Here is a 57671-nt window from a genome sequence, read left to right as displayed (position 1 = left end):
CGACATTGGTTGGATTACCGGTCATTCTTACATCGTATATGGGCCACTTTCTCAAGGTGCTACGTCGGTGATGTTCGAGGGCATTCCAACGTTTCCAGATGCGGGTCGTTTTTGGGATATCGTGGCAAAACATAAAGTCAATATTTTATACACGGCACCTACCGCTATCCGATCCTTAATGGCATTTGGCGATGATTATTTGGAAGGTAAAGACCTGAGCAGTATTCGTAAATTAGGGTCTGTGGGCGAACCAATTAACGAGGAAGCTTGGAATTGGTTCAGCGAAAAGATCGGTGGAGGTGAAGCTCCAATAACCGATACTTGGTGGCAAACGGAAAACGGTGGAATCTTAATTGCACCATTAGCGGGTGTTTCGCCAACGATTCCGGGTTATGCGATGTTACCACTTCCCGGTGTGCAACCTTGCTTGATGGACGAAAATGGAAAAGAGATTGTGGAAAATGATGTCACCGGAAATCTTTGTATTAAGTTTCCTTGGCCGGGCATGCTCCGCACCACGTGGGGCGATCATGAGCGCTGCAAGAAAACGTATTTCTCGGCGTATGAAGATATGTACTTCACAGGCGATGGTTGCTATCGTAACAAAGATGGTTATTATCGTATTACTGGACGCGTGGATGATGTATTGAATGTTTCTGGACATCGCATTGGTACAGCGGAAGTAGAGAATGCCATCAATATGCACTCCGACGTCGTCGAATCGGCAATCGTGGGCTATCCACACTCTGTAAAAGGACAAGGGATTTATGCGTATGTAATCGCCAACCATCATGGTAATGAAGACGATACAAAGCAGAATATCTTACAGACGGTAACTCGATTAATTGGTGCGATCGCGAAGCCAGATGTGATTCAATTCGTAGATGATTTACCAAAAACGAGATCAGGCAAAATCATGCGTAGAATACTGCGCAAAATTGCCGAAGGAGATACTGATAACTTTGGTGATACATCGACATTGCTAGATCCATCTGTCGTAGAGAAAATCGCGACAGGCGCGAAAGAGCAGAAGAAATAAGGTTATTGCGAGGAGGCACGATGCGGCGATCTAGTTTGTTGAATGATAGTTTCTGTATTGTATTAGATTGCCGCAGCCTCCTGCCTCGGCTTTGCAATGACGACTTACTTAAACGCAAAAAAGCTGCCTGAAGTAAAATCAGGCAGCTTTTTTATGTATTCTAATGAAAGACTACAAGTTTTTCTTAACCAATTCTGGGTTAATCACCACCGCAGCTTCTTGGCGTTCTTTGCCACGTATATGCGTAATAGAGATCGGCCCTTTGATATCTACCGTGAAATCACTGATCTGCTCAGATGCCAATTGCTTCGCTTTCGCTTTGAAAGACAACTCGATAAAACCTTGATTGTAGATCAATCCTTTGTCACCCGGCTTATTGCTGGCGTCGAATTTAGGCAGATCCAACCGTTTGATTTTGATTTTGTAGTCCGAGCTAGTTTCTGGCGTTAATGCATGGCGTGTCTCATGTGTTCCGAAATTGTACGCAGCATTACCTACATACGCTTTCTTTAGATCCATCGTACCATCAGCAGCAACAGGTACTTCGATGTATAATTTGATGCCTTCTTTGACAGATTTTAGTTTGTAGTCTTCAGACTGATCCGTTTGTACTTCATCATAACCGGTGTTTTTCGCCGTAATCTGGAAACGACGTACTTTTACGGCATTGCCTTTAGGATCGGTGCTTTCGTACACTATTGGCGTAATATCATTGCTTTGTCCTTCGATCTCAGAACCTTCTGCCGCATATAATACACGAACGAATTTAGTGCTATGAGTTTTGCCTTCGGCAGTAAAGGTACCTACGTCCTTCGCTTTTTTATCCGAGGTTAGTGTCGTTTCATTTGCGGGAATCTTGTCGTGATCTTCACTATGTGCGAACGATGTCGCTGCGGTAAAGGTAAGTCCGCAAGCCAAAAGAACAAGTTGTTTGCTAAATTTCATTGTCGATGATTTTAAATAGTGTGTTTCTTCTTACAAACATACTATTTAAAATCATTCTAAACAACAAAAGTGCTGATTTTATCCCAGATGCTGTAAAATTTTATCTGCTAATACATCGGATAGCTTATAATAACTTGCTACCGTCCAACCAGCCACATGCGGACTGAGTAATACATTCTCTCGGCTCGTTAAATCAGCGAACCAAGGTTGCTCGGCTAGCGCAGGAAACTTTTCTACCGGGAGCACATCGAATGCTGCACCACGGATTTTTCCTTCATCCAATCCCTTTAGTACTGCTGGCACATTAACGATGGCACCACGTGCACCCATCAGAAAGAAGATGGGTTTGCGAAAATGACGTAAGTATTCCTCATCAACCAAGCCTTTTGTCTCTCGTGTCAGTGGAATATGGAAGCTGAGTACATCGGCACGCTTTACGATTTCTTCCATAGATACTTCACGTGCATATTGATCGGAGAAACCGGTTTTGTATTTGTCGTACGCAATCACCTCGACTTCAAAACCGGACAATTTTTTGGCCATGGCTTGTCCATTGTGGCCATAGCCAATCAATGCCACGGTCGATCCTTTTAGTTCGAGTCCGCGATTTTCTTCGCGCAGCCATTGCTGATCAGTAATTTGCTGGTGTGCTCGTCGTAGATTATTCATCAGGCTAAGCAGCATGCCGATCATGTGCTCGCCTACTGCGTCGCGGTTGCCTTCGTTGGCGGGGAAGAGCTGAATGCCGCGTTGCTGAGCCGCCACTTCATCAATATTGTCCATACCTGCACCAGCACGGCCGATAAAACGTAGTTGAGGTGCATGCTGCAGAAATGCTTCATCCACAAAAAACTTAGAACGTATGATTAAGCCATCAACATCCTTTACCAGTTCTTTCGCTTCTTGGCGGCCAATATCCGGTTGGTAGATCAATTCGAGGTTATCTCGCTGAAGTTTTTCTAAGAATATCGGATGTATATCGTCTACAATAAGAATACGCTGTGTCATCAGGATGGATTGATAGTCAAAAAATCTTGCTTTAATAATTTATCGAGTGAAGCTTCGCTCCACTTGGCTGGCATCGCACGCATTAGCGCATTGCGAATCGGTACCAGAATCGGATTAGACCATTGTGCGATCTGGCCGATTCGCCAAGAAGTATCGGTGATATAGCGCGTCCGCGCTAATCTGCGGCGTTGGAAATGTACAAACGCTTGTTCTGCCGTTTGATTCTTTTTTAGTTCATCGGTCAACACCGCTACATCTTCTAATGCTTGGCAGGCGCCTTGTCCCATATTGGGCGTTGTTGCATGCGCTGCATCACCAATTAGCAGAATTGAGCCGAAGGCGAACTGCGACAGCGGTTTGATGTCCACAATATCATTCCACAGCAAATCTTCGGGCGTGGTATGCTGGAGGATTGCTGGAATAGGTGCATGGTAATTGCCAAAATGCTGAAGTAGATCTTGCGGCGTGTAGTTTTTATATCTTTCGTCTTGTGCCTTGGCATTCAAACAAGCGTACCAATAAATGCGATCTCGCACAAGCGGCGTCATTCCAAATCGGCCGTTTGTGCCCCAAGTTTCAGAACCATATTGCAATCTGATTTGCGCATTATCGATTGTAGCGCGCCAACAGGTATATCCAGCATAACGCGGTTTGGCATTTGGCAACAATTGTTGGCGGATCGGTGATTTCACGCCATCGGCTACGATGAGGTAGCGACAAAGATAAGTGGTGCCATCAGCAAAAAATAGTTGCATACTTTCTTGCTGCTGTTCGTAATGTAAGATTCGCTTTCCGAGCAAGATTTGCTCGTCTTTTATTTTTGATTGCAGAAAAGTGTGCAAATCTGCCCGATGTACAGTCAGGTTTTTTTGCTGGTACTGCGTACCTAGGCGCGCAGTATCTGGCGCGATCAGAACACGGCCTTTGTCGTCGAGAATATTATACTTTTCGGTATAAAAACCGATTTGTTCTGCTTCTTCTCGTAATCCGAGGTATTCGAAAGCGCGCATAGCATTGGCCGCTAGGCCGAATCCTGCCCCAATACCGCGAAGCACGGCTGCCTGCTCGAAAATTAGAAAATCTTTACCCAAATCATGAAGCGCTATGCCCATGCTCAAACCTGCTACTCCGCCGCCGATGATGGCAAATTCACAGTCTACACTTTTCATAGCGCGACGCCAATCTCGTTGGTGAGATTTTCAAAATCCGAAACCGTTAATCGCTCCGCGCGTAGCTCATACAGCGGATTGTCCGTCATGCGATCTTTAGGGATTACTGCCGATAAGGAATTGCGGAGTGTTTTACGGCGTTGGTTGAAGCCCGCTTTCACTACACGCCAAAATAGTTTTTCGTCACAATCCAAGGTCGCTCTTTCATTGCGCGTCATGCGCATCACACCCGAAAGTACTTTCGGTGGTGGGGTAAACGCGCCGGCTTTGACGGTGAAGAGATATTCTACGTTGTAATATGCTTGTAGAAAAACACTCAAGATTCCATATTCTTTGCCGCCTGGCTTGGCCACGCAACGCTCGGCTACTTCTTTTTGAAACATACCGACCATCTGTACCACTTTGTGGCGTTCGTCTAAGATCTTAAATAAAATCTGCGAAGAGATGTTGTACGGGAAATTGCCAATGATGGCTAAGCTATCGGGGAAATGTTGACTAAAATCTAGCGCCAAAAAGTCGCCATGAATCAACCGATCTCCCAAGTTAGGATATTGATTGGCTAGGTAGCCAACCGATTCGTCATCCACATCGATGAGCCAAGTTTGATAATTTTCTACGCGCGTCAGTAAGATATCCGATAAAACACCCATACCCGGTCCTACTTCCAGTACTTGCTTAAACCCCAATTCGGGTTGCAAGCCGTCGACAATGCGCAATGCTGCAGATTTGTCGTTCAGGAAATGTTGACCAAGGTGTTTTTTCGCGCGTACTGTACTCATAGTGCTTGTTTGATACATCAAAAGTACGGAAAAAACTCGGGGCGACCGATTTTAAATAGTTGCCATTTCCCCTTTTACTGTTTACTTTTGAGCAATCAGCGCTATAAGCATTACAGGATGAAGGATAAGCTAAAAATTGGTATTACCGTAGGAGACATTAATGGAATAGGTTTGGAAGTGATTATCAAATCGCTGCAAGACAGTCGTATATTGGAGTTTTTTACGCCGATCGTATACGGTAATACGAAAGTAGCCTCCTTTCACCGCAAAGCTATAAATGTCAACGATTTCAATTTTCATATCATTTCGTCGGCTGAAGAAGCGGTTCCTAGAAAGGCCAATATGATCAATTGCTGGCAAGAGGATGTCAAGATTACCTTGGGCGAAGAGAATGAAATCGGAGGTAAATATGCATTTTTATCGTTAGAAAAAGCCTGCGACGACTTATTAGCCGGCCATATCGACGCCTTGGTAACAGCGCCAATCAATAAGCATAATATACAGCAAGAAGGTTTCGAATTTCCAGGACATACGGAATATCTACAGGCTAAATCCGACGCAAAAGATGTGCTGATGTTTATGGTAAGCGATGAGCTTAAAGTGGGCGTGGTAACCGGGCATATTCCGGTGAAGGATGTCGCCAGCTCTCTGAGCGAAGATGCGATACTCCAAAAATTGCGCATGATGCATGCTAGTCTGAAAACTGATTTTTGGATTCAAAAACCGAAGATTGCCGTATTAGGACTTAATCCGCATGCGGGAGATAATGGCTTGATCGGACAGGAAGATCGAGAAATTATTGCGCCAGCTATCGAAAAAGCAAAAGCAGAAGGTATTTTATGTTTTGGTCCGTATCCTGGAGATGGTTTTTTTGCGAGCGACACGTATACGAAGTTTGATGCGGTATTGGCCATGTACCACGATCAAGGATTGATTCCTTTTAAGCATATTGCATCGCGCGCCGGCGTCAACTTTACCGCTGGTTTGCCGTTTGTACGCACATCACCCGATCATGGTACTGGCTATGATATTGCCGGACAAAATGTGGCTTCTGCCGATTCTTTTATGGAAGCGCTTTTTTCTGCGGTGCATATTGTGGAGCGCCGTCGGGAGCAAAAAGTACTTTCCGCAAACCCATTGACGTTTAGACGACTTTCAAGAGATCGCGATTAATAGAGCATACGATATTTTCGATCTTCTGCCAGTGTGGTTACACTTGCAGAAAAAATCGTATTTTTGCGCCTTGCAACTATGGATGATAATTTACAACACCCTATATTTCAAATCATTAGCGAATTAGCTGATCAGGAAAAACTTTCCTGTTACGTGATTGGCGGCTACGTGCGTGATCGCATTATGGGTAGAGCGTTTAAAAATGATGTAGATATCGTGGTGTTGGGTAGCGGCATAGATTTCGCAACCAAGGTCGGCCTCGCATTAGGAACAAAGGTGACTATTTTCAAATCTTTTGGCACAGCAATGCTGATGCACGAAGACTTGCAGGTGGAATTTGTAGGTGCGCGCAAAGAATCATACCGCAGCGACTCGCGCAAACCTATTGTAGAAGATGGGACTTTGGAAGACGATCAGAATCGCAGAGATTTCACCATCAATGCGATGGCATTTTCGTTGAATAAAGCAAATTATGGACAATTAGTCGATCCGTTTAGCGGATTGGCAGATGTGGAATCCAAGTTAATACGCACGCCGCTGGATCCGGATATTACGTTTTCGGACGATCCGCTTCGGATGATGCGTGCCATTCGCTTCGCGACACAATTGGGTTTTGTAATTGATGCTGCCGCAAAAGACGCCATTGTGCGCAATGTGGCTCGTATTCGTATTATTTCCAAAGAGCGCATTATTGATGAGCTAAACAAAATCATATTGGCGACTAAACCGTCGATCGGTTTCATCTACCTGTTTGATACGGGATTGCTGCAGGAAATATTTCCCGTCATGTGCCAATTGCATGGTGTCGAATACATCGACGGCAAAGGCCATAAGGATAATTTTTATCATACACTCGAAGTGCTCGACAATGTAGCAGAATTGTCGGATGATTTGTGGTTGCGCTGGGCAGCTATTATGCACGATATAGCCAAGCCCCCGACCAAGCGCTTTGACCCAAAGGTTGGTTGGACATTTCACGGCCACGAAGATAAGGGCGCCCGGATGGTACCCAAGTTGTTTGCCGACTTGAAATTGCCACAGAATGAGAAAATGAAGTTTGTGCAGAAGCTTGTTCAATTGCATTTGAGACCCATTGTACTGGTAAAAGATGTAGTGACAGATTCTGCGGTACGAAGATTGCTATTTGAAGCTGGAGATGATATTGACGCTCTGATGATGCTTTGCTACGCAGATGTCACCACCAAAAATGAGTATAAGAAAAAACGCTATCGCGACAATTTTGAGCTGGTCAAACAAAAGCTGAAAGATGTAGAAGAACGTGATCATATTCGTAATTGGCAACCACCTGTTACGGGCGAAGATATTATGCAGACGTTTGGGGTGGAGCCGGGGAGAATGGTGGGTAAAATCAAGAATGCGATTCGCGAAGCGATATTGGAAGGAGATATTGCCAATTCGCGAGAAGAAGCCATCAACTATATGAAAATGCAAGGACAGGCATTGGGCTTACCAATTCCATCAGAAAACGAAGAAAATTAAATTATAATCGGTAAAATAAAAAGAGTAGTACACCATGGCAGTTTATAGATTTAAGATAACTTTTGAGGATTATGAAGATATTTATCGCGAAGTCGATATGCAATCCAAAAGTACTTTCCTCGAATTACATGAAGTTATTCACAGTACCACCAGCTATGAAGTAGATCGTTCCTCGTCATTCTTCGTGAGCAACGATCAGTGGAAGAAGGGGACAGAAGTTGCCCACCTTCCCAACGAACGTAAGAAAAAGAATCAGGTGCTGCTCATGGCAGATATTAAGCTTAGCAAGTTTATTGATGATCCGCATCAAAAATTTTATTACGTCTATAACTTCGATAGACCATACGATTTCCATGTTGAACTGGTTAAAATCCTGAAAGAAGAAGAGGGCAAAGTATATCCTGCTGTTTTCAAATCGATTGGTCAAGCACCTAAGAATATTGCAGCCGCAGATTTCCCCGTGGCCGATGATACAGATGAAGAAGAGGAAGACTTCATTCACGAAGGTGCGGAAGAATATGGTGTAGATGAAGAAGACGATTTTGACACTTTTGACGAGGCAGACGAGAAATCGGAAAGTGGAGAAGATAGCGAAAAAAGTTCTTCGGGCTACAGAGACGATTACTAAACGCCAAATAACGCCTTCGGCGTAATAAAACCATGAAAAAAACGCTGGTATCCGTTGTAGGTCCTACCGCTGTGGGCAAAACTGCCCTAGCTATTCAGCTTGCACAGTATTTCCAGACAGAGATTGTATCGGCCGATTCCAGACAGTTTTATCGGGAAATGACCATTGGTACGGCAAAACCTGATGCGCAGGAATTGGCGGCTGCAACCCATCATTTTATCAATTCACACGCTGTAGATACGATCTATTCCGCAGGCGATTTTGAAAGAGATGCGCTTGTTTTGCTCGACTCACTTTTTGAGCAGCATGATGTGGTTGTATTAGTAGGTGGCTCGGGATTATTTGTACGCGCGCTGACGGAAGGTTTGGACGACCTGCCGCAAGCACCAGAGCATATTCGCCAGCAATTGAATGACGCTTTGCGAACAGATGGTTTGCCGTTTTTGCAAGATCGTTTGAAGGCGATTGATCCCGTGCATTATGCGCAAATGGATTTCCAAAATCCGCAGCGCGTAGTCCGTGCGCTGGAAGTCTTCGGTACCACAGGTAAATCTATTGCCGAGTACCAGCAGCAAAAACTAAAAGTTCGAACATTTGATGTGATCACCATTGGACTAAATGATGACCGGGAAGCATTGTACAATCGGATCAATGAACGGGTAAATAAGATGATGGAACAAGGTCTACTAGCAGAAGTGGAATCCTTAGCTCCATACAGAGATCATCCCGCATTGCGCACTGTTGGCTACACCGAAATGTTTAATTTCCTAGACGGAAATGGTACGTTGCAAGAAGCGGCAGAAAAGATTCAACAAAACTCCCGTCGCTACGCCAAGCGGCAGATTACATGGTTCAAAAAATATGGCAATACCCATTGGTTTGCTCCCAGCGATCTGGAAAAGATAAAGCAATTCTTACACGAATCTGGTCTTAGCATTCCCGAAAAAACTTAAACTTATTCCAGTACCAACTGTTCCTAAAGTATGTTAGTCAGAATTTACGAAGAAAATCCGAATCCGAAAGCGATACAGCAAGCGGTCGATATACTGAGAAGTGGTGGCGTCATCATTTATCCGACAGACACGGTGTACGGTATTGGTTGTGATATTACCAACCAGAAAGCAATTGAGCGCGTATGTCAGATCCGCGGCTTGCAAACGCAGAAGGCCAATCTTTCTTTCATCTGCTATGATCTAACGGATATTTCGCAATATACCAAGCCCTTTGATACCTCGGTATTTCGGTTGTTGAAAAAAGCGCTTCCTGGGCCATTTACATTTATCTTCAATGCGAGTGGTCAAGTGCCAAAATTGTTGAGTTCGAAGAAGAAAATGGTAGGTATCCGCGTACCGGACAACAATATTGTACGCGAAATCGTCCGAGAATTGGGGAATCCAATTGTGACCACTTCTATTCACGACGATGATGAAATCATAGAGTACTCGACAGATCCAGAGCTAATCTACGAGAAATACGGCGAAAAGGTCGATATGGTAATCGACGGCGGCTATGGCGACAACGTGGCATCTACCGTGGTTGACCTGACTAACGGCGATTTTGAAGTAATTCGTGATGGTAAAGGTGATTTGTCTGTTTACTTATAGAAGATCAGCTTTTACTGCGGTATTATCGGCATCTCCTCTTCTGGTGGAACGACTTTCTTGGCGTTCTGGAAATATAGAATATTAAACCAAGCTACCGCTAGTACAATCATCCCATAAGCTACCATTTGTAGACCCGTGATCGGTTCGCCAAAGTAGGTGATAGCCAATGTGAAACTTAGCAATGGGTTGATGTATAGCAGAATTCCTACTAATGAAGAATTCAATCCTTTCAGCGCGTAAGCATTTAGAAAAAGCGGTATAATGGTGAATACCACCGCAATCAGCAAAACCAATTCGTAAAATAATGCCGACTTGTTGCCTCCCAAACCTACTACGCCAAATAGGGGTAATAAGATGATGGTGCTCAGCGTAATATGGATCGCTAAAGAGAAAAGCTTATCAATCCGTGTATTGCTCTTTTGCAAGATCAGATAAATGGCATAGGTCAATGCAATTAGCAAGCTGTAAAAAAGATCGATAAAATGCCCCATGGATAGTAATATGCAACTGAAAGCACTCATGCCAACGGCCATCCATTGTCCTACTTTCAAGCGCTCGCCTAAGAATGTTGCCGCTAAGGCTGTCGTCAAGATTGGACAGATTAAGTATGCTAAGCTGGTAGCGTTGACGCTCACGGTATTCATTACAAAAATAAAAACGAACCAATTGAGGGAGAGCATAAGCGCACTGACGATGTAATTCGCAAAAATCTTGCGCTTTTCGCTACTATTCAATTGCTTGATTTCTTGTATAGATTCTTTGATTTGCTTGCGGCGGAACAATACATTGACCAACCATATGCACAGCGAAGCAAATAAAACACGGAACAGCAAAATTTCGAGCGCCGCATAACCTTGTAATGGTTTGAGCACTAGACTAAACAAACCCCAGATGGCAAAACCAGTAAGAGCCGAGATATAATATTTAAGATTCACCGAGATAACATTAAATTGGCAGGATTACAGGATTACAAATTCCTCCACCATCACATAGCCCACATGCTCATTGATGCGGCCTAATATTTGCCGGCGCATCATGGCCAATTCATTTTTGATGACGGCAGATTCTACCGAGACAAATAATTTTTTGTCACGTATGTAGATCTTTTCCGTTCTATTGGCAATGGCACTGCCAATGATCTGTGGCCAGGCATTTACAATAGAGGTTTCATCAAACTTCTGCCGAAGTCGATAAACTTCTAGCATTTTTTCTACCGCTTGTTTGATGGAAATATCATCACTTCGTCGGATATCTTCGCCTCTATATTTTCTCATTTGCCGCACCTTCTTTGATATCAAAGATACGAATAGGCTTCCCGATTTCTTGAAAAATCTGACTAATTCGATCGGCATTGGTGTCGGTCACGAATATCTGGCCAAAGGCATCATCAGAAACCATTTGCATGATCTTTTTGGTTCGCTTATCGTCGAGCTTATCAAAGATGTCGTCAAGTAGCAGTAAGGGCGAGAATCCTTTCTTCTCTTTAAAAAAAGAATATTGCGCCAGCTTTAAAGCAATAAGAAAAGATTTTTGCTGTCCTTGAGATCCAAACTTTTTGAGTGGCATGCCTTCGTGAATACTGAAGTTCAGATCGTCTTTATGAATACCCTGACTGGTGCGCTCCAATGCGCGGTCTCTATCTTGATTTATTACTAGTAAGCGAGCAAAAGTATCGTGCAGTAGTGGTGACTCGTAGTGGAGCTCTACCATTTCAGCTTCATCCGAAATATAATCATAATGCTTCTTGAAAAAAGGAGCAAATTCCTGCATGAATGTTTGGCGTTTTACAAATATTTGATCGCCGACCTCGATCAATTGGCTATTCATCACTTCCAGTAAACCTAGGTCGAGCTGCCTACTTACCGCAGCCATTTTAAGCAATTGATTGCGCTGTTGCATGATGCGGTTATACTGGATCAACGTATCCAAATAGCGATTGTCGGTCTGTGAAATGACGTTGTCAATAAATTTACGACGCTCTTCACTGCCATCGAGAATGATGCCCACATCATTAGGCGTAATCATCACCAGTGGATATTGACCGATATGATCTGCCAGTCTGGGATAATCCTTCTTATTTTTTCGGAACTGTTTCTTCTGATTTTTCTTGAGGCTGCACGAGATACTATCTGACGCATCGGCGGTCTTTTCAAAAAGACCTTGCACCATAAACCAATCTTCGCCCTTCTTGATATGTTGGGAATCGATCGGGTTGAAATAAGATTTGCAAAGTGATAGGTAATGAATCGCATCAAGCAAATTGGTTTTGCCAGCACCATTAAACCCTGTGAAAGCATTAGTGGCAGGAGAAAATTCCAGCGTGGATTCTGTGTAATTCTTGAAATGTAATAAGGAAAGCTGTTTTAGCCACATATAAGATGCGAAGTACGGCTATTTATTTGACTTCTTCAAAATCCACGAATTCTCCGGCAGTAGCTTGGCCACTACGCGCATTTTCTTTTGGTGGTACGTATGCTACTTTAACTTTTCCGGTGCCCTTATGATCTTGTCTGTTATCTTGCTGCTGTCCAAATCCTTGGTATTGGAAAGGTCCACTCTGGCCATTAAAATTTCCTTGTTGGGCTTTTTTCATGATCTTTTCGGCCATTTTTTTCATGGCAAAAGGGAGCAAAAACCGAACACTCAGCTTAAATGCATAGTAACATGCAACTAAAATAACTACGACTTTTAAAAATTCCATGGTAAATCGCTTTGTTCAAATTTAACAAAACTCCTGTAGAAAGTCTGATGAAAATGTCAGATCAGGATCACTTAACAAAATTTAGCTTTTGGCAGTCAGGATCGCTGTTGCCAATTCGTTGGGACGTTGTGAGCCGATAACGTAAATCAATCCGTCCAGATCTGTAAGCCAAACTGCATATTTGCCACCAGAATAAAAACGAATTTTTCCATTTTTATGTAGATTGTAGACTGGATTGTTCACCATAAACGTATTGTAACGTTTCACCTCCACCGTAGTAATCGATCGCAGATCAATTTTGACCAAGCTCGTCGTCCACAAGCCGCTCAACGTCAATTTATGATCCTGCACCAAGGTGCGATAGCTAATCATATACAACATCAGGATCGAGACAAATAGAATCCCTACTCCCGTAATGAAAAACAATTGACTGGAGACAATGTGGTCTATATTGAGGTAATAGGCCACAAAACAGAATAGTGCGAGAATAAGACGCACGCTTACCCAAGTCATATCACGACCTAAATACTGCTTTTCTTCAAATGCAAACTGCTCTCCCATATCGTTCGTTAACTATACACGAAGGTAGCTACTTTCTTTGTGTTTTCTCTTATTCTATACCTATTATCTATTTGGTAACCTACTACCCAGATGATTTCTCCATTGCCATTTAGCAATAGGGGTACTTGTTCCTTTTCAAGTAATGGAATCTTTTTTTGAATAAAAAAATCACTTATTTTTTTGCTAGAATTCATGCCTAATGGCATAAAACGATCACCGGGCATCCAGCTACGTACGGTTAGCGGAAAAACCAAGTTTTCGAGATCTACTTTTGCCATATTTCGCGCGGCATCTCGTGTGGTATCTGTGCTAATGGAGAGCGATAAAGTATGCCCTGCGATATTCACCATCGTATCACTTTGCTCTACGTAATGCGTTGCGAGCGGCAGTTGATTCTTCCCATACAGGAATAGCTGCGTTCGATCTATCACGATCACGTGGCTATCCGACTCGAATCGAGATCCAATATGGCGGAGTTCCGTGTTGGCCAGATCTGCTAATACATTCTTTTCGAAATGATACGGTCTAAATAGTTCAAACAACAATGTAAGATCATTCAACAGTTCGCGTAGTGAATTTTTATCGATTTCAATACGCTCTGCTGCCGCAATGAATAGTTTCTCTCGCATACGATCTGTCAATCGTTTGAGTAAAGCGTAGCTATCCGCAAAACGCTCGATATTGTCCAGCATCACCTGATCGAATTGCGGGTTCAACGTGCGAAACTGCGGTAGAATATCAAGTCTTACTTTGTTGCGAACATACTTGTTAGAAAAGTTGCTTTGGTCATCCCGATAGGGAATCTCATACTGTGCCACGGTTAGCACAATCTCCTCGTTGGACATCCACAAAATCGGTCGAACGATCCGATCTCGCTTGGCAACAATGCCACGCAAGCCGCGCAAACCGGTGCCGCGCGCCAGATTGATAAAAACCGTCTCGATATGATCCTGCTGATGATGCGCTATCGCAATGGCTTCGAAATCATGTGCTTCCCGCAGTTGCTCGAACCAGTTATAGCGCAGTTCTCGGGCACTCATTTGTATAGAAAGCTGCTGTTCTTCGGCGTAAAGTGCCGTGTCGAACTCCACGTGAAAAAATGGAATTTCATGTGTTTCCGAGAATTGGCGAACCAGCTGCTCATCCAGATCCGATTCGATGCCACGCAGTTTAAAATTGCAATGTGCAATCGAGATATTGTAGCCCAATTTCCACAATAGGAAAGCCATCAACATGGAATCTTTGCCGCCGCTCACGCCCAACAAGAGTCGATCTTGTGGCGTAAATAACTTTTCGCGAAGAATATATTGCGTGAGCCTCTCCCTGATTTCCATACTCAAAGTTAAGGAGCTACAAACGATTTTTTGCGGAATAAGGCAGATAGTTTTAGCTAAAAATCTCGGTCATGGTCTATAACCCTCTTTCGGCATGCGTTTTTAACATTTTTTTGGGGATTAAATGTCTATTTTTGCGCTTGTGAAACCAGTATTTACCCTTTTCATCTATCTGTTGTCCTTCGCGGCTTTACAAGCGCAGCAAGGACCGGCGGATGCTATGCGTCTGGTTTCTTCCACACGTGGTGTGATTATCGAGCAACGCGTCATGCGCCATTACAATCCCGTATATGAGCACAAGAGCAACACCTTGATGGCCGATAGTGGTGATTTTTGGCGTGATGAGATAGGCAGGGAGTTTTTCGAAGCGTATGGTAATGTCGTGATTACGCAGCCATCAGGTACGGTGATCTATGGCGATCGTTTGCATTATGAAGCGGCTACACAGCATGCCGTGATTACCAATAATGTACGTGTCGTGGATGACAAATCGGTATTGACCACAAATTACTTGACCTACAGTTTTCGAGATCAACGCGGTACATATACCGGTGGCGGGCGAATCGTTAGCGGAACGGATACCATCACCTCACGTAATGCCTATTATTTCGAGCGTACCAAAGATTCTTATTTTAGAGAGAAAGTGATCGTGCGATCGCCCGATGTGGTCATTTACACGGATACGATGCGGTATAATTCGATCACGCGCGATAATTTCTTTTTCGGGCCTACCAATATTAAAGGGCGAGCAGGAGAGAACTTATACACCGAACGAGGGGTTTACAATACTGGAACGGGCATTGCCAAATTCAACCTGAATAATCTTTATACCGAAGGCTCAAAATTCCTCAAAGGTGATAGCTTATATTACGATCGTTCCATTGGCGATGGAGAAGCATTTCGGAATGTAGTTTTCGTGGATACATTGGAGAAGTTCTATGCTAACGGTGGGTATGGAAAATATAGGGGTGGAGAGGAATCAATTACTATGGCCGACAAGCCTCTGGTGAAAATGGTAGTAGATAATGATACGACCTCGAAAGCGCCAACTGATAGTTTGACGAATGCCGGAGCAGAAGAAGAAAAGTTGACGCGTCGCGAGCGTAGGCAACGTGATCGGGCTTTGGAAGAGCAGCAGCAGCGAGAAGCAGTGGAACAGCAAGAGCTGGAAGCGTTGACCGATTCCTTATCCAGAGATAATGTGCTCTTGGATACGGTACACATTGCTTCTACTCCTAAAAACACAGTGGACACCGTGTACATGACGGCCGATACGATATTTTCTAGAACAATTCCTAGAGCAGAATACCTCGCGCTGGATCTGGGGCTGAGTCGAGATGGGGGGCAATTGCTCTCGGATGAGGACGTCGATTATGGTGATGAAGATGATTTAATCGGGGGCGATGAAGTTGGCGAATTGGATGAGTTCCCTAACGCACCTACGACATCAGAGATAGATAGTGTAAACATAGCCGATTTGAAAACAACGGCCATAGATACGATTCAGAAAAAGTTGCCGCCGCGACCGGACAGGCGACCACCAGATATAGCAAAAAAAACGGATTCGCTCACCATTGCTAATACGCTAAAAGCAGACAGTACGCTTCGTAATCAGGTGGTGATTCCATTAGAAAATGAGGCGGGTAAACGTATTGATGTAGCAATGGGAACGGTCATGAGACCAGATTCATTGGCTGCGCCAGATTCTTTGAAGGCGATCTCTGACACGGTACGAACTCGTATTGTAAAAGCGTATCAGAATGTGCGTATGTTTAAAACCGATTTACAGGCCGTGGCCGATTCGGTGTACTACGGCATGCAAGATTCCATGTTTCGTTTCATGGGCAAACCCATGATCTGGTCGGATGGCTCTCAGATATCTGCCGATACGATTTTTATGCAAATGGTCAATCGAAAGTTAGACAATGCCTTATTGAAAGACAATGCTTTTATGGTCAATGCGGTGCTGGATTCCATCAAGTACAATCAGTTGAAAGGTCGAAAAATTACCGTGTTTTTTGATAAAAACTATATCGAGAGGCTGTTTGTTGATGGCAATGCTGAAAATCTTGTTTTTAATGTCGATGAGCCCACACGGATTATTCGGGATATGTTTCATGATAGAGGCGCGCGGATCAAGATCGTTTTCAAAGACAAAAAGATTTTAACCTACCATACTTTAAAAGCTAACCAGCAAGTATTTCCGCTAAAATTAGTGAATCAAGAGAATGAGATTTTGCCCGGTTTTATCTGGCGCCCTCAAGACCGACCTTTATCTGTGGAGGATATGATGAATCGTAAACGTGACAACACGATTCCTGATACCAAGGAAGAAGAAGATAAGGGCGAGAAAGAGGGCGGCAAGGAGATTCGACCGCCAGATCCTGTGATCTTCGAAGATTAGACTTTCTGTAAACTATTCATGGGGTATGTTGTTGTAACAGCATTCTTATCACTCAAGTAATAGTTATGAATAAGTTTATCAAAGCATCACTTTTTTCCGGAATGTTCTGCTCCCTATTTTTCTATAGTTGTAACTCCAGCAATCGGTCTAAAGAGGAAAATAAAGGCCATGATTCTACTGCAGTGGAGCGTGAGTATGGTGATTCGCTCGCATTGCAAGATCCAATGGCGACGGAGCCAACCAATAAGTACGCTACGATAGTAGGTTGGAAAGATGGCGCTATGCCCAAAGCGCCGAAAGGCTATAAAGTGGTCAAGTTTGCTGAAAATCTAAACAGTCCCCGAAATATTTACGTCGCACCAAATGGTGATATCTTTGTTGCGCAATCCCGCACCCAAAAGGAAGGAGAAGACGAGGAGAAGGTAGATGCGAGAAATATCTTCCGTAGTCCCAGTCCTAATGAAGTTTTGCGTTTTAAAGATGCCAACGGAGATGGCGTAGCGGATGAAAAAACTGTATTTCTTAAGGATCAAGCACAGCCTTATGGTATGTTGATTCTAGGAAATCACTTTTATGTGGCCAATACCGATGTGCTTGTGCGCTACCCATACAATAGTGCGAATGGAAAAGTGGATGCAACTACTGGTGAAAAGTTGGTTAGCTTGCCTGCTGGTGGTTACAATAATCATTGGACACGTAATATCATCGCGAATAAAGCAGGAAATAAGATTTATATCTCCGTAGGATCAGGAAGCAATGTGGGGGAGAATGGTATGGAGCATGAAGTGCGCCGTGCGGTAATTTTAGAAGTAAATCCAGATGGTTCTGGTGAGCGTATTTTTGGATCTGGATTGCGCAATGCTGTTGGTATGGATGTCGAGCCAGAAACCAATATGCTTTGGACGGCCGTCAATGAAAGAGATGAGTTGGGTGATGAGTTAGTTCCTGATTATATCACTTCGGTACAAGCCGAAAAGTTTTATGGATGGCCATATTATTATTGGGGCATGCAGATTGATCCTAGATGGAAAGATCGTATGCCTACCGGTTTACCTAAATCTCTAAAACCGGATTATGCCGTTGGTGCGCATACTGCGTCGCTGGGTTTTACTTTTAATAAAGCACCCGGTTTCGAGACAGGTGCATTTATCGGTCAACATGGCTCATGGAATCGTTCGGAATTCGTCGGCTATAAAGTAGCCTTTGTACCGTTTGTAAATGGCAAGCCAAGTGGGAAAACGCAGGATTTCTTGATTGGTTTTGTAGCTAATAAAGAGAAAAAAGAAGTCCACGGCCGACCTGTTGGAATTGCATTTACCAAGCATTACATGTTGGTGGCTGATGATGCAGCCAATGTGATTTGGGCGGTCATTCCAGAGAAGGGAAAGTAGGTAAACGCGGAGAATAAAAATTAAATTGCTAAGGATAGCAATGGTTATAATACGAAAAGAGCGAACCATTTTGGGTCGCTCTTTTCGTATTGAATATCGTCAGGTTTAGCAATCCTACCATAGCGAAACTAGATTACTGTATATCGCCGCGTCGTAACTCCTCGCGAGGACGATATGATTGATGATTACTCTCAATTGAAAGCGCGTCTTTGCGAAGCCGAGGGCAAGAGGCTGTGGCAATGTCTAAAAGGTGCACATACATAGCAATAAGCTTAATTGATCTTGATGCTGTAGGTGATATCCACACCGCCTGCGGCCAACATATCGTGTACAGAGCAATACTTTTTGACGGCCAATTCGGCAGCCTTAGCAGCCTTGTATGGATCAATCTCTCCTTTTAATGCAAACGAGATATGAATATTGGTGAAGATGGTCGGGATTTCTTCTCTGCGTTTGCCTTCTACTTCTACTTGAATATCGTCAATTTGTTGACGTTGTTTCTTCAAAATAACCGATAGGTCAAATACACTACAAGAACCCAAGGCAAGTAGCACCAACTCCATGGGGCGTACGCCCAAGCCTTCGCCTCCAATATCGGGAGAACCATCAATATGTACTTTCACATCACTAGAGGCACTGCTTCCAGCAAAGTGCATCGCGTCATTTTCTCGTTGTAAGGTTACGTTCATCTTATTACAAATATAAACAATAGCGAAATAGTAAAAAAGCGTTGATTTGTTGGAAAATCAACGCTTTACGCTTAATGTCACTTTAAACTAGTTGCTGACAAATCAGCTTACTAGTTTTGATTCGGCAAGAGTACGCCTGGATAGCGCGTCACATCTACCCGTGGAATCGTCGCATTGTATTTTCTATTGATCTCGTCGATAAATAGGTTGGCGATAACGGCATTTCCGATCGGCGTCAGGTGAATACCATCTAAGGAGAAGGCATTGCCGGTAATAAACGAAGAGCTCAAAGGGATACCGTTATAGATAAAACCACTTTTTACCTGATTTAGAAAAGCATTGACATCTACTAAAGCTAGATCTCGTCTTTCTGCCGCTTGTCTGATCACATTATTATACTGCTGCACGCGGGCTATTACTTCCTGGACTTCATCGCGATCGAGCACCATATTATCGGGAACTGGATTTCGCGGATCTACACCAAGCCCAGTTTTTTGTATTTCATCACGAGGAAACGTTAGAAAAAACAAATCTTCCGATGTTGCGGGCCGAACACCCGTTTTTGTCGTTATAAAAATGTTTTCTATTGTTGGTTGTTGTGCCTGCACACCTGCCAATAGCGCGTTATATGTTACCGTCGTAAAAAACGGAATACTCGTTACATCAGGTATAGTTGCTACGATACCCTTACGATCGTTTGTAGTCAAGGCATCTATAAACGTGTTGTAGCGTGTTGTAAATACAGTTGCATCTGTCAAAAGTGTCGTAAGGCCATCGCCAACAGCACCATTCATAGCATAGCCTAAAACGTCATTGTTTCCCAGCCAAAAGGAGAAAAAAGTGTGCTGTCTATCTGTTGTAAATCCGAAGTAGGTTGTAGTTGCTACTACCGCATCTGCTACCAAACGCTCAAAATAAGAGTTTAATCCTGTAAATGGTGCCACAAACGCCAAATCCAAACGCATGCCCGGTACGCCATAGTTATTGATTTCTGGTCCTTCGTATTTGGTGTATAATGGAAGTCCCGTTGCCGGGTTGAGTCCACGAATCGCCAGATTGTTAGTTACAGGTGCAGTTACAGGTGGCAAGCCAGGGGGTAGCGATTCCAAACGAAGATAGCCAGAGCCATTTGCTTGATTTGCGTTGAAGAATGGAGAGGTAAAGGTACCACCACCCACAGATTGCATTTGCGCCGCGATCAAGTTGGGGAAAGCGACTTGCTGTCCGGATAGATACAGCCCGCCATCGGCAAAACCTGCAGTGAGCGAGTTTCCAATAGCAATGTATTTATTGAAGTCTGCGGTGGACGTATTCCGCACTTCGAATTCATCCAAACTTGGAGAACAGGAAGCGATGAAAAACACGCCGGAAAGGGCAGCAATATATGTTTTAAAGATCTTTTTCATAATAGTTTGGTTTACCATTTATAGCTTACTGAAACACCTGGCGCATGGATGTATGTCTCATATCGCCCCTGCAAATTGATAGCCGTATTGGTCGTGGTACGCGGTATGATGTGTTGGAAAGCGTACGCTGCGTTCAACTCCCATTTTGGGGTAATATCGTACGTCACACCAGCTGATAGGACATATCGATTGTTGTCTGGCGTTTCTGGACTAACGAAATTTTCGCGCACTGGTGTGCGGATATAACCCACACCGGCACGAAGCGCCAGCTTCTCTTTCGCTTGATAATTTACACCAACGCGAGCGGTATAAGATTTTTGATAATTCTTTTCTGAGGCTGTATTTGCAATCCGATCTGATTCGTAATCGAAGGCCAATTGCTCATAGATATTATAGTTGATAATAGATCCGTCAACCGCCATTTTGATCTTTTCTGCTACAGGAAAGGCGATACCTACACTCAAAGAAGATGGCAGGGGCAATTCAGCAGAAAAGTTTGTGTTAGGGAAATTGCCTGCTATGGATTGTGGAACACGAAACTCTGCGTCGCCATCATTCAATGAGGTAACTACTTTAGATCGGTAGGTGACGGAAAAAGCAAATTCATTTTCCAAGTGATAGTGCGCGCCTAAGGTGTATCCAGTTCCTGTTCCCGTTCCAGTTAATCGAGCGGTAGAAGGACTGCCATCTGCATTAAAAGCAGGTAAGACTCGTCCTAGTTCTACTGTTCCAACATTGTAGATAAAACCACCACCTACGGAGAATTGATCTGTAATTTTGAAACTAACCGTAGGTTGTATAAAAATAGCACGAAGTGACAAATCACTTAATTCATAGCGCCCTGGCCAATCATTTCCCCAATCTACTCCGCCACCAAATGGCGTGTAAACGGCTAAACCGGCTCTCCAAAATGCACCATCTGGCGCATAAGTGGCGTAAGCAGCAAATGGGGGAGAAATTTGTGATCGGGTTCTGTACGTATCCATCGATCCAACTTCTTGGAAAGCCGACCGAAACATAATGGCATTACCGCCAACTTGTACCGCATTATGATTCATTTTAGCTAAGGCTCCAGGGCTATACACCATAGATGCCTCGTCGATAAATAATGCGCTACCTGCCCCAGCCATACCAACTATCTTTTGATTTTGGGTATTGACTACAGTTCCTTGCGCAAACACCAATACGGGTGATGCCAATAAAAGGCCGAATAATAATCTTTTCATACGCTTGTATTTATACTTGGTTAGAATTGCCTAACTAGGTTAGGTAAATATCTTTAGATTTAATATGCTAACATAGTATTTAAATCTGAGAAAACTATAATTTATTTCTGATAAATTTAAATAGATAACCGACAAGATGTGATAATGTTTCGCTTAGCTCTTGATAATTTCCTATCTTGCTGTCATTAAAAAAACGATTTATGGCTACAATAACATTTAAAGGCAACGAAGTACACACACAGGGGACATTACCTAAGGTGGGAGACAGTGCTCCTGATTTTTCTTTAACAGGAAGTGATTTGTCACAAAAAACTTTGGCAGACTTCAGCGGCAAACATGTCGTATTGAATATATTTCCTAGTGTAGATACAGGTACTTGTGCAGCTTCTGTGAGAAGATTCAATCAAGAGCTTTCTGAGTTACAAGATACAGTGGTACTCTGTATCTCTAAAGATTTGCCATTTGCACAAGGTCGCTTTTGTGCTGCAGAGGGATTGGAGCAAGTGTTGTCCTTGTCGGAATATAAAGACGCCAGCTTCTCAGAGGCATACGGAGTGAAGTTTTCTGATGGTCCGTTAGAAGGTTTACTGAGCCGTGCTGTGGTAGTGATCAGTCCAGACGGAAAAGTTAAATACACAGAGCACGTCGCAGAAGTAACGGAAGAGCCTAACTACAAAGCGGCTTTGGCATCTATTTAATCTTTTGTGCAATAGCATTTCGTTAATTCAAAGTAAAGGGGCTTCAACATTGTTGAAGCCCCTTTACTTTGAATTGTGCTTATTGAAAATACTAATTAGCTTGCGCTACCTTTTCTTCGTCTGTCGGTTTTTTCAACCAAAGTTCTAAGTCATCACAAGTCGAGAAATCATCGTTCACATGGATATACGTCGCTGCGGTACGCTTTTCGAACCATTCACTCAAAAAGCGATTTACTTTATCCTGCTGCGCAGCTTCCTGTATCTTCGCAAAGTCTTGCGCCATATTGGCTTGGTGAGGTGCTACGCGAGTTTTCAAATAATTGAACTTGTATGCTTTTATGCCATCGCGATGAGCATCAGTCACATGTGAAAACAGATAAGGTTTCGAATATTGTCCAGCCTTTAATGTATCGATTGCTGCAAAAAGATCTTTTTCCAAACCGTCTACTGAAATTACAGTACTCCGTGTGTACGAGTTTTGGTCGAACACCATACCGCCGTTAAACTTAGTCTCTTTTGCATCAGAATAAAGTGATGCCGCCGTGTGAAAGCTCATCTTTCCAGTAGCTACTAGATTATATACGCTGTCAATCTTCGATTTGGCCCGATCCAAACTAGCTTGCGTAGGCTTCATCGTAATCAATAAGTGCCGTACGTTAACTTCTTCTCCACGTCTCTCTAAAACTTGTAAAAAGTGAAAGCCAAATGGAGTTTCGAATACTTCGGATATTTCACCTGCTTTTAATTTAAAAGCTACGGCAGAAAATTCTTTTACGTAACCTTCACGAGTAGAAAAACCAAGGTCGCCGCCATTAGGGGCAGATGGACATTCAGAATAAAAACGAGCGATCGTACCGAAGTCGGATCCTGCTAATATTTGCTGACGATATGCCTCAGCCTTACTCTTGTATAGTTCTTTTTCGGATTTGGTCAATACCGGTTCTATAACGATTTCACCTGTTTCGATTTCGGTATTGAAATAAGGTAAACTGTCTTGATTCAATCCTTCGAAATAACGGTTTACTTCCTGAGGTGTCACGCTGATTTTTTGAACGATGTTTCCTTGCAAGCGCTCAGCACGCATTTGCTCCGACATCGTCGGACGGATCTCTTCTTTATATTGCAATACCGATCGTTTCAAGAAGCCTTCTAGGCGTTCCTGATTGCCAGCTTGGCGTATCATGTGTCGCATGTTTTGATTGATGCGATCATCAATCTCTGCTTCAGAAACTTCCACGGAGTCAATCACGGCTTGCTGCGCTAATAACTTAGTCATGATCAGCTGTTGCAAAGCCTGACATTTGAAATTAGGATTTGCGGCGCCACCATTCGCTAAATACTTGGTATACTCCATATCGACATCCGATTGTAAGATGATATTTGACCCCACCGTAGCTACAACCCTATCGATTAATTTATCTTGAGCCTGCGCGAATTGCACTATTGAAAGCGCAAATACAAAAAATAAAATCGCGTACTTCTTCATTTTTTTTGTTGATTTATTCATCCCTACTTATGATGCAAAGGTATGGAATTAATTGCACTAAATATGGAGAGCAAAGTTAGCTGTTTTTTGAGGGGCAACAGTTGCTTTAACCCTTTTTAACGTTGTGAGATAGCTTGTCCCTTATTCGGTTTTTTCTTCACTATCAGCGATTTGTCCGTTCGCGGTATCAGACTCCTGTTCATTCTCCTCCTGCGCCTGTTCAGGATCACTCAGGAGTTCGTGAGTTTCTTGATTATACATGCCATGCAATTCATCAATCACCGTTTCTTTCCACAAGGGTGTTCCCGTAATATATGCGGTACGGGCGATCATGTGCGCCGCTACAGGTGCCGTAATGATCAAAAAGAAGAGAATAGCAATCGCTTTTGTCGTGACAGAAATGTCATCAGGAAACATAATCGCAGCGCAGATCAAAAAGAGTCCGACGCCCAGAGTCGATGCCTTAACGGTAACAGATAGTCGCAGGTAAAAATCTGGCATACGAATCAAACCGATGGAAGCAAATAAGATCGATAATGCACCGATAGTACTTAGGATACCTAGTATAATATTAATCATCTTTTTGTTTTTCTATGTAATAAGAAAAGGCAATTGTACCGAGGAAGGCAATCAGCGCCAAAATAATAGCCACATCGAGCAATACCTCTTGGTTCTGTCGAATACTATAAATGGTGATAATACCTATACCGATGGTAATCATAACATCCAATGCGACCACACGATCTACTACCGAAGGGCCTTTTGCAATTCGGATAAATACCAGTAATACCGATAAAGTAAGAATCGGTAAAATCACATAATCAAAGTAGGTGCCTAATGTCATCGTAATACCTCCATCAATCTGCGTTCTACACCCATTTTAAGACTATTTACAAAGGTTTCTGGATCATTCAAATACATCACATGTATATATAAAGCTTTCTTATCCTCGCTCACATCCAAAATCAAGGTGCCGGGCGTTAAAGATATAAATGTAGATAATACATTGATCTCTAGATCTGTTTTGGCACTCAACGGAAAACGTACCACACCAGGACGAAAAAAGTATTTGGGTGTCATCACATCGTACGCTACCTGTAAATTCGCTTTAATCATCTCATAGATGAAATACAGTAGAAAGCTGATGATCTTGGGTACACGGTAGAAATACCGCTGATCGTACTCATTGCGGCTCATGATCCATAGTACGAAAAAGCCTAATAGCAGACCAAAAATGAAATTAGAGTAAGAAAGCGAACCCGTCAATGCTACCCAGATGAAGGAAAGCAATAGATTCATCAAAAAGTACTTAATCATATCAGATTATCTTTTAGGCCCTAATACCGCTTCGATATAAGGGGTAGTGTCTATTAATTCATTCGATATTCGGTCTGCCACTTGTACTACGCCTTCTGCATATAACCCGATGTATAGTGAGGCACCAGCCAAAATGGCTACTGGCAAAATCAACAAGATCTTCTTAAACAACGGCATGGGTTCAAACTTGTTCTCCAGTACTGATGGATCAGGCGGATTCTTCCAAAACACTTCCGACCAGAGTTGCGCGATCACATATAATGTCGCTAAGCTTCCCACAATCAATGCTGCAACAAAGATGTATTGTCCTTGGCCAAATGCTTCTTGGAAAAGAAATATTTTTGGCCAAAAACCAGACAGTGGTGGAATACCGACGAGTGAAAATAGCACGATAGCAATGAGCAGTGATATTTTAGGATATTCACCGTAAATACCGCCCAATTTGGCCAGATCCATCGAGCCCCGTAATTGTCGAATGACGCCGGCAATCAAAAACATATTCGTTTTGACCATGATATCATGAATCAAATAAAAGATCGTTCCCATGAGTGCGATCTTGGTAAACATAGCGAGACCGCCCATCATGAAGCCGATGTGACACACGATGAGATAGGAAAAAAGCCGGCGTACATTAGTTTTGACCAAAGCACCCAATGCTCCAGTAAGAATGGTAAGCACCGCAATGACCAACAGCAATTGTTTCGTAAAATCATCGGGAATGAAGATCAAACTAAAGACTCGTAGCATCGCATAGATTCCTACTTTTGTCAGCAAGCCGCCAAAGGTGGCTGCCACAGCAGATGGTGGCGTATGATAAGATGATGGTAGCCAATAATACAAGGGAAATACGGCCGATTTAATACCAAATCCTAAGATGAAGAATATGGAGGTAATGCCGATCAGTGTTTGATTTTTAACGCCTTGAATTTTCAAAGCGAGATCAGCCATATTCAGGGATCCGGTAATGCCATACAGAATTCCAATTCCAGTCAGGAAAAACATCGATGCCAAGATGTTGAGTGCCATGTATTTAATAGCTCCTTCTAACTGAGCCTTTCGGCCGCCCAAGGTCATGAGTACAAAAGAGGAAATAATGATGACTTCGAACCACACGTATAGGTTGAAGATATCGCCTGTGAGGAATGCCCCAATCAAACCCATCAAGAGGAAGTGAAAGATAGGAAAATATCCGTACATCATCCGTTGTCGGCTCAAGCCGGTAGTAGAGAATATGGATACGGCAAAGCCGGCAATGGAAGTTAATAGCACCAAAGTAACGGCCAGCAAATCGGCTACGAATACGATCCCGAAAGGGGCTTCCCAGTTGGATGCATTCAGCGTCAGTGTGCCATCGGAATAGACTTTCTCAAAAAGCCGAATTGCCACAATCAACGCCAAAAAGGTGCCGCCCACAGATAGATATCGCTGCGTGATGGTTTTGCGCCAGGCAATTAACTGGATGATCGCAGTGATCAGGTGAACGAAAATAGCGGCTAAAATATGGTTGTCTATCATATATCTTCTTCTTCGGGAGTATTAAGGTCATCCAAATCATCTTTTTGCAACAGCGCGTATGCTCGCTTGAGCAATACGATGGCAAATGCCGATAATGCAAAGCTGATCACGATCGCCGTCAAGATCAAGGCTTGCGGAATCGGATCGGCATAAATGTCTTGAAAGATATTATGATTGCTATTGATAACTGGTGGCTTTCCTTTGGTGATGGAGCCCATGACGAAGATGAGAATGTTTGTGCCATTCCCCATCATCATGATACCTAATAATAACTTAATCATACTGCGACGAAGAATTAGGTAGACGCCAGCAGCATACATCAGGCCAAGGAGGAATATTAGTAATAATTCCATTTGCTTAATCTTGGGTGAGGGATATCGTAAATAAAATAGTGAGCACAACGCCTAACACGACGAGGTACACGCCAATATCAAAAAATAAGGCAGTACCCACTGAGCCGATTACCGGAAACTTATCCTCTAACCATAATCCTGTCATCGGTGGATAGCCAAAGAAGGTCGGTATGATAACACTCAGAACGGCCAATCCTAACCCGATCGGAATCAGGGAAAGCGGCTTGCGGCGCATGATTTTCATAGAAGCTTCTGCACCATTAGCAAAGCTATGTAGCACAAAGGCAATCGATGCGACTAATCCGCCGACAAAACCTCCTCCTGGAAAGTAGTGGCCGCGTAAAAGCAGGAACACTGAAAACAGGAGCAGTATAGGGAGCAAATACCGCGTAGCGGTTTGTAGGATTGTACTTCTCATATCAGATTATTCTTTTTCAGAAGATTTTAAACGTAATTTCAATAAGCTGTACACGCCTATGGCTGCAATACTCAACACCACGGTCTCAAACATAGTGTCTATTCCCCTAAAGTCAACAAGAATCACATTTACGACATTCTTGCCCTTTGCCAATAGGTAGGCATTTTCACCATAAAACTGACTAATGCTTTTATCGATAGGTTCGTTGATTACTTTGAGCGCAATAAGCGAAAGAATGACTCCAAAGCCTAACGCTACTGCAATATCTCGGTAGCGACGTGTCGAACTTTCTAACTTTAAGAATGGCGGTAATTTGTACAATACTAATACAAATAGTACCGTCGTAAGCGTGTCAATCGTGAACTGCGTCATCGCCAAATCTGGTGCACTGTAGAATACAAACATCAAACAGATACAATACCCTACTACCGTCATAGCTACTACGGCCGTAAGAAGGTAAGGTGTAGATAATACGATGCCCACCGCACCAATTAGTATGAGCACTACCGCTACTTCGTAAATGGACAATGCGCTCAAACTCTCCCAATCAAGATGGATCGGGCCGCTAAGCCAAAGTTTGTACGCCAACAATGCTTCGGCAAATAAAATAATCTTTAAGTGATAGGAGCGAAGGTAGCCATTATGTACTACGTTGGTATAGCTTTGCGAAAGCTTCAATAACCCTTGTCCGAGCAGGTCAAAGAAATATTGTGGCGAAATTACATTTAGGCGCTCTAATGCGTTTAGTTTTTTAGGATTTGGTTTGTTGACGAAATACACCAATACACCTGTTCCCAGCGTAGCCAAACTTAATATTAGAACGGTATTGACGCCGTGCCAAAGTGCTAAATGAAGATCGGTATTGCCGCCAAAAACGGCATCAGCAGCTTGCAGCGAAAAATAGGTTCCGGTAATACCAGGAAAGATGCCGGCAATTACACCAAGCACGCCTAATATAAGAGGCGGAATCCAAAGCGCTGCATATGGCCGATGCGTGTCTTGTAACGTTTCTGGTAGTTTGCCAAAAAAAGGTTTTATTCCAGCCATAAAGCCAGCAGCGACCAAGGCGACGTTGGTACCGACCGCTAAACTTGTTAAGATAACTGAAAGCGTGTTTCCGCCTTCGAGCGTAGCAGCATAAATCAAATCCTTTCCGATAAACCCGAAGGTGCTGGGCAAACCAGCACTGGATAAAGCGGCCAATCCGCCTGCGACGGCCACCCAAGGCATTACTTTGCGTAATCCAGCGAGTTTACTAATATCGCGCGTGCCAGTCTCGTGATCGATAATACCGGTCACCATAAAAAGTGTGGCTTTATACAAGGCATGCACCACTATGAAAACCACGACGGCGATAATCGCTTCCTTGGTTCCTAATCCAATCAAAAAGGTGAGCACACCTAAAGCAGAGATTGTTGAATAAGCCAATATTCCTTTTAGATCCAATCGAAAAAGCGCGTGAAATGCTGCAAAGATCATAGTAAACCCACCAACAATCATCAAGGTATAACTCCATAATTCGGTATGGCCGAGTACGGGATTGAAGCGCGCTAGAAGGTAAATACCAGCCTTCACCATTGTAGCCGAATGCAAATAGGCAGACACCGGTGTTGGTGCTTTCATCGCGCCAGGCAGCCAGAAATGAAAAGGAAATTGTGCTGATTTGGTAAATGCTCCTAAGCAAATAAGCGCCAAAATTAGCGGATACAGGCTGTGACCAATAATAAGATCTCGTGCTGCGACCAGCTCCGAGATTTGATACGTGCCTGCGATATTTCCCAACAGCGTTAATCCTGCTAAAAGAAAGAACCCGCCCATTCCAGTGACGGTCAATGCACGAAGGGCGCTTTTGCGAGACTCGTCGCTATCATTATTAAACCCAATCAAAAAGAAAGAGCTGATACTTGTTAGTTCCCAGAAGATGAATAAGGAAAAAATATTATCAGACAATACCACGCCCAGCATGGCGGCCATAAACAGGCATAGATAAGCAAAAAAACGATCGAAATAGGGATGTCCTTTCAGGTATTTAATGGCATATACGAATATGGCTGTCCCAATGCCCGAAATCAATAGGGCAAAGAGAAGGGATAGGCCATCCAATCGAAATGCAAAATTGATATCCATAGAAGGGACCCAAGGCAGAATTTGCGTGTAGATCGTTCCTTCAGATACCGCAGGGATATACTGTAGATAGTACAGGAATATGATGGCTGGTACGAGCGTCAATAGTACGCTCCATTTTGTTTTAATTTTATTGCCAAATGGCAACATCAGCAATGCGCTGAATAATCCTAGAATTACCGTTAAAAGCATGTATCCGACGTAAATTGTGATGGTTGCGGATAAAATTACTAAAAAAAGCCCGTTTTTTTGCCTTAAACGACCTACTGTTTAACGAGCACGGCTAAATTTCCTCGCAAATTCACTATTTGCGATTTATTGTTTTACCCAATGATTCGAACAGTTCGAAGGCGTGTACTTCTTGCTGAAAATTGTTTGACTTCGTAATCAATAGGAATTGACCTAATAACCCTAAATCCAACCTCACCTCGGATTATTCAAAATCCGGAGGTGTTTCCATTTGTAGTTCTGCGTACTTTTTAAAGTTGTCTAAGATCGCTTGCCAGCCGGCGCGTTGCATTTCCAGCTCGTTAGTTTGTTCGGGATCGAAGATGGTCGTGACTATTACACCATCCGCACTTTCTGAAAAATGGGTGTTCACTTTGCGGCCGTCCGTCATGATGTAGCTGACTTGGTCGGGTGCCGAAACATCAGAAAAAACGGCTTCAAGATCAAATCCCATTTTGCCGTCTTTAGATTCCATACGTACTTTGTATTCGCCGCCAGGTTGTAGATCTACGGATGCACTGGGGCAGGACCAATCGTCGGAAGCATAATTCCACTGTACGATATGTTCTGCTTCCGTGTAAAATTTCCATGCTGCTTCAAGCGTGGTGTCAATGGTCGTGGAGATTGTAATCGCTGTTATGTTCATGATTTTTTGTGTTTAGCATCCTGTTCTTCTTTTCTAAAAAGAACAATTCGTTCGATAAGATTTAAGGGTAAGTGATCTGCCAATGGAAATTGCACTGAGCCTTTTCCTTGTTTGTAAACCGACAGCTCTTTGGCAAACGCTTCATGACCGGCCGGTGTGGCATAAAAACCAATGTGGTTTTTGAAAGCCGCAAAATACACCAATGGCTTGCCATGCAATTTGTACGCAGGCATATTATAGGAGATCTGTTCCTGCGCATCTGGCGCTATGCGTACTATTATTGCCCGAATATCCCGCAATTTTAGTTGCACTTCCTTCGGGAAGGATACGATGTAACTCTCTACATCTGTCCAGCCTTTCTTTTCCATGATAAGATGCTTAACCTTTGGAAATACAGTAATCGAATATCATGCCTAAACTCACGCCAACAATAAATAATCGCGACGGTTTGCGCAAGATTAGCATAGCTAATCTTATCCTTCGCAGATCGCTTTTAATTTTTCTAGCGCCATTGGCCAGATCAAATTCATGTGTTTGGCATGCTCGCCGTCGTCGGTCACCTCCACACGGACGGTAGTGACGCCATCTTTTTCGTCGAAATAGTAGTTTTCAAAAGAGTTTTCCCATCCGGCAAGTTCTGGTTCTTCGGTTATTTTCTTATCTCCATGGGAATAACCATAATGATGCATAGAGATAAATTGATTCGGGATATGTTCCACAATTTCTGCTAAGATGCCATGTTTTGTGCCGTGCTCATCCAACGAAGTGAAACTAATTTTGTCACCTTTGTTCCAGCCGCCTTCAAAGTCCGACGTTGGACTAAATGGTGTTGTCCATTGCGGATAAGTTTCTTGGCCGATCATCCGGTTGACAATCAGTTTCGCAGGTGCGTGGATATCGATGTTATACCTGATTTTGTCCATGTCTTTATGAGCTAAGCGATGGGGAAGTTAATCATCCAGTGAACGCCATATTTGTCGGTAAAGGAGCCAAAATAATCGCCCCAAAACATCTCTTCCATGGGCATTTCTATGGTGCCATCGGCAGATAAGCCGTTGAACAAGCGGTCTGCTTCCTCGCGACTGTCGGGAACGAGCGATATGTAATGATTGTTGCCTTGGTGCAATACATGTCCGGCGCTTTTCAAGCAATCCGAAGCCATGAGATATTGTTGATTTCCTAACGGAATGGAGGCGTGCATCACATAGTTTTTCTCTTCTTCGGGTACCTCAAAGTCAGGCACTTGGTGCATGTATTGAATGTTGAGTTCGCCGCCAAAGATAGATTGGTAAAAACGAAAAGCTTCTTCCGTTTTGCCTTCAAAATTGAGATAAGGATTTGCAATCATAGTATAGCTGTTTATAAAGTATCAACGACAATATGTACTGTCTAAGTATAAGCAAATCTAATAGATAAACTTCTGAGTGCTATTATCTTATGGCAAGAAATAGGTGGCTAGCCAAGGTCTTTACGAATACGGCTAAGGGAGGTGTCGGTGATGCCCAAAAAACTGGCAATTTGCTTTAACGGTGCATGGCGGATAATCTGCGGCTTGTTGGTTAAAATGTCTAGATAGCGCTCTTTGGCCGATTGGGTAATAATGTCGATGGTTTTTTGTTTGAATTGAAACAATTTGTTCGTCATCCAAAGCCTTCCCCATTCACTGAATCCTGGGATCGTATGAAATAATTCTTGAAAAGTGCCGTATGGTATCGTCCATCCGGAGCCGTCGGTAAGTGCGTGGAGGTCTTCTTGAAGCGGTGTGCGCTGGAATAGTGAAAGCACTTCGATGACCACCTCGTATTGCCCAAAGAAATCGGTGGTAATCTCATCGCCATGGTAATTGTGTGTGTATGATCGAATCAGCCCGCTTTCGAGTACCAAGTATTCGTTGAGCACTTTGCCACGCTCGTAAAGCAGTTCACCTTTTATGAAAGAGCGCGGATGGTGTGCGTCTATAATGCGGCGAAGATCATCCGCAGAGATCAATGGATGTTGATAGACTTTTGATAAAATAACCTCTTTCATAAGTTTAGCGCGTTGGGATTGCTACGAATATAAAGAAAGCCTATCCAATAAAGGATAGGCTTTGACTAGATTTAATATGTATATGCGCTTAATACAGCTACACCGTAACGCGGTTTATGCGTAAGAATAAATGGCATCTTTCGATTCCAACTCCGAATAACCCATCAGGTATTCATCGACTTTACGGGCACATTCACGGCCTTCCGAAATCGCCCAAACCACCAAAGATTGCCCTCTGCGCATATCGCCTGCGGCGAAATATTTGCTTTTAGACGTTTGGTATTCGCCTTCTTTCGCATTGACGTTGCCACGCTCATCATAGCTAATGCCTGCCTCATCCAATAAGCCATCATGCTGGGGATGTAAGAAACCCATCGCCAGTGTCACCAATTCACAAGGAATTTCTCGTTCTGATCCTTCAACTTCTGCAAATTTTGTTGGTCGGCCATTGGCATCAGTTTCCCAAGCAAGATCCACCACTAACGCTGCGCGTAAATTGCCTTGCTCATCGCCCAAAAATGCTTTCGTGCTTACGCTCCAATGGCGCTCACAACCTTCTTCGTGGGATGTTGTCGTTTTTAACAACATCGGATAAGTTGGCCAAGGCATCGCTGCGGTGCGCTCTTTTGGTGGCTGCGGCATTAATTCAAATTGCGTGACGCTTTTTGCGCCATGTCGGTTCGACGTACCTACACAATCCGATCCGGTATCACCACCACCAATGACTAATACATTTTTGCCCGTAGCGGTGATTTCTTCTACCTCGATAGGAGAGTTTCCCACACGTTTATTCTGCTGTTTCAAGAACTCCATGGCGTACTGCACACCTTTTAGTTCTCTTCCAGGAATGTTGAGGTTACGTGGGATCGTAGATCCACCAGATAATACCACCGCATCATAAGCTTCCAATTCCGACGTTGGCACATTCTTGCCGACCTCTGCATTCGTCCGGAACTCGATGCCTGATTGCTGCATGATTTCTACCCGACGATCAATGATTGATTTATCCAATTTAAAGTCTGGAATACCGTAGCGCAATAAGCCGCCGACTTTATCGTCTCGCTCATACACCACTACATCATGTCCTGCTTTATTGAGCTGCGCAGCAGCAGCCAATCCTGCTGGTCCACCACCCACAACAGCGACTTTCTTGCCTGTTTTTAGGAAACTTTTGTTCGGTTTTACATACCCTTTTTTGAAAGCGATCTCGATGATGTGTTTCTCAATTTCCTCGATAGATACCGGTGGTTTGTTGATCCCTAATACGCAAGCAGCTTCACAAGGTGCTGGGCATATTCTACCCGTAAACTCGGGGAAGTTATTTGTAGATACCAATATTTGGTACGCTTCTTCCCATTTGCCATCATATACGGCATCGTTGAACTCTGGAATAACATTTCCGAGTGGACAACCCGAGTGGCAAAACGGGATACCGCAATTCATACATCGCGCCGCTTGATCGTTCAGTTGCGTATCGGAATAGGGCTGTACAAATTCCTCATAGTTTTTTACCCGATTGCCTGCTGCATCCTTTTGTGGTGCAACTCTATCATATTCTAAAAATCCTGTTGGTTTTCCCATAACTTTCCTCCGCTAAGCGACCACTAATTTTTTATTTAACACATTCTTGTATTCTCTTGGGAATACCTTGATGAACTTGTACTTCTCATTTGCCCAGTGTTGCAAGATATAAGATGCTCTCGCGCTATTGGTAAGATGTATATGCTTCTTTAATAAGATGATGATCTCGTTTTCATCTTCGGTGTCCAACGGGTCGAGATCCACCATTTCCTGATTGCAATTGTCGCGGAATGTCTCGTTGATATCATAGATCCAAGCGATACCGCCGCTCATACCTGCCGCAAAGTTTCTACCGGTAGACCCTAGTATCAACGCTCTTCCTCCGGTCATGTACTCACAACCGTGATCGCCAATACCTTCTACGACTGCCGTCGCACCAGAGTTACGCACCGCAAAACGCTCACCAGCTAAGCCATTGATATATAAGTATCCGCTGGTGGCGCCGTAAAGCGCTACGTTACCGATAATGATATTGTCTTCTGGCACTAGTGTGCTTTCTTTGGCTGGATAAATAGCTAATTGTGCACCAGATAAACCTTTTCCGACATAATCATTAGCCTCGCCCTCTAACTCAAACGACAATCCTTTGGTTGCGAATGCACCGAATGATTGACCGGCCGAACCTTCGAATTTGAAGTTGATGGTATCTTCTGGCAAGCCTTTAGAACCGTAGACTTTGGAGATCTCGTTGGACAATAATGTACCAATGGTACGATCTGTATTTTTGACTTTGAAGGTGCCAAATACCGGATCTTTGGATTCGATAGCACGTTCAGCTTGTTTCAGCAATGCCCAATCCAAGATCATACTCATACCGTGATCTTGCTCTTCGGTGTTGTATAATGAGTCTTCAGAGAAGTTTCTAGCCACATGCAGAATGCCAGTGAAATCCACTTTTTGTGCTTTCCAGTGCGGGATATCTTCGCGTTTTTTCAAGAACTGTGCTTTACCCACCATTTCGTTGATGGTGCGGAAACCCAATTCGGCCATCGTCTCGCGCATCTCTTCTGCCAAGAAGTGGAATAGATGTACCACGTCTTCTGGTTTACCAGAGAATAATTTGCGTAATTCTGGATCTTGCGTAGCAACACCAACTGGGCAGGTATTCAAGTGACATTTACGCATCATGATACAACCACCTGCGATCAAAGCCGCTGTCGCGACGCCCCATTCTTCGGCGCCTAATAAGGTAGCGATCACTAGATCACGACCTGTTTTCATCTGTCCGTCAGCTTGTAATACAATCCGGCTACGTAGTCTATTTTGTACCAAGGTTTGGTGTGCTTCGGCCAAGCCCAATTCCCAAGGCAAACCAGCATGTTTCACTGAGCTGAGCGGTGAAGCACCTGTACCGCCATCGTATCCGGCAATCAAGATCACATCGGCGTGCGCTTTTGCTACACCCGCTGCAATCGTACCGACACCTGCTTTTGAAACCAGTTTAACGTTGATCCTTGCTGCACGATTGGCATTCTTCAAGTCAAATATGAGCTGCGCTAAATCCTCGATCGAGTAAATATCGTGATGCGGAGGCGGAGAAATTAATCCTACGCCAGGTGTTGAGTGCCGCGTTTTGGCAATCCAATCGTCTACTTTGTGACCTGGTAGCTGCCCACCTTCTCCCGGTTTAGCTCCTTGCGCCATTTTGATCTGAATTTCATCCGCCTGCGTCAAGTAATTGGAAGTGACTCCAAAACGAGCCGAAGCCACTTGTTTGATCGCCGAGCGCATCGAATCTCCATTTGCTAAAGGCGTGTAGCGTGCTTCATCTTCTCCACCTTCACCGGTATTCGATTTGCCGCCAATGCGGTTCATCGCGATCGCTAAGGTGCTATGTGCCTCATGCGAAATGGATCCGAAAGACATCGCTCCTGTTGCAAATCTTTTTAAGATTTCAGGAGCAGATTCTACTTCCTCTACTGGTATTGGCGTGCGATGCTTGGCGAAGTCCAGCAAACCGCGCAAAGTAAACATGCGCTCCTGTTGGTTATTGATCAGCGAAGCGTATTTTTTATAGGACTGATAATCATTATTGCGACAAGCTTGTTGCAATAAGTGCACCGTTTGTGGATTCCACAAGTGTCCTTCACCACGACGTTTCCATTGGTAAATCCCACCTTCTGGTAAAATCTCTTTAGGTACACGGCCTTGCTCGAAACTTTTGGCATGTTTGGCCAGCGCTTCGCGGGCAATATCATCTAAGTTCAGACCACCGATGCGGGATACCGATCCGCAGAAATAGTTGTCTACGACTTCTTTGTCGATTCCTAAGATTTCAAAGATCTGAGCACCATGATACGATTGCAACGTGGAGATTCCCATTTTAGAAAAGATTTTCAATAAGCCCGCGCATACTGCTTTAACGTAATTTTTGCGTAGCTCATCCCACGAAAGATCGGTTTCCAATTGCTTTTCTTCTTTCATCGTACGGATGCTGGCCAAGGCCATATACGGATTGATGGCAGTAGCTCCGAAAGCTAGCAAACAAGCAAAATGGTGTACTTCCCATGCGTCGCCCGCTTCGACTACCAAACCAACCGCGCCACGATTACCCGTTTTGATCAGGTGATGGTGTACGGCGGAGACGGCCAAGATAGACGGAATGGCGGCGTGCTGTGAATCGATCGCACGATCGGATAGAATGATTACTTCAAAACCATCTTTCACCGCGTCATCCGCATAGCGACACAGGCGTTCGATGCCAGCCTCTAGAGAACCCGGCTGCCCATCTGCTTTGAAATACGTTTGCAAAGTTTTCGCTTGGAATACGCCGGTATCGATAGAACGTAGTTTTTCTAATTCGCTCGATGTAATGATTGGATGCTCTAATACGACACAGTGACAGAATTTTTTGTCTTCGATCAAAATGTTGCCGGCATTGCCGATAAACGTTGCCAAACTCATCACCAAACGCTCGCGAATTGGATCTATTGGTGGATTTGTTACTTGCGCAAAGAATTGCTTGAAATAGCTGGATAAATGCTGCGGTTGATCGGATAACACGGCCAAAGGCACATCGGTACCCATAGATCCAATCGGCTCATAACCGGTCAACGCCATTGGTGCGATGATCGTTTCTAAATCTTCGCGTGTGTAGCCGAATGACTGCTGGTATTTGAATACCGATTCTTTCGATAAATAGGTGAAGGTAACGCGTGGTTCCGCCAATTCCTTCAATCTGATTTTATAGTTGTCCAACCATTCACCATACGGTTGTTGGCGTACTAATTCTCCTTTTACTTCCTCATCTGTGCGCACGCGACCGACTTCCATATCGACCACAAAGATCTTTCCTGGCTGTTGTCTGCCTTTTTCGATGATCAATTCTTCTGGAATTGGTAGAGCACCTGCTTCTGATGAGGCAACCACGCGATCGTCAGAAGTGATCGCATAGCGCAATGGGCGCAATCCGTTACGATCTAAGGTCGCACCGATGATCTTTCCGTCGGTGAAACACAGCGCCGCAGGACCATCCCAAGGTTCCATCAAGGTGGCGTGGTATTCGTAGAATGCGCGTTTCAATGGATCCATCTGCGTGTTGCCATCCCAAGCTTCTGGCACGAGCATCAACATCACATGTGGTAGACTACGGCCTGAATGTAGTAGTAATTCGACCACATTGTCTAAGCAAGCCGAATCTGATTGACCTTTATCTACTACTGGCAATAAGATGTCCATCTCTTCTTTGGTGAAATATGGCGATGATAAAGCTCTTGCGCCAGCATAAAACCAGTTTAGATTTCCAGTCAAGGTATTGATTTCTCCATTGTGCGCCATCATACGGAATGGCTGCGCCAAAGCCCAAGACGGGAAGGTGTTGGTGGAGAAACGAGAGTGAACTAACCCGAAGGCAGATGTCACACGCGAATCATGTAAGTCTGTATAATATGTACCTACTTGATAGGTCGTTAATTGTCCTTTGTAGATAATGGTTTTACAAGACAACGAAGCGAAATACAAGGGTAGGGGATATTCCTGGTGTTCTTTTACTTTCTGTACGATCAGACGGCGAAGAACATACAGCTTTCTTTCGAAATCTTCCGTGTTTTTAACGCCTTCTGGGCGAGAAACGAAAAACTGTATAATCTCTGGTTCTGCACTTAATGCGGTCGGGCCAATGCCGTCGCGATTGACCGGCACATCGCGAAATCCTAAGAAATCCATGCCGCGATCTTTCGTCGCTTCTTCGATAAGCGATCGACAAAGTGCATTCAGCTCTTGTTCTTTTGGTAAGAATACCATCCCAGCGCCATAATAGCCCGGTTCTTCTAGCTGTATGCCCAGATTAATACATTCTTCCCACAAAAACTCATGTGGCAACTGAATCATAATCCCGGCACCATCACCGCTTTCTGGATCACAACCACAGGCACCACGATGCTCCATGTTTTCTAACATGGTCAACGCATCAGCCACCTGATTATGCGATTTTATTCCTTTTATATGTGCAACAAATCCTACACCACAGGCATCATGCTCAAACTCCGGATTGTATAATCCGGATGCCTGCAAACTATCGTACATCATACTTCCTCTATTATTTAGTTTGCTAATATAGTAATAAATACAATACGATTTTAACCAATTTTCATTTTTTAGCTTATTATATTGATACAAATTTAAACATGAACTGATTATATCGTATTATTTGTATTTTATGCTTGATTTGTTGATAAAATCGAAATGGTAACATATTGTACTCTTCTCCTGATAATACGTGCCATATTCGAGCCAAAGAAAGTAGATCTGGGAGATTTTAAGTAGCGATTAGCTTTTCAGCAAAAAAGGCTACCTTTGTTAGAAAGGATTTACCATCTAAATTTTTAATAGATCATGACGAAAAACAGAGGTCCTATTTCTCAATTTATTGAGAAAAACTACCTTCACTTCAACGCTGCAGCGCTAGTAGATGCAGCGAAAGGCTACGAAACGCATTTGGACGAAGGTGGAAAGATGTTGGTTTCATTAGCTGGTGCGATGAGTACAGCAGAGTTGGGTATTTCTCTGGCGGAAATGATTCGCCAAGATAAAGTTGCCATCATTTCTTGTACAGGTGCTAACCTAGAAGAGGATGTAATGAATTTGGTAGCACACTCGCATTATAAGCGTGTGCCGAACTACCGCGATCTTACTCCGCAAGACGAGTGGGATTTGTTGGAGAATCACTATAACCGTGTAACGGATACTTGTATCCCAGAGGAAGAGGCTTTCCGTCGTTTGCAATCTCATCTTGAGGCGGCTTGGAAGAAAGCAGAAGCAAATGGCGAGCGTTATTTCCCACACGAGTTTTTGTATCAAGTGGTGCGCTCTGGTGATTTGGAGCAGTATTACGAGATTGATCCTAAAAACTCTTGGATCTTGGCTGCCGCAGAGAAAAATATTCCTATTGTCGTACCAGGATGGGAAGATTCTACCACAGGTAATATCTTCGCTTCGTACGTCATCAAAGGACAGTTGCAAGCATCGACCGTGAAATCTGGGATCGAATACATGGTGTGCCTAACCGAATGGTATCGCGAAAACTCTGGCGGTAAAGGTGTTGGTTTCTTCCAGATTGGTGGCGGTATTGCTGGTGATTTTCCAATCTGTGTGGTGCCGATGATGTACCAAGATTTGGAATGGCATGATGTGCCCTTCTGGTCTTACTTCTGTCAGATTTCAGATTCTACAACTTCGTACGGATCGTATTCTGGTGCTGTTCCCAACGAAAAGATTACGTGGGGTAAACTAGATATCAATACACCTAAATTTATTGTAGAGTCGGATGCTACGATTGTAGCACCATTAATCTTTGCTTGGATCTTAGGTCAATAACGATAGGATGTCTAACCTGCTGACGAATCACCCCGTTGCGCTTAACGCGCTGATGAACGAAACGCTGTTTTCGGCAGATTTTGTTGTACAGGAGCAACCATCTAGTGGTTTTCAGCAGGTAGAAGCACAATCATTCATAACTCCTCCAGCACGCGATACCACTCCGTTGAGCGTGCCGGAGGAGTTTATTTATCAAGGATCGGTAGATAAACGCATTCTCTTTATCTTGCGCTATCCTGAATTTGATTATTTTTCGCCAGGTGCATTAGATGCCTTCGCAAAGATCCTAGCTGCAGTGAACCTTCGTGTAGCAGACGTTGCTGTGGTTAATTTGGCCAACGCGCATAATCCCAACGATTTTAAGCGTATTATGCAATTCTTCCAACCGACGCGCATTACGTTGCTTGGTGTGGAGCCGGCTTCTTTGGTGCTACCGCCAATTCCTCACAATGCGTATATGAAGGGGAAAGTAGCTACCGTATTCAATACCTATAGTTTTGAGGAGATGTTTGCGAATGTGGAGAAGAAGAAAGCCTTCTGGCTTGAATTCAAAAAATTTATTACAAATGACTAAACTTGTTTTTGCCACTAACAATGCCCACAAACTCGAAGAAGTAAAAGCGATGTTGGGCGGAGAATTTGATTTGCTATCGCTGGCCGATATTGGTTGTACGGCAGAGATTCCAGAAACGGGAGATACTTTTGAACACAATGCGCAGCAGAAAAGCGATTATATCGTCACGCATTTTCAGGTAGACTGTTTTGCAGATGATTCGGGTTTAGAAATTGATGCGCTGGATGGAGAGCCAGGTGTGTATTCAGCACATTATAGCGGTTCTCGAGATATGGCGCAGAACATCGCGTTGGTATTGGAAAATTTGGGGGAGAATCAATATCGTACAGCACGTTTCCGTACGGTGATCTCTTTGTCCATTGCCGGTCAGCAGCATTTCTTTGACGGCACTGTAGAAGGAAATATCATTACGGATGAACGCGGCGTGGATGGCTTCGGCTATGATCCGATCTTTATACCGAAAGGCTACAAACAGACATTTGCCGAGATGCCTGCCGAGCAGAAGAATAAAATCAGTCATCGCGCGGTAGCCGTAGAAAAGTTGGTTGAATTTTTACGCAGTCAGCAATAATCCTACTTTCTTTTTTATAACTTATTTAAGCGATAGCTTAGAGGTCAATACGACCGTTTTGTACGGCATATCCTCTTTCTGCTCTATCGCTTCAAACAAGATTTCGGCTGCCTTCAATCCTTGCTCTCCCGGGTATTGCTCAATACTTCCCATAGGAGGGTTGTCCATATATTGCCATAATGGATAGTTCGCAAAACTGATGAAAAATATATCCTGATTTAGTGCCAATCCTTTTGTTTTGACATATCGAATGACATCCAGCGTCACAAAATCATTAAAAGAAACGACGGCGGATGGTCGATCGGGCAAATTGCAGAGTGTTTCTATTGCCATTTCATTGCCAGCTAACGTCAAATCGGTATGCACTGTATAATTCGGATCGAACGAAATATTTTGCTTTACTAAGGCTTGCTCAAAGCTATTTTGCCGCTGTTTAGAAGATATCATGGTATCTGGCCCGTTAATTAACGCGATTTTCTGATGTCCGCGACTAACAAATGCTTCTATTGCTTCTTCCATTCCTGTCGCGAGGTCACTGAAGACTCGGTGTACATCAGTGCGTTCGGGCACGCGATCAAAGAATACTACTGGAATATTAGATTGCCGAAGTGTATCAATAAAAGCTAGATCATGCGTGTTTTTACTCAAAGAAATGATTAGTCCGTCTACGCGATGCTTCTTAAAAGTTTGGATTATGTTATTCTCCCGTTGCTCATCATCCAGCGACTGGCCTAAGATCACCGTATAATCTCTTTCGCTGGCGTACTGTTCGATCGAGCTGATCGCTTCGGTAAAGAATGGTTCTGCCAACATCGGCAAGATAACACCTATGGTGAAGGTTTTCCGTTGCTTGAAAAATATCGCCGTTTGGTTTGGCTCATAATGGAGCTCCTTGGCCATATTTTTCACACGCATCGTCGTTACCAAACCAATACTTGGGTGATCATTTAGTGCACGAGATACAGTTGAAGTCGAAATCTTTAGTTTTCTCGCTATCTCTTTTATGGTAGCAGGTTTACTATTCAGCATAAGCTAAGTTAAAGGTTATTGTTTGTGCTTCTTTAACTCACGTGGACTTCTGGGGTGCAACTCTTTTACAATTTCTACTCCATTCGTATTACCGCTCGAATTGTGAGCACTACGAGCTTGCGTGCTTGCTGTTGTTGCTGGGTAGGAATTATTCACACTGTGATAGAGTGCAGCGAATACCATCGATTCACGAGGATCTCCGAAGTTGTACAAAATATTGTCTTGCACAGGTGTCGGATATGTTGCAGGAATGCCGTTCCAGTAGTCGGTATAATTTCTAGCATTAATGATTTTGAAGGATGCTGCCCATAGATCAACTCTGTTCATGATCGTTTGTGGGAAGAACCCCATGGGTTTGCCATACGTGCTTGGTATGCTAGTGCCAGGTTTGACAGCTGATGGAGTGCCTACGATTTCTAACCGGCGCGAGCTCGCGTCATTATTGCCATTGGGATTGTAATAGGCCATGAGCGCGCTTAGAACAAGTTCACTCGCTGATGCCGTATTGTTGCCTATCAAGAAGTACAGCTTTCTTGGATTAAGTGTGGTGTTTTTTAGGAAGTTGACGTCATCAAATTCTCCGGCATATCGCCCTTGCCGCAGGTTGGGATTCGTGTCAGATCTATACATCAATTGTCGATCACCTTCGTTGTTAATCAGATGGTTGGCCACATATTCTGCGGCGTGCACGTATCCACCTACATTGTACCGAAAATCTACGATAATATCCTGCACTTGTGCTGTATTGAAGCGCGAAAATATAGCGTCTAATCTTGCTTTAAATGCTGTGCCAATGTTGCCACTGGTTCGAGTTTGTTCGAATGAAGAAAGGGCGAAGTAACCAATGTTTCGACCCTGTAGTGTATATATTGTATCGGCCATCAATGGGTCGATTTCGTAATTATCTGTTTGTAGGCTGTGATTATACACTACGCCTTCGCGCTCTACTTCGATCGTGAAGGCCGGACTTTCTAAAGCTTGCCGAACGAGTAGGATAGCCGTTTGGCTTTGGGGCACGCCATTAATTAAAGGAACTTGCAAGTTGCGATTACTATTGATGCCGACAATTTTGTCGCCACGCTTGATGCCAGCCCGAGCTGCCGGCGAACCACCCTCGACCAAACTAATGTAGATATATCCTATCGTGTCATTATTGATCCGAGCGAGGGTTTCGTAAATGCCGTACCCATCTGCGCGATCTGCGCGTAGACTGCTACTACTCGAGGACGCCTCTGCGACAAAGGAGAATCGGTCAATTGCACCATTATATCCCGGATGTACAGGTGTTTGCATCACTAATTGAGCTAGAGCAATACGAGCATTCGTCATTAAGTCTACATTGCTTACAAAGAATCGGTCGGTAAATGAGCTAATCGGGTTTACATTAGCTATCGAAGAAGACCAATACGATTGTTCTTTATAGTAATAATAAATGCTATCTGCAACCAGCTGCTCGGTAGTGCGTGTAGTGGGGAGAGTGGGAGGTTCTGTCGGATCGATTTCTTTGCTACAGGATGCAGTAATACCAGATACAGCCACAAAAAGCAGTAAGAAAGTGATGATATATTTTTGAGTAAATCTAGATGGTTGGCTGTTCTGTCGAAAATTTTTATCGTCATTGTGACGCGTAATATCATCTATCGCTTTGATCGTTTCTTTTTGAACCGACGCCAATTTGAACGCTGCGAAAGCAGGTTCCATTTGGAGATTTGAAGCTTTATTCATGACAATATCCTTAAACAGTAAGCGCTATTTGTGGTCTTATAAACGCTATCGGATATATTCAATTGCTGCTTTATCCAGACCAAACTCATTTGCAATATAAGTAAAAGGGTCTAAATTTCTGAAAACCAATTCGTCCGTAAAGTATATTTTAATTTTTTGATCCCAACCAGCCCAATCCACGTGTTTTAATTTATTTAATTGTAACACGGGATTTCCTTCTGTTAAGATCGCGATTTGCTTTCCTGAATCTACTAGTGTTTGAAAAATGTCTTTTATTTCTTCTAAAAGCAGGAGTTTTAACGGTAGGTGTGCGTTAGCTTGCAGGCGTTCGAAATTTTCAGAATAATCTTCCAATAAGTCAAACTCTTTTTGCGTTGCTTGTAGCAGTCCGGCAGTATCATCGGCGTCAAAACGCGCTTTCATAAATTGCGTGATCGCTGCCGCAATAGGTTTGGATTCTGTAAACTCTACGAACTGACCGAATAGATAATAGATCTGTAATACAAAATCCCGTTTATCGTACAATACATCATCGACCTCGAATAGGTACAATGTTTTATCTTCCTTTGGGACAATGGTCTTCATAGTATAATATTTAGATAATTATAGGAAGCCACGCTTCTTCGGATAAGGCGTAAACGCCATTTTCTACACCTTGCGGTATTTGGCAGTCCTCTGATAATGACTTGCTGTCGTGTACTATTAGCAATGGCGCTCCTGCAGGAATCTGTTTGATGATTTCTTGTTGAGGACTAAGAAATGGACGAACGATGCTAATACCATACTCTTCGAATAAAATGGTCGATCCGCTCAAAACCTCGATTTCAGCTGCCCCCAATGGTAGAATAAGATCGATGCCCTGATCCAGACAAAGTTTAAGCATTTCGTGTGCAAAAACGGGGTTGGCCGAATTGGGTATGGATTTATACGTGTGGGCTAAAACCGACGGAACCTCCTCGTTGGTAGCAAGAACAAGTTGATGATGCGAGCTCAAGATCTTGGCGATGCGTTGAGCAATGGGTCTTGTGCCGTAGGTGAGTAAAATGGTAGACATAACTATTTTTTTATTCGTAGATCAGTCCATCGCGCATATGAATGGTGCGGTCGGAGATACTAGCCAATTCTTCGTTATGGGTAACGATAATAAAGGTTTGTTGCATGCTATCGCGCAGATCAAAGAAAAGACGATGCAAAGAAGCCGCATTTTCCGAATCGAGATTGCCCGAAGGCTCATCTGCTAATATGATGGCTGGATTATTAATTAATGCTCTAGCTACCGAGATACGCTGTTGTTCTCCGCCCGATAATGCTCCCGGTTTGTGTGCAGCACGATCGGCTACACCAAGACGTTCTAGCAATTCCATTGCCCGTTTCTCCACCATTTTTTGCGGAGCTCCCGCAATATATCCCGGAATAGACACATTTTCTAAAGCAGTAAATTCTGGTAGGAGGTGGTGAAACTGAAATACAAATCCGATGTTGCGGTTGCGGAAATCGCTTAGCTTTTTCTCATTTAGTTTATCGAGCTCCTGCCCATTGAGGGAGAGCCGACCTTTATCTGGTCTGTCTAGTGTTCCAATGATGTGAAGCAGCGTACTTTTGCCCGCTCCAGAAGCGCCAACAATCGATACGACTTCTCCTTTTTGTACCTCAAGGCTTACGCCTTTCAATATTTGGAGTTCGCCATACGTCTTAAAAATGTCTTTGGCCTGTAGTATCATAGGGCGAAGTTACACAAAATAGCTAAATTATGATTCGGTATTTAGGTTGTCAAAATTGTCGTTTACATAACAATAACTTGCCCCTTACAAATAAAAAAACTACTTTTACTGGAAATATTGAATCAATGAATATTCACGAATATCAAGGAAAAGAAATACTTAAAAGTTTCGGAGTACGCATACAAGAAGGTATTGTAGCCGAAACCCCTGAGCAAGCCTTAGATGCTGCAAAGAGATTGAAAGAAGAGTATAATTCGGACTGGGTGGTTGTCAAAGCCCAAATTCATGCCGGTGGCCGCGGAAAAGGTGGTGGTGTGAAATTGGCTAAAAACCATGATGAGGTCGTGCAACGTGCTACGGATATCATCGGGATGCAGTTGGTAACTCCTCAAACAGGCCCAGAAGGAAAGAAAGTAAGCAAAGTGCTCGTAGCACAAGATGTATACTACCCCGGAGAAAGTGAAACAAAAGAGTTCTATATGTCTGTGCTTTTGGATCGTGCTTCTGGTCGTAATATGATCATGTACTCTACCGAAGGTGGAATGGATATTGAAGAAGTGGCTGAAAAAACACCACATCTCATCTTCAAAGAAGAAATTGATCCTAAAGTAGGTCTACAAGGCTTTCAAGCACGTAAAATTGCGTTCAATTTAGGTTTGTCGGGTGCTGCGCAAAAGGATATGGTTAAATTCGTAGCAGCATTGTACAAAGCGTATGATGCTATCGATGCATCTATGTTCGAAATCAATCCGGTACTAAAAACATCTGACGACAAAATCTTGGCAGTGGATGCAAAGGTTAATTTGGATGAAAATGCCCTATACCGCCACGCTGACATCGCTGCTTTACGTGATCTTGCAGAAGAAGATCCTACAGAAGTAGAAGCTGGTAAATCGAACCTAAACTACGTGAAATTAGATGGTAACGTAGGTTGTATGGTAAACGGTGCTGGTTTGGCTATGGCAACTATGGACATCATTAAATTAGCGGGTGGTGAGCCAGCTAACTTCTTAGATGTAGGTGGTACGGCAAATGCGGAAACAGTAAAAGCTGGATTCAACATCATCCTTCAAGATCCTAACGTAAAAGCGATCTTAATCAATATCTTCGGTGGTATCGTTCGTTGTGATCGTGTTGCTCAAGGTGTGATCGATGCTTACCAAGAAATTGGAAATATTCCAGTGCCAATCATCGTTCGTCTTCAAGGTACGAATGCAGAAGAAGCGAAAAAACTGATCGATGGATCTGGTTTGAAAGTATACTCTGCAATCGCATTGAAAGAAGCAGCAGATTTAGTATCTGAAGTATTAGGGGGTTAAGTTTATCTTCCTTAATCATATAAAAAAAGCCTTTCGGATTTCCGAAAGGCTTTTTGCTTTTTTGGCGCTACCGTCATCTTACAGAGGTGCGACAAAGCGATCTGTTCTTTTTAAGTTGATAGCGTTGAAAAGGTTAATAGCATTTTAGATTGCGGCACCCTCGTGCTTCGGATTCGCAATGACGAGGTTCATCACGTGGAGACACGACCAAGTGATCTGTTTTTCTAAGTTCTAAGTTCAGAAAGTTAGTAGAGTTAAAAACTAATCCCTTTTATCCGGTTCGATTCCCAAGTAATTGTAATGAATCTCTGTCTTGCCATGTGGGGTTGGTGTACCGTGTTCATCCAAGTTTACGAATACCAGCTTATCAATAGATAGTATTGTTTTGCGAGTGATCTTATTGCGCACCTCACAGCGCATGGTGAGCGATGTTCTGCCGAAATCAATCGCTTCTATTCCCATCTCGATAATATCTCCCGTACGAGCCGAACTCACGAAGTTAATCTCCGAAATGTACTTGGTGACAATATTTGGATTTTCGAGTTGCACAATAGCATAGATCACCGCTTCTTCATCTATCCAACGAAGTAGTGTTCCTCCGAATAGGCTTCCATTAGGATTTAAATCTTCTGGTTTGATCCATTTACGTGTATAAAAATTCATAGGTATAAACTTGCGCTCTTGTAGTAATCTGATGGGTCAATAAAAAAGGGAAACAATAGCTTGTTTCCCTTTTATGTAGTAAAAAACTAAGCGTGTATCGCTCGATTATCTGTAGCGGCCAATGCAGCCTCTTTAAACGCTTCGGTATACGTTGGGTGAGCATGACAGATACGGCCAATATCCTCTGCAGAAGCACGATATTCTAATGCCATGACTGCTTCAGCAATCATATCTGCTGCGCGCGGACCAATCATATGCACACCTAGCACCTCGTCGGTCTCTGCATCCGCTAATACTTTTACAAATCCGTCGGTATCGCCAGATGCTTTTGCACGACCCGATGCTTTGAATGAAAAACTTCCAGTTTTGTATTTTTTACCTGCTTCCTTCAATTGCTCTTCCGTCTGTCCGACAGCAGCTACTTCTGGCCAAGTATAAACTACACCTGGTATAGCATTATAATCAATATGTGGTTTTTGTCCGGCAATACGCTCTGCAACAAAGATACCTTCATCTTCCGCTTTATGCGCAAGCATGGCACCTTTAATCACGTCACCGATCGCATAAATACCTTCTACTGAAGTTTCCAAATGCTCGTTTACTGGAATCTTATTGCCGCGTTCTTCAGTTTCGATACCGATTTTATCTAAGCCTAAGCCTTCTGTGTAAGCTGTACGACCTACTGCTACGATGCAGTAATCTCCTTGGAAAGATACTTCGTTACCTTTTGCATCTTCTGCCGTTACCGTTACCTCTTTTCCTTTGGTAGTAGCTCCAGTTACTTTGTGACCTAAGAAAAACTCAAATCCAAGTTGTTTTTTCAAAACGCGTTGTAACTCTTTGCCTAAAGAGGCATCCATCGTAGGGATGATAGATTTTGCATATTCTACCACAGAAACCTTAGATCCTAAGCGGGCATATACTGAGCCCAATTCCAATCCGATAACGCCACCGCCGATCACGATCAGACTTTTAGGGATTTCTTGTAATTGCAAAGCCTCAGTAGAGGTTATGATTCTTTTTTTGTCGATAGGTAAGAACGGCAAAGCGGTAGGTTTTGAACCTGTTGCGATGATGATATTCTTGCCTTTTATCTCTTGTGCATCTGCACCTTCTTTTTCAATTTTAATCGTGTTTTTGTCCACGAATGTGCCTGTACCTTCAAAACTTTCAATTTTGTTCTTTTTGAAAAGGTAGGTAATTCCGGCTGTGTTTTGCGCAATCACATCATTTTTGCGATCGATCATCTTTTTGACGTCGATTTTCAGGCTATCTAAGCTGATACCATGGGTCGCAAAATTGTGTGCGGCATTGTGATAGTGTTCTGATGTGTCCAACAAGGCTTTGGAAGGAATACAGCCTACGTTAAGACAGGTTCCGCCAAATGTGCTGTATTTTTCAATAACAGCGGTTTTTAGTCCTAGTTGAGCGCAACGGATAGCGGCCACGTAGCCGCCGGGCCCACTTCCAATTACAATTACGTCATACTGCATATAGTTGTGTTTTTTCTCTGCTCAAAAATACGATTAAATTGAGTATGATCGAACCGGATACACGTAAAATTTCGTTATTGTTAAAAAAAACCGACAATCGGGTGAGATTGTCGGTTTGTTACAAGTCGATTTACTCAGCAACGATCTTACCTTGCATGATCCCGAAGTGACCCGGGAAGCTACAAATGTAAGGGTAGACACCGGCTTCGACGGTAAAAGTAATCTTATCTTCTTGTCCAGGACCTAATAATTTTGTGTGTGCTACGATAGAGCTTAAAGACGATTTTGGAATATAATCATTATCTGGTGCTCCAGCAGCTTCACCGCCGAAAGTAGGAATGTCTACTGTTGGGTTCAATACGACAAGGTTATGTCCCATAGATTCGATTGGTAATTCTCCTGCGTTTTTGAAGGTGATTTCTACCGGTTCACCTGCTTTTACACGGATCAAATTAACATCAAATTTCATTTGATCATTACCTTGAACAGTCCAGTTGTTAGATAGTTCTACATTCTCGATTCCCGGTACTGTTGCTGCTGGTGAAACAGGAGTTGCTTCTTCAGAAGGTGTATTTTCTTTTTTCTCTGAATCTGTGTTGCCGCCACAAGATGCTAAGCCGATTGCTAAAGCTGCGATAGGGGCAATAAATATTTTTTTCATAGTCTATATTTGTATGTATTACAATACGAATTTAAGTATTATTCATTAAAAAGCAGCGACATGAGAATTTTTAAGCGTCAATTCTCTGTCTTGCTTGTTTCTACTACGCTGGAGATTTTGCTGTACAGATCTACGGGATCAAAAGGTTTTACAATGACGTATCGAGCGCCTACCTCGTAGGCTGCTGCTTGTTCGTGGGCGAGCACAGAAGCCGAAATGGTGATGATAGGCATGCTGTTTTTTTCGAGATCGTCTAATGATTTGATAGCCTTAATGGCATCAAATCCGCTCATAACGGGCATATGCGTATCCATTAAGACGAGATCGTAGGTCTTTTGTAATACAGCATCTAATGCCTGTTGGCCATCTTTCACGATATCTACCTCGCAACTCCAAGTTTTCAGCATATGTGCTAACATGAAAGCATTTAGATCATTGTCTTCTGCTACTAAAATTTGTACACCATCTAATTTTGGAAAATTGACATAGGGTTCGTTTGGTTTTTGAATCTGCGCGGTTTTACTTTTTTGGAACCACGCTTCAAAATAAAAGCTTGACCCTATTCCCACATCACTCTGAGAACCTACTTCTCCATCTAATAATTCGGCGAGTTGCTTCACTATTGCGAGTCCGAGTCCAGTGCCACCATATCGCTTAGTGATGGCGCCATCGCCTTGTTCAAAAGGCTGGAATATTTTAGGCAAATGATCGGTAAGTATACCAATCCCTGTATCTGTTACCGTAAAACGAATCAGATATCCTTTCGGCCTGATCTCTACTAGCCTTACGTTAAAAGTAATACTACCTTGCTCTGTAAATTTGAGACTATTGGAAATGAAATTGGTGATAATCTGCTGAAGGCGTAAAGCATCAAAAATCACATTGTCGGGCAAATCTCCCTCTTTTTCTACCACAAAATGTAAATCTTTATGGTCCGCTTTTACTTTGAACATGCGATCCATATTGTCAATGAATTTGGTGAGCGAGAAATCTTCCATTTCAATTTTGAACTTGCCCGAATCAATACGAGATAGATCCAATATATCATTGATGATCACAAGCAGAGATTGGGAAGCATTATCTAATATGCCTAACCACTCTATTTGTTCGTTGCTAAGAGGAGAAGTTTTCAATACGTGAATCACGCTCATGATACCGTTTATGGGTGTCCGTATTTCGTGACTCATGTTAGCTAGGAAGATTTCTTTTGACTTGCGAGCATGCTCCGCTTCTTCCTTCGCCAATAGAAGCTCTTTACCAGACACTTCCAAGGCTATGTTTTTTTGTTTTATCTCTTCTTGTAAACGGACTTGATGTATAAAAGACCTTACTTTAGCGCGTGTAATTTCAGGGTTTAGTGGTTTATACAAATAATCAATCGCTCCACTTCGTAAGCCTTCAAGCAAATAGCGTTCTTCCTTAGAAATGGCAGTCACCATGATGACCATGATGTGATTAGTCTTATGATTTGATTTGAGTAGCGATACAAACTCGAAACCATTCATTTTTGGCATCTGCACATCGACCATAGCAATGGTGATATCTTCATGCCAGCACACCTTAAGCGCTTCATTAGGATCGGTGTGTGCTATGATATGAAGGTCCTCCAGCTCTTCTAATAAAGCACGCAAACTGATGATGTTTTCTTCGCGATCATCGAGTATAAGTAAATTAATCTTTTTCATGCTCCTCACTGGTTCACTCCACAAAAGTAATCAATTATTTTACTAAAGATGTTAAGCAGGAGCTATTTAGTTGTCTGTCAGAAGTTTGTAGGGGTATTCTGCTGTGCTATTTTATTTTTTGGTAGATGTTGTTTTTACGACTAATGATTCTAAACTTATCGATAATGGCATGGTTCGTTAAATTCTCTTTAGCACCTAAACATAGAAAACCGAAAGGAGTAAGAGAATTATAGAGCAATTCGAGGACACGACTTTGCAAACTATGGTCAAAATATATCATTACATTTCTGCATGTGATCAATTGAAATTCATTGAATACAGAATCTGAGGCAAGATTGTGGGTAGAGAAGAGTGTGTTGTTGCGTAAGTAGTTGGATATGATAGCCATGTCGTACTTTACCGTGTAGTATTTAGCAAAGGAATCTTCCGTTGTATAATGGTTAAAATTCTCCGTGTATGTTTTGATTTTCTGTAACGGATAAATGCCTTTTTTTGCTACTTCAATAATATGCGAGTTCACATCCGTTCCGTAAATAAAGGATCGATCATATAGTGTGTTTTGTGAAAGTAAAATAGCCAATGAATATACTTCTTCGCCACTAGCGCAGCCTGCGCTCCAGATTTTGACCCGAGGGAATGTGCGCAAATAGGGGATTACTAATGTGTGGAGAGCTTGGAAAAAATCAGGATCCCTGAACATTTCCGTTACATTAACCGTAATCTCATACATTAAGTAAGTCTGGAAGCCAGGTGCGTTGATCAACGCATTTTTGAGATCTACAAAGTCCATTCGATCCAGCCCCATTACCCGTTGAATCCTTCTTTTTAGAGATGAACGGCTATATCCAGACAGGTCAAAGCCCGAAGTTTGTCTTAGTAATGCTATAATCTCCTCTAATTCTTCAAATGAAATGTGTGCTGGTTCTCCTTCTAGCTTAACCATACTTGCATTAGGGCGATTAATTTATCCATATCTATTGGCTTGCTGATATAATCATTTGCGCCGAGTTGTATCAATTTTTCATGATCTTCCTGCATGGCTTTGGCCGTCACCGCGATAATCGGTAATCGGGCATGCTTAGGTTCTTTTCTGATATGTTCGATTGCGTTATAACCATCCATTTCTGGCATCATGACGTCCATGAGGACCATGTTGAATGGTTCTTTTTGATTTTGAATGATCTCCAGTGCTTCTCGTCCATTGTTGGCGATTTCAATATGAAGATCGTGTTCTTTCAGTGCCGTGGTAAGGGCAAAGACATTTCGCATATCGTCGTCTACGACTAGTACCCGTTTGCCACGAAGATTGTTTGCTTCTGTATAACTTGCTTTGTCGAGCTTCTTGTTATTACGGATTGGTTCGTAATCTACGTTGTTAATCTTATTGAGAAATAGATTGACCTCATCGATCAGTCTGTCGGTAGATTTACCGTCTTTATGGATCATCGATTTGGTGTATCGCGCGATTCGATCTGTTTGTTCTGTAGTCAATTCCTCCGCGGTATTGATAATCACCGGAATATCTTTGAACGTATCATCTTTTTTGATCTGCTCGAGCAAGCCGAGTCCGCTACTATCAGGTAAGGTGATATCCAGAATGATACAGTCTATATTCTCTTCCGTTCGTAGCTTCTCTAAAGCAGACTTTTTAGTAAAAGCCTGTATAATATTAATGTTTTGCTCGGCAAATGAATTTTTAATGAATTCACTCATTACCTCTTGATCTTCTACCAGTAGCACTTTTTTGACGTCTTGGTCTATATTCAGAATAATATTAGAGAATGCTTTTTTAATATTTTGCTCGGTTACCGGTTTTGACAAAAAGCCAATAGCCCCTTTCTCCAATGTATCTTTTTGTTTGATATTAGCTGCAGACATCATATGTATTGGTATGCCTTGGGTTTGCGGATCTGATTTAAGTGTGCGCAATACGTTCCAACCATCAGCGATAGGCAGCATCACATCTAGAATAATAGCGTCGGGTAAATGGGTTTTTGCCATTTCAATACCTTGAGGCCCATCATGGGCTAGCAGTACTTCAAAGGAATATTGCTCTGCAAAATCTTTTAGAATGTAGGCGAAGTTGATATCGTCTTCAACGATCAATATACTTCGGACGGATTTCAATGTGTCCAAATTAACTCGAATTTCGTCCAGCAAAGGCGCAGCAGATACCGCCGCTATTGTCGGTGTCTGAGTAATTAGTGTAGCGTCCTCCAAAGATGATTTAAACGGCATGGATAGCGTGAAAATACTGCCCTTATCCAACTCGCTTTCTAGCTGAATATTTCCGTTGAGCAAGGCTGCAATTTCTAGACTAATGGAGAGCCCGAGTCCAGTGCCGCCATATTTTCTACTCGTCGAACCGTCCTCCTGTCGGAATGCCTCAAAGATTAATTGTCTTTTTTCTGCTGGGATTCCTTTGCCCGTATCTTTCACCGAAAATAGCAACTGGTCTTGCTCTTTGGTCAATTCGAGAGATATGCTGCCATTTGCATTGGTAAATTTGAAAGCATTGGATAAAAAGTTTTTCAGTACTTGCTGTAGTCGATATTCATCTGAAACAAAAGTCTCAGGAAAATCGTTAGCCGTCACATTGAATTGTATGTTTTTTTGTGTCGCTGTCTGTTTAAATAGATTGTCAAGATTTTGTATTAGCATCTGTGTACTTACCGCCTCCGAAAGCACTTCAACTTTGCCAGACTCAATCTTTGCGAGATCCAATAATTGATTAATCAATTCTAAAAGATCTGATCCCGCGCTATAGATCACAGCCGCATGTTTACGTTGATCATCTGTCAGGTTTTGGAGCTTATTTTCTTCCAACAACTTGGCCAAGATCAGGATACTATTTAATGGCGTACGTAACTCATGACTCATGTTGGCCATAAATTCTGATTTATATAGACTAGCCTGTTCGACCTCGGCAATCTTGGACTCCACAACCTTTTGTGCTTCTTTCAGGTCTTGATTTCGACTTTCTAGTTCCTTTGCTTTTGCGTTAAGCTCGGTATTTGTTTGAGAGAGTTCTTCTTGTTGCACGCGCAATTCTTCTTCGCTGGATTCTAAAAGATTCGTTTGGTATACCAATTCATCATTTGTCATCCGCAGCTCTTCCTGTTGTGCGCTCAATTCCTCCGTTTGCTTTTGCGTAGTAAGCAACAGTTTTTGGACAACCGCATGATTCTGCCCCGATTTGATCGCTGCCGCAATGATTCGAGTGGCGCGACCAAGGTATTCTGTGGTATGGTCTAGACTTTCAGGATCGGTTTTGATAGCTAATTCAAGCAAACCAACAACTTCAGAGTCGTGAATAATAGGTGCTAATATAATTTGAGGATTTATTCGATCTATAAAAGTAGAATATAGCTTGATGTGCTGTGTTTCTGTTGCTTCATAGATTTTGTGTTTGTGATGCTGGACGGCCATGCCCAAAATGCCTTGTCCAGCCTTAAAACTAGATACCACTTGCTCATCTTCAAAACCCATCATGGCAACCCGTTCAAAGGTTTCGTTATTTTCTTCTTTGGTATAAATAGCACCGGCGTAAAATGCCTGATCCATCGATCGCATGATTTTGCGAAGCGAGATCTCGGCAATATCCGATAGTTTATCAATACCAATGAGCTCGTCGTAGATCCTATTGGTTCGATCCAAAATCCAGTTAGTGCTTTCAAAGCGTTTATTGGTTACAGTCAGTTCAGACTTGATCTGTTTTTCCTGCACAGTGGATATACGCAGCCTTTCGCTCATCGTATAGGTGCTGTATAACACATACAGAATAGCGAGTAAGGCTACAATATTCAATGGCAACACCACATACATCGCATCTTGCAGCTTTTTCGTCTCTACTTTAACTTTTTCTTTGTTGATTTCAAATATCCCCGTGATCACCAAGTCACAAGTATTATGGATCATTTGCTCCTCTACGGCGAGTGCAACGGCTTTTTCGTCGAGCGTCTTGCCTTTCATCGATAGCTGTAACGAATCGAGGTGGCTGATATGACGAAGTAATCCGCGCAACATCTCGAACTCTGGTAAACTGCCGCTGTACAGGTCATTGGATTGCTCAAACTCTATCAAATGGCCCGTGGCCTTTTGAATATAGTGATTGAGCTGTAAAATCGTATTCGAAGAACCCCGTGTGATGAAATCAGATTTGACCCGATTGATATTCAATAATTGGTTCTCAAAGTTGCTCAATACATCAGCTTTCTGTCTAAATGTCTCACTGTATTGCAACGTCGTGTTGGCATATTCATTCTGTTTATTTAAATAATAAACGAATGCATAGATCAAGATGGCGTAGGCTGCGATGACACCCGTAAAAAACTGGATCTTTAATATATGGTGCCTTCTCATAAGATATCTGGTGGTAATTGCTAAATGATGATTCAAATATGGATAAAATGCGTCGGATGGTGAAATAATTTTACTGAATCATGGATTAAACAGCCATGATAGGCCTACGTATTCATCCAGAAGTGGATAGTTTTTTATATCTTTAGGAGATATACAATTAATCTGAACTATGGGATCTGAAATACAAATTGTTTTAATTATTGTAGGTGCTGTCGTAGCCCTATTTCTATTGCTCTACCTCTTACCAGTCAATTTGTGGTTTACGGCTCAATTATCGAACGTAAAAATCAGCTTGCTGAACCTCGTGCTGATGCGACTGCGTAAAGTGCCACCAGCATTGATTACTAATGCGATGATTATCTCCACTAAGGCTGGTTTAAAAATCACGACCAATGAAATTGAGACACATTATCTCGCCGGTGGCAATGTTAATAAAGTGATTAAAGCATTGATTTCGGCTGATAAAGCCAATATTCCACTTGATTTTAAGTTAGCTACAGCCATCGATTTGGCCGGTAGAGATGTGTTTGATGCAGTGCAATTGTCGGTAAATCCTAACGTGATCAATACACCACCAGTAGCTGCTGTTGCGAAAGATGGTATACAGCTTATCGCGAAAGCGCGTGTAACTGTTCGGGCTAATATTAATCAATTGGTAGGTGGTGCCGGAGAAGAAACAATCCTTGCGCGAGTAGGAGAGGGTATTGTGACCACAATTGGTTCATCTATCGATCATAAGCACGTATTGGAAAATCCAGATCGTATATCTAAAACCGTGCTATCCAAAGGGCTGGATTCGGGTACGGCATTCGAGATATTATCGATCGATATCGCTGATATTGATATTGGCGAAAACGTAGGTGCAAAACTACAAACGGATCAGGCAGAAGCCGATTTGAAAGTAGCAAATGCGCGTGCAGAAGAGCGCCGTGCGATGGCCGTAGCCAATGAGCAAGAAATGCGCGCCAAAGCACAAGAAGCGAGAGCCAAAGTAATTGAAGCAGAAGCCCAAGTGCCTATGGCGATGGCCGAAGCATTTCGCAATGGCAATCTAGGTATCATGGATTACTACAAAATGCAAAATATACAGGCAGATACGGATATGCGTACGTCGATCTCCAAACCCGGAGAATCGAACAAAAAATAAACTAGAACAAAATAGTTTTGGAGGCTTCCCAACGGGAAGCCTTTTTTGTTATTCCGTAAGAAATGTGGTTATTCCGCATCCGGAATTTATCCCTACTTTTGAGGCGATATGATTTTGAGCGATTTTCAACACATTCAGGCCGTCGTGCTGGATGTAGATGGCGTATTGACCGATGGAACGATCTTAGTAAACGAAGAAGGCCATCAGCTCCGTACCTTTCATGTGCGCGACGGATTTGCCATCCAAGCAGCCGTAAAAGCAGGCATACTTATTTTGGTGATTAGTGGCGGTTATTCTACTGGCGTGGAAAAGCGACTGCGCGGACTCGGTGTAGAACACATCCATATGGGGGTTGCCGATAAGAAAACGCTCTTCATGCAACTTTGCGAACAGCTATCTATCGAGCCCAAATCAACGTTGTATATGGGAGATGATATGCCCGATTTAGAAATCATGTCGATCATAGGTTTGCCAGCTTGTCCGAAAGACGCAGCGGAAGAAATTAAAGCAATAAGTCGCTACCAGTCACCTTTTGCTGGCGGACAAGGCGCTGTGCGCGATGTACTGGAAAAAGTATTGAAAACTCAGGGGAAATGGCCAACTTCTACTACCATAAAAAGTATTTAAGAGCATGATGTTTATTGAAAAATTAAAAGATACTCCGATTATCTTAGGTTCTCAATCTCCCAGAAGACAAGAACTATTGCGAAGATTGGATTTAGATTTTACCGTAGAGATTCCAGAAATAGATGAACATATCGATACGACACTGACGCCAGAAGAAATTGTGTCTGCCATTGCGGCAGCAAAACTAACAGCCTTCTCTAACGAATCTTATCATGATCGCTTGGTGATTGTTGCTGATACTTTAGTGGCTGACGAGCATGGTACGATGCTGGGCAAGCCAGCCGATGTGGCCGAAGCAAAAGCAGTGCTTGCGCGATTATCTGGTCGTG

Annotated in this window: 55 protein-coding genes (2 of these 55 cut by a window edge); 16 read left to right on the top strand and 39 right to left on the bottom strand. The window is 43.0% G+C overall.

Features of this window, described 5'->3' with window-relative positions:
* A protein-coding gene (acs, locus tag AC3IRT_RS15645; protein WP_489394142.1) for an acetate--CoA ligase crosses the window boundary here: on the top strand, positions 1-1039 show its 3' portion. 878 nt of this gene lie to the left of the window's left edge; 1039 of the gene's 1917 nt are visible here — the last part of the coding sequence; the start codon falls outside the window, past its left edge; it ends in the stop codon at positions 1037-1039.
* A gap of 171 nt (positions 1040-1210) precedes the next feature.
* Here the strand turns inward: acs and AC3IRT_RS15640 are convergent, their stop codons facing one another.
* From AC3IRT_RS15640 to rsmA, 4 genes are all read right to left on the bottom strand, one after another.
* A complete protein-coding gene (locus AC3IRT_RS15640) occupies positions 1211-1984 on the bottom strand; it encodes a hypothetical protein (RefSeq protein WP_489394141.1) in 774 nt (257 codons plus the stop codon).
* A gap of 78 nt (positions 1985-2062) precedes the next feature.
* Positions 2063-2992, bottom strand: coding sequence for an NAD(P)-dependent oxidoreductase (locus tag AC3IRT_RS15635; RefSeq protein ID WP_489394140.1), 930 nt, complete (start codon positions 2990-2992; stop codon positions 2063-2065).
* Positions 2992-4161, bottom strand: a complete 1170-nt coding sequence (locus AC3IRT_RS15630; RefSeq protein WP_489394139.1) for an FAD-dependent monooxygenase — start codon at positions 4159-4161, stop codon at positions 2992-2994. The genes AC3IRT_RS15635 and AC3IRT_RS15630 overlap by 1 nt, the downstream gene beginning before the upstream one ends.
* Complete coding sequence (gene rsmA, locus AC3IRT_RS15625; protein WP_489394138.1) at positions 4158-4940, bottom strand: 16S rRNA (adenine(1518)-N(6)/adenine(1519)-N(6))-dimethyltransferase RsmA; 783 nt, start codon at positions 4938-4940, stop codon at positions 4158-4160. The genes AC3IRT_RS15630 and rsmA overlap by 4 nt, the downstream gene beginning before the upstream one ends.
* 117 nt (positions 4941-5057) lie before the next feature.
* On the opposite strand from rsmA, the gene pdxA reads away from it, so the two are divergent.
* From pdxA to AC3IRT_RS15600, 5 genes are all read left to right on the top strand, one after another.
* On the top strand, positions 5058-6113 hold the full coding sequence (gene pdxA, locus AC3IRT_RS15620) for a 4-hydroxythreonine-4-phosphate dehydrogenase PdxA (protein WP_489394137.1): 1056 nt from the start codon (positions 5058-5060) through the stop codon (positions 6111-6113).
* Between the two features lie 78 nt (positions 6114-6191).
* Entirely contained in the window at positions 6192-7613 is a 1422-nt protein-coding gene (locus tag AC3IRT_RS15615) for a CCA tRNA nucleotidyltransferase (protein WP_489394136.1), read from the top strand.
* Positions 7614-7647: 34 nt separating this feature from the next.
* Positions 7648-8241: an IS1096 element passenger TnpR family protein gene (locus tag AC3IRT_RS15610; RefSeq protein ID WP_489394135.1), complete on the top strand. Its 594-nt coding sequence runs from the start codon at positions 7648-7650 to the stop codon at positions 8239-8241.
* Positions 8242-8273: 32 nt separating this feature from the next.
* On the top strand, positions 8274-9194 hold the full coding sequence (gene miaA, locus AC3IRT_RS15605; RefSeq protein WP_489394134.1) for a tRNA (adenosine(37)-N6)-dimethylallyltransferase MiaA: 921 nt from the start codon (positions 8274-8276) through the stop codon (positions 9192-9194).
* Positions 9195-9224: 30 nt separating this feature from the next.
* Complete coding sequence (locus AC3IRT_RS15600; protein ID WP_489394133.1) at positions 9225-9845, top strand: L-threonylcarbamoyladenylate synthase; 621 nt, start codon at positions 9225-9227, stop codon at positions 9843-9845.
* Positions 9846-9856: 11 nt separating this feature from the next.
* On the opposite strand, the gene AC3IRT_RS15595 is transcribed toward AC3IRT_RS15600, so the two are convergent.
* From AC3IRT_RS15595 to tilS, 6 genes are all read right to left on the bottom strand, one after another.
* Positions 9857-10780, bottom strand: a complete 924-nt coding sequence (locus AC3IRT_RS15595; protein ID WP_489394132.1) for an EamA family transporter — start codon at positions 10778-10780, stop codon at positions 9857-9859.
* A gap of 24 nt (positions 10781-10804) precedes the next feature.
* Positions 10805-11119, bottom strand: coding sequence for a DciA family protein (locus AC3IRT_RS15590; protein ID WP_489394131.1), 315 nt, complete (start codon positions 11117-11119; stop codon positions 10805-10807).
* Positions 11106-12218, bottom strand: a complete 1113-nt coding sequence (gene recF / locus AC3IRT_RS15585; RefSeq protein WP_489394130.1) for a DNA replication/repair protein RecF — start codon at positions 12216-12218, stop codon at positions 11106-11108. The genes AC3IRT_RS15590 and recF overlap by 14 nt, the downstream gene beginning before the upstream one ends.
* 22 nt (positions 12219-12240) lie before the next feature.
* Entirely contained in the window at positions 12241-12546 is a 306-nt protein-coding gene (locus AC3IRT_RS15580; protein WP_489394129.1) for a DUF4834 family protein, read from the bottom strand.
* A gap of 81 nt (positions 12547-12627) precedes the next feature.
* Positions 12628-13107, bottom strand: a complete 480-nt coding sequence (locus tag AC3IRT_RS15575) for a hypothetical protein (RefSeq protein ID WP_489394128.1) — start codon at positions 13105-13107, stop codon at positions 12628-12630.
* A gap of 8 nt (positions 13108-13115) precedes the next feature.
* Positions 13116-14441 carry a tRNA lysidine(34) synthetase TilS gene (gene tilS, locus AC3IRT_RS15570; protein ID WP_489394127.1) on the bottom strand — a complete coding sequence of 442 codons (1326 nt, stop codon included), beginning with the start codon at positions 14439-14441 and terminating at the stop codon, positions 13116-13118.
* Positions 14442-14583: 142 nt separating this feature from the next.
* Here tilS and AC3IRT_RS15565 point away from each other — a divergent pair, with 142 nt between their 5' ends.
* Both AC3IRT_RS15565 and AC3IRT_RS15560 read left to right on the top strand, forming a co-directional pair.
* Positions 14584-16845, top strand: coding sequence for an OstA-like protein (locus AC3IRT_RS15565; RefSeq protein ID WP_489394126.1), 2262 nt, complete (start codon positions 14584-14586; stop codon positions 16843-16845).
* Positions 16846-16910: 65 nt separating this feature from the next.
* Entirely contained in the window at positions 16911-18236 is a 1326-nt protein-coding gene (locus tag AC3IRT_RS15560; protein WP_489394125.1) for a PQQ-dependent sugar dehydrogenase, read from the top strand.
* Between the two features lie 272 nt (positions 18237-18508).
* On the opposite strand, the gene AC3IRT_RS15555 is transcribed toward AC3IRT_RS15560, so the two are convergent.
* The 3 genes from AC3IRT_RS15555 to AC3IRT_RS15545 form a co-directional block, all read right to left on the bottom strand.
* Complete coding sequence (locus tag AC3IRT_RS15555; RefSeq protein ID WP_489394124.1) at positions 18509-18925, bottom strand: OsmC family protein; 417 nt, start codon at positions 18923-18925, stop codon at positions 18509-18511.
* Between the two features lie 110 nt (positions 18926-19035).
* Positions 19036-20331, bottom strand: coding sequence for an SGNH/GDSL hydrolase family protein (locus tag AC3IRT_RS15550; RefSeq protein WP_489394123.1), 1296 nt, complete (start codon positions 20329-20331; stop codon positions 19036-19038).
* 11 nt (positions 20332-20342) lie between these two features.
* Positions 20343-21557, bottom strand: a complete 1215-nt coding sequence (locus AC3IRT_RS15545; RefSeq protein ID WP_489394122.1) for an OmpP1/FadL family transporter — start codon at positions 21555-21557, stop codon at positions 20343-20345.
* A gap of 200 nt (positions 21558-21757) precedes the next feature.
* On the opposite strand from AC3IRT_RS15545, the gene tpx reads away from it, so the two are divergent.
* On the top strand, positions 21758-22255 hold the full coding sequence (gene tpx / locus AC3IRT_RS15540; RefSeq protein WP_489394121.1) for a thiol peroxidase: 498 nt from the start codon (positions 21758-21760) through the stop codon (positions 22253-22255).
* 91 nt (positions 22256-22346) lie between these two features.
* Here the strand turns inward: tpx and AC3IRT_RS15535 are convergent, their stop codons facing one another.
* From AC3IRT_RS15535 to gltB, 15 genes are all read right to left on the bottom strand, one after another.
* Entirely contained in the window at positions 22347-23741 is a 1395-nt protein-coding gene (locus tag AC3IRT_RS15535) for a peptidylprolyl isomerase (protein ID WP_489394120.1), read from the bottom strand.
* 141 nt (positions 23742-23882) lie between these two features.
* Positions 23883-24320 (bottom strand): monovalent cation/H(+) antiporter subunit G, encoded by a 438-nt coding sequence (gene mnhG / locus AC3IRT_RS15530; protein ID WP_489394119.1) that lies wholly within the window; start codon positions 24318-24320, stop codon positions 23883-23885.
* Positions 24313-24585, bottom strand: a complete 273-nt coding sequence (locus AC3IRT_RS15525; RefSeq protein WP_116773960.1) for a monovalent cation/H+ antiporter complex subunit F — start codon at positions 24583-24585, stop codon at positions 24313-24315. Before AC3IRT_RS15525 ends, mnhG begins: the two co-directional genes overlap by 8 nt.
* Positions 24582-25058 (bottom strand): Na+/H+ antiporter subunit E, encoded by a 477-nt coding sequence (locus tag AC3IRT_RS15520; protein WP_489394118.1) that lies wholly within the window; start codon positions 25056-25058, stop codon positions 24582-24584. The genes AC3IRT_RS15525 and AC3IRT_RS15520 overlap by 4 nt, the downstream gene beginning before the upstream one ends.
* Positions 25059-25064: 6 nt before the next feature.
* Positions 25065-26573: a proton-conducting transporter transmembrane domain-containing protein gene (locus AC3IRT_RS15515; RefSeq protein WP_489394117.1), complete on the bottom strand. Its 1509-nt coding sequence runs from the start codon at positions 26571-26573 to the stop codon at positions 25065-25067.
* Positions 26570-26926 carry a Na+/H+ antiporter subunit C gene (locus tag AC3IRT_RS15510; RefSeq protein ID WP_489394116.1) on the bottom strand — a complete coding sequence of 119 codons (357 nt, stop codon included), beginning with the start codon at positions 26924-26926 and terminating at the stop codon, positions 26570-26572. Before AC3IRT_RS15510 ends, AC3IRT_RS15515 begins: the two co-directional genes overlap by 4 nt.
* Before the next feature lie 4 nt (positions 26927-26930).
* The gene (locus AC3IRT_RS15505; RefSeq protein ID WP_489394115.1) at positions 26931-27344 is read right to left on the bottom strand and encodes a Na+/H+ antiporter subunit B; all 414 of its coding nucleotides are present in this window, start codon (positions 27342-27344) and stop codon (positions 26931-26933) included.
* 6 nt (positions 27345-27350) lie between these two features.
* On the bottom strand, positions 27351-29660 hold the full coding sequence (locus tag AC3IRT_RS15500) for a putative monovalent cation/H+ antiporter subunit A (RefSeq protein WP_489394114.1): 2310 nt from the start codon (positions 29658-29660) through the stop codon (positions 27351-27353).
* Positions 29661-29901: 241 nt separating this feature from the next.
* Complete coding sequence (locus AC3IRT_RS15495) at positions 29902-30342, bottom strand: SRPBCC domain-containing protein (RefSeq protein WP_489394113.1); 441 nt, start codon at positions 30340-30342, stop codon at positions 29902-29904.
* Entirely contained in the window at positions 30339-30710 is a 372-nt protein-coding gene (locus AC3IRT_RS15490) for an iron chaperone (RefSeq protein ID WP_489394112.1), read from the bottom strand. Before AC3IRT_RS15490 ends, AC3IRT_RS15495 begins: the two co-directional genes overlap by 4 nt.
* Before the next feature lie 105 nt (positions 30711-30815).
* Entirely contained in the window at positions 30816-31265 is a 450-nt protein-coding gene (locus AC3IRT_RS15485; protein WP_489394111.1) for an SRPBCC domain-containing protein, read from the bottom strand.
* 11 nt (positions 31266-31276) lie between these two features.
* Positions 31277-31690 carry a VOC family protein gene (locus tag AC3IRT_RS15480; RefSeq protein WP_489394110.1) on the bottom strand — a complete coding sequence of 138 codons (414 nt, stop codon included), beginning with the start codon at positions 31688-31690 and terminating at the stop codon, positions 31277-31279.
* A gap of 107 nt (positions 31691-31797) precedes the next feature.
* A complete protein-coding gene (locus tag AC3IRT_RS15475) occupies positions 31798-32370 on the bottom strand; it encodes a Crp/Fnr family transcriptional regulator (RefSeq protein WP_489394109.1) in 573 nt (190 codons plus the stop codon).
* 114 nt (positions 32371-32484) lie between these two features.
* Positions 32485-33951, bottom strand: a complete 1467-nt coding sequence (locus AC3IRT_RS15470; protein ID WP_489394108.1) for a glutamate synthase subunit beta — start codon at positions 33949-33951, stop codon at positions 32485-32487.
* Positions 33952-33963: 12 nt separating this feature from the next.
* A complete protein-coding gene (gltB, locus tag AC3IRT_RS15465; RefSeq protein WP_489394107.1) occupies positions 33964-38478 on the bottom strand; it encodes a glutamate synthase large subunit in 4515 nt (1504 codons plus the stop codon).
* 306 nt (positions 38479-38784) lie between these two features.
* Here gltB and AC3IRT_RS15460 point away from each other — a divergent pair, with 306 nt between their 5' ends.
* Genes AC3IRT_RS15460 through AC3IRT_RS15450 form a run of 3 tightly spaced genes read left to right on the top strand, consistent with a single transcriptional unit; the run spans position 38785 to position 40910 of the window.
* Positions 38785-39765, top strand: coding sequence for a deoxyhypusine synthase family protein (locus AC3IRT_RS15460; protein WP_489394106.1), 981 nt, complete (start codon positions 38785-38787; stop codon positions 39763-39765).
* 7 nt (positions 39766-39772) lie between these two features.
* Positions 39773-40339, top strand: a complete 567-nt coding sequence (locus tag AC3IRT_RS15455; RefSeq protein WP_489394105.1) for a hypothetical protein — start codon at positions 39773-39775, stop codon at positions 40337-40339.
* Positions 40332-40910, top strand: a complete 579-nt coding sequence (locus tag AC3IRT_RS15450) for a non-canonical purine NTP diphosphatase (protein WP_489394104.1) — start codon at positions 40332-40334, stop codon at positions 40908-40910. Before AC3IRT_RS15455 ends, AC3IRT_RS15450 begins: the two co-directional genes overlap by 8 nt.
* Positions 40911-40931: 21 nt before the next feature.
* Here the strand turns inward: AC3IRT_RS15450 and AC3IRT_RS15445 are convergent, their stop codons facing one another.
* Genes AC3IRT_RS15445 through AC3IRT_RS15425 form a run of 5 tightly spaced genes read right to left on the bottom strand, consistent with a single transcriptional unit; the run spans position 40932 to position 45385 of the window.
* Positions 40932-41939 carry a LacI family DNA-binding transcriptional regulator gene (locus tag AC3IRT_RS15445; protein WP_489394103.1) on the bottom strand — a complete coding sequence of 336 codons (1008 nt, stop codon included), beginning with the start codon at positions 41937-41939 and terminating at the stop codon, positions 40932-40934.
* A 15-nt stretch (positions 41940-41954) separates the two neighbouring features.
* The gene (locus tag AC3IRT_RS15440; RefSeq protein WP_489394102.1) at positions 41955-43664 is read right to left on the bottom strand and encodes a S41 family peptidase; all 1710 of its coding nucleotides are present in this window, start codon (positions 43662-43664) and stop codon (positions 41955-41957) included.
* Between the two features lie 45 nt (positions 43665-43709).
* Complete coding sequence (locus AC3IRT_RS15435; RefSeq protein ID WP_489394101.1) at positions 43710-44249, bottom strand: HAD family hydrolase; 540 nt, start codon at positions 44247-44249, stop codon at positions 43710-43712.
* A gap of 10 nt (positions 44250-44259) precedes the next feature.
* The gene (locus AC3IRT_RS15430; protein ID WP_489394100.1) at positions 44260-44718 is read right to left on the bottom strand and encodes a hypothetical protein; all 459 of its coding nucleotides are present in this window, start codon (positions 44716-44718) and stop codon (positions 44260-44262) included.
* A 10-nt stretch (positions 44719-44728) separates the two neighbouring features.
* The gene (locus AC3IRT_RS15425; protein ID WP_489394099.1) at positions 44729-45385 is read right to left on the bottom strand and encodes an ABC transporter ATP-binding protein; all 657 of its coding nucleotides are present in this window, start codon (positions 45383-45385) and stop codon (positions 44729-44731) included.
* 125 nt (positions 45386-45510) lie between these two features.
* Between AC3IRT_RS15425 and sucC the strand changes: the two genes are divergently transcribed.
* The gene (gene sucC, locus AC3IRT_RS15420) at positions 45511-46704 is read left to right on the top strand and encodes an ADP-forming succinate--CoA ligase subunit beta (protein ID WP_489394098.1); all 1194 of its coding nucleotides are present in this window, start codon (positions 45511-45513) and stop codon (positions 46702-46704) included.
* Between the two features lie 261 nt (positions 46705-46965).
* Here sucC and AC3IRT_RS15415 read toward each other — a convergent pair whose 3' ends face one another.
* The 6 genes from AC3IRT_RS15415 to AC3IRT_RS15390 all read right to left on the bottom strand — a co-directional run bounded on the left by AC3IRT_RS15415 (position 46966) and on the right by AC3IRT_RS15390 (position 55568).
* On the bottom strand, positions 46966-47367 hold the full coding sequence (locus AC3IRT_RS15415) for an acyl-CoA thioesterase (protein WP_489394097.1): 402 nt from the start codon (positions 47365-47367) through the stop codon (positions 46966-46968).
* A gap of 86 nt (positions 47368-47453) precedes the next feature.
* Complete coding sequence (lpdA, locus tag AC3IRT_RS15410; protein WP_489394096.1) at positions 47454-48860, bottom strand: dihydrolipoyl dehydrogenase; 1407 nt, start codon at positions 48858-48860, stop codon at positions 47454-47456.
* 130 nt (positions 48861-48990) lie between these two features.
* Positions 48991-49521: a plastocyanin/azurin family copper-binding protein gene (locus AC3IRT_RS15405; protein ID WP_489394095.1), complete on the bottom strand. Its 531-nt coding sequence runs from the start codon at positions 49519-49521 to the stop codon at positions 48991-48993.
* A 77-nt stretch (positions 49522-49598) separates the two neighbouring features.
* A complete protein-coding gene (locus AC3IRT_RS15400) occupies positions 49599-51206 on the bottom strand; it encodes a response regulator (protein ID WP_489394094.1) in 1608 nt (535 codons plus the stop codon).
* A 106-nt stretch (positions 51207-51312) separates the two neighbouring features.
* On the bottom strand, positions 51313-52149 hold the full coding sequence (locus AC3IRT_RS15395) for a CheR family methyltransferase (RefSeq protein WP_489394093.1): 837 nt from the start codon (positions 52147-52149) through the stop codon (positions 51313-51315).
* Positions 52137-55568: a hybrid sensor histidine kinase/response regulator gene (locus AC3IRT_RS15390; RefSeq protein WP_489394092.1), complete on the bottom strand. Its 3432-nt coding sequence runs from the start codon at positions 55566-55568 to the stop codon at positions 52137-52139. The genes AC3IRT_RS15395 and AC3IRT_RS15390 overlap by 13 nt, the downstream gene beginning before the upstream one ends.
* Before the next feature lie 169 nt (positions 55569-55737).
* Here AC3IRT_RS15390 and floA point away from each other — a divergent pair, with 169 nt between their 5' ends.
* From floA to AC3IRT_RS15375, 3 genes are all read left to right on the top strand, one after another.
* Positions 55738-56715, top strand: coding sequence for a flotillin-like protein FloA (gene floA, locus AC3IRT_RS15385; protein ID WP_489394091.1), 978 nt, complete (start codon positions 55738-55740; stop codon positions 56713-56715).
* A gap of 108 nt (positions 56716-56823) precedes the next feature.
* Positions 56824-57342 (top strand): KdsC family phosphatase, encoded by a 519-nt coding sequence (locus AC3IRT_RS15380; protein WP_489394090.1) that lies wholly within the window; start codon positions 56824-56826, stop codon positions 57340-57342.
* Between the two features lie 4 nt (positions 57343-57346).
* On the top strand, positions 57347-57671 hold the 5' portion of the coding sequence (locus tag AC3IRT_RS15375; protein ID WP_489394089.1) for a Maf family protein. The gene runs 275 nt beyond the window's last position; 325 of the gene's 600 nt are visible here — the first part of the coding sequence; it begins with the start codon at positions 57347-57349; its stop codon lies off the right edge, out of view.

The sequence above is a fragment of the Sphingobacterium sp. KH_072 genome (assembly GCF_057837975.1).
This window is presented reverse-complemented; position numbering and strand designations above follow the sequence as displayed.

What these genes read in the sequence shown, in the direction of transcription:
- AC3IRT_RS15640 (WP_489394141.1), bottom strand. Translation starts at nt 1,984, where the DNA reads ATGAAATTTAGCAAACAACTTGTTCTTTTGGCTTGCGGACTTACCTTT.
- AC3IRT_RS15635 (WP_489394140.1), bottom strand. Translation starts at nt 2,992, where the DNA reads ATGACACAGCGTATTCTTATTGTAGACGATATACATCCGATATTCTTA.
- AC3IRT_RS15630 (WP_489394139.1), bottom strand. Translation starts at nt 4,161, where the DNA reads ATGAAAAGTGTAGACTGTGAATTTGCCATCATCGGCGGCGGAGTAGCA.
- rsmA (WP_489394138.1), bottom strand. Translation starts at nt 4,940, where the DNA reads ATGAGTACAGTACGCGCGAAAAAACACCTTGGTCAACATTTCCTGAAC.
- pdxA (WP_489394137.1), top strand. Translation starts at nt 5,058, where the DNA reads ATGAAGGATAAGCTAAAAATTGGTATTACCGTAGGAGACATTAATGGA.
- AC3IRT_RS15615 (WP_489394136.1), top strand. Translation starts at nt 6,192, where the DNA reads ATGGATGATAATTTACAACACCCTATATTTCAAATCATTAGCGAATTA.
- AC3IRT_RS15610 (WP_489394135.1), top strand. Translation starts at nt 7,648, where the DNA reads ATGGCAGTTTATAGATTTAAGATAACTTTTGAGGATTATGAAGATATT.
- miaA (WP_489394134.1), top strand. Translation starts at nt 8,274, where the DNA reads ATGAAAAAAACGCTGGTATCCGTTGTAGGTCCTACCGCTGTGGGCAAA.
- AC3IRT_RS15600 (WP_489394133.1), top strand. Translation starts at nt 9,225, where the DNA reads ATGTTAGTCAGAATTTACGAAGAAAATCCGAATCCGAAAGCGATACAG.
- AC3IRT_RS15590 (WP_489394131.1), bottom strand. Translation starts at nt 11,119, where the DNA reads ATGAGAAAATATAGAGGCGAAGATATCCGACGAAGTGATGATATTTCC.
- recF (WP_489394130.1), bottom strand. Translation starts at nt 12,218, where the DNA reads ATGTGGCTAAAACAGCTTTCCTTATTACATTTCAAGAATTACACAGAA.
- AC3IRT_RS15580 (WP_489394129.1), bottom strand. Translation starts at nt 12,546, where the DNA reads ATGGAATTTTTAAAAGTCGTAGTTATTTTAGTTGCATGTTACTATGCA.
- AC3IRT_RS15575 (WP_489394128.1), bottom strand. Translation starts at nt 13,107, where the DNA reads ATGGGAGAGCAGTTTGCATTTGAAGAAAAGCAGTATTTAGGTCGTGAT.
- tilS (WP_489394127.1), bottom strand. Translation starts at nt 14,441, where the DNA reads ATGGAAATCAGGGAGAGGCTCACGCAATATATTCTTCGCGAAAAGTTA.
- AC3IRT_RS15560 (WP_489394125.1), top strand. Translation starts at nt 16,911, where the DNA reads ATGAATAAGTTTATCAAAGCATCACTTTTTTCCGGAATGTTCTGCTCC.
- AC3IRT_RS15555 (WP_489394124.1), bottom strand. Translation starts at nt 18,925, where the DNA reads ATGAACGTAACCTTACAACGAGAAAATGACGCGATGCACTTTGCTGGA.
- AC3IRT_RS15550 (WP_489394123.1), bottom strand. Translation starts at nt 20,331, where the DNA reads ATGAAAAAGATCTTTAAAACATATATTGCTGCCCTTTCCGGCGTGTTT.
- AC3IRT_RS15545 (WP_489394122.1), bottom strand. Translation starts at nt 21,557, where the DNA reads ATGAAAAGATTATTATTCGGCCTTTTATTGGCATCACCCGTATTGGTG.
- tpx (WP_489394121.1), top strand. Translation starts at nt 21,758, where the DNA reads ATGGCTACAATAACATTTAAAGGCAACGAAGTACACACACAGGGGACA.
- AC3IRT_RS15535 (WP_489394120.1), bottom strand. Translation starts at nt 23,741, where the DNA reads ATGAAGAAGTACGCGATTTTATTTTTTGTATTTGCGCTTTCAATAGTG.
- mnhG (WP_489394119.1), bottom strand. Translation starts at nt 24,320, where the DNA reads ATGATTAATATTATACTAGGTATCCTAAGTACTATCGGTGCATTATCG.
- AC3IRT_RS15525 (WP_116773960.1), bottom strand. Translation starts at nt 24,585, where the DNA reads ATGACATTAGGCACCTACTTTGATTATGTGATTTTACCGATTCTTACT.
- AC3IRT_RS15520 (WP_489394118.1), bottom strand. Translation starts at nt 25,058, where the DNA reads ATGATTAAGTACTTTTTGATGAATCTATTGCTTTCCTTCATCTGGGTA.
- AC3IRT_RS15515 (WP_489394117.1), bottom strand. Translation starts at nt 26,573, where the DNA reads ATGATAGACAACCATATTTTAGCCGCTATTTTCGTTCACCTGATCACT.
- AC3IRT_RS15510 (WP_489394116.1), bottom strand. Translation starts at nt 26,926, where the DNA reads ATGGAATTATTACTAATATTCCTCCTTGGCCTGATGTATGCTGCTGGC.
- AC3IRT_RS15505 (WP_489394115.1), bottom strand. Translation starts at nt 27,344, where the DNA reads ATGAGAAGTACAATCCTACAAACCGCTACGCGGTATTTGCTCCCTATA.
- AC3IRT_RS15500 (WP_489394114.1), bottom strand. Translation starts at nt 29,660, where the DNA reads ATGCTTTTAACGGTAATTCTAGGATTATTCAGCGCATTGCTGATGTTG.
- AC3IRT_RS15495 (WP_489394113.1), bottom strand. Translation starts at nt 30,342, where the DNA reads ATGAACATAACAGCGATTACAATCTCCACGACCATTGACACCACGCTT.
- AC3IRT_RS15490 (WP_489394112.1), bottom strand. Translation starts at nt 30,710, where the DNA reads ATGGAAAAGAAAGGCTGGACAGATGTAGAGAGTTACATCGTATCCTTC.
- AC3IRT_RS15485 (WP_489394111.1), bottom strand. Translation starts at nt 31,265, where the DNA reads ATGGACAAAATCAGGTATAACATCGATATCCACGCACCTGCGAAACTG.
- AC3IRT_RS15480 (WP_489394110.1), bottom strand. Translation starts at nt 31,690, where the DNA reads ATGATTGCAAATCCTTATCTCAATTTTGAAGGCAAAACGGAAGAAGCT.
- AC3IRT_RS15475 (WP_489394109.1), bottom strand. Translation starts at nt 32,370, where the DNA reads ATGAAAGAGGTTATTTTATCAAAAGTCTATCAACATCCATTGATCTCT.
- AC3IRT_RS15470 (WP_489394108.1), bottom strand. Translation starts at nt 33,951, where the DNA reads ATGGGAAAACCAACAGGATTTTTAGAATATGATAGAGTTGCACCACAA.
- gltB (WP_489394107.1), bottom strand. Translation starts at nt 38,478, where the DNA reads ATGATGTACGATAGTTTGCAGGCATCCGGATTATACAATCCGGAGTTT.
- AC3IRT_RS15460 (WP_489394106.1), top strand. Translation starts at nt 38,785, where the DNA reads ATGACGAAAAACAGAGGTCCTATTTCTCAATTTATTGAGAAAAACTAC.
- AC3IRT_RS15455 (WP_489394105.1), top strand. Translation starts at nt 39,773, where the DNA reads ATGTCTAACCTGCTGACGAATCACCCCGTTGCGCTTAACGCGCTGATG.
- AC3IRT_RS15450 (WP_489394104.1), top strand. Translation starts at nt 40,332, where the DNA reads ATGACTAAACTTGTTTTTGCCACTAACAATGCCCACAAACTCGAAGAA.
- AC3IRT_RS15445 (WP_489394103.1), bottom strand. Translation starts at nt 41,939, where the DNA reads ATGCTGAATAGTAAACCTGCTACCATAAAAGAGATAGCGAGAAAACTA.
- AC3IRT_RS15440 (WP_489394102.1), bottom strand. Translation starts at nt 43,664, where the DNA reads ATGAATAAAGCTTCAAATCTCCAAATGGAACCTGCTTTCGCAGCGTTC.
- AC3IRT_RS15435 (WP_489394101.1), bottom strand. Translation starts at nt 44,249, where the DNA reads ATGAAGACCATTGTCCCAAAGGAAGATAAAACATTGTACCTATTCGAG.
- AC3IRT_RS15430 (WP_489394100.1), bottom strand. Translation starts at nt 44,718, where the DNA reads ATGTCTACCATTTTACTCACCTACGGCACAAGACCCATTGCTCAACGC.
- AC3IRT_RS15425 (WP_489394099.1), bottom strand. Translation starts at nt 45,385, where the DNA reads ATGATACTACAGGCCAAAGACATTTTTAAGACGTATGGCGAACTCCAA.
- sucC (WP_489394098.1), top strand. Translation starts at nt 45,511, where the DNA reads ATGAATATTCACGAATATCAAGGAAAAGAAATACTTAAAAGTTTCGGA.
- AC3IRT_RS15415 (WP_489394097.1), bottom strand. Translation starts at nt 47,367, where the DNA reads ATGAATTTTTATACACGTAAATGGATCAAACCAGAAGATTTAAATCCT.
- lpdA (WP_489394096.1), bottom strand. Translation starts at nt 48,860, where the DNA reads ATGCAGTATGACGTAATTGTAATTGGAAGTGGGCCCGGCGGCTACGTG.
- AC3IRT_RS15405 (WP_489394095.1), bottom strand. Translation starts at nt 49,521, where the DNA reads ATGAAAAAAATATTTATTGCCCCTATCGCAGCTTTAGCAATCGGCTTA.
- AC3IRT_RS15400 (WP_489394094.1), bottom strand. Translation starts at nt 51,206, where the DNA reads ATGAAAAAGATTAATTTACTTATACTCGATGATCGCGAAGAAAACATC.
- AC3IRT_RS15395 (WP_489394093.1), bottom strand. Translation starts at nt 52,149, where the DNA reads ATGGTTAAGCTAGAAGGAGAACCAGCACACATTTCATTTGAAGAATTA.
- AC3IRT_RS15390 (WP_489394092.1), bottom strand. Translation starts at nt 55,568, where the DNA reads ATGAGAAGGCACCATATATTAAAGATCCAGTTTTTTACGGGTGTCATC.
- floA (WP_489394091.1), top strand. Translation starts at nt 55,738, where the DNA reads ATGGGATCTGAAATACAAATTGTTTTAATTATTGTAGGTGCTGTCGTA.
- AC3IRT_RS15380 (WP_489394090.1), top strand. Translation starts at nt 56,824, where the DNA reads ATGATTTTGAGCGATTTTCAACACATTCAGGCCGTCGTGCTGGATGTA.